The following is a 55,295-nucleotide window of genomic DNA, read 5'->3' as shown; positions in this document are numbered from 1 at the left end:
CAGCTCGCCGTCCAGGAGCTTCGTCGCGGCGGGCGTCTGAGGGTTGTGCCTCGGCGCGGGTTGTGGAGGCTGCGGGGCTACGCAGGGTCTGTCAGAGGCGGCGTGGACGGGTGGGTGGCATGGGTCTGGTGAGGTCGTGGGGGTGGTTGGGTGACGGGTGGTTTGGGGGTGGTGACGGGGAGTGGGCGAGACCCTTTTGTGATGTGGGGTGGGGGTCGGGGACAATGGCGCGGTGCGAGCACAGGTGCGGTTGGGCGAGTCGGCGGGACCGGAGGGGGCCGGGGCGCGGGCTGTGGTGCGGGCTGCGCTGGTGGAGCGGGATGGGTTGGTGCGGGGGGTTGGGTCGGGGCGGCGGCGGGGGAGTGGGGCGCCGGGGTACCTGCGGGTTGAGGTCAGGTATGTGGATTTGAAGGGGGAGCGGCACCTTCAGGTCACGGAGTTTGATGAGCGGCAGGCTCATACGCGGAACGTGCCGGATGGCGACGTCGAGAAGGTTGTCGATGAGCTGTTGGACGCCGGGTACGGGTCGTGGCATGTGGAGACGACTACCGAGACGTTGCGGCTGCGGTACACGAAGAAGGGTAAGGAGCTGCTGCATCGGCAGGACGATGCGCGGGAGCAGGAGACCAGCCACGATCGGGTGAAGCAGCGGGTGCTGGATCCGGCGGCGCCGTTCTTGATCGAGCTGGGGATCAGTGACCACCAGGGGCGGGTGAAGCCGTCGCGGCAGGCGAAGTACAAGCAGATCGAGGAGTTCTGCAAGCTCCTCGCGCCGGCGATCGACGAGGCAGTCGCCGCTGGTCGGATCGCCGCCGTGAGCGGGTCACCGGGTGGAGTCGAGCGTGCGTCCGAGGGAGTCGGGGGCGAGGTCGGCGAGCGTGAGGGGTCGGGTGCCAGCGAGCGTCAAGCCGAGGACGGCAGCCAGCGTCAAGCCGAGGGTGGCAGCGAGCGTCAAGCCGAGGGCGGCGAGCGCCGGTCCGAGAGAAGCTCGGGCGAGGCCGAGGCTCACGAGTGCGAGGGTGCGGGCGGCAGCGAGCGACAGGTCGGGGGTGGCGGTGAGCGTCAGGGCGGGGGTGGCGGTGGGCGCGAGGTCGCGGGCGGTGGTGAGGGTCGCGCCGGGGGGCGGCTTGGGCGGGTGTTGGAGGTTGTTGATCTTGGGTGTGGGAACGCTTATTTGACGTTGGCGGCGTACCACTTGCTGACTGAGCGTGGGTATGGCGTGCGGATGACTGGTATTGACCAGAATCCGGCGGCGCGGACGCGGAACACTCGGGTGGTCGAGGCGTTGGGGTGGGAGGGGCAGCTGCGGTTCTTGGATGCGACTATCCAGGGGGCGGAGCTGGACGTGCAGCCCGACGTTGTGTTGGCGCTGCATGCTTGTGATACCGCCACCGATGACGCGCTCGCGCGGGCCGTCGGGTGGGGCGCTGCGCTGGTGCTGGCGGCTCCGTGCTGTCATCACGACATCCAAAAGCAGCTGAAGAGCGTCACACCACCGGCGCCTTATGCGCTGATGACGAGATATGGCATCGTTCGTGAGCGGTTCGCCGACGTACTGACGGACTCCCTGCGGGCGGCGGTGCTCCGACAGGTCGGTTACCGGGTGGAGGTCGTGCAGTTCGTGGACAGTCAGCACACGCCGCGCAATCTGCTGCTCCGCGCTGCGCGGACCGGTGCCAAGCCGACCGCGGAGCTGCGGGCCGAGTACCAGGCGATGGTCACCGAATGGCAGGTGACGCCGCGGCTGGCGCAGCTCCTGCTCCCCCGAGGTGCTGAGGTGGTTTCGTGAGACAGCTCCGGACGGTGGTCGCCCTGCTGGGCGCGACGCTCTTCGCCCTGGCAGGGGTGGCGCTGCCGGCCTCGGCCGGTGGCACCGCGGAGGCCGGTAGCACCGCGCAGGCCGGTGGCACCGCGCAGGCCAGTAGCACCGCGCAGGCCAGTAGCACCGCGGACCCGGCGCCGAAGAAGCTGTTCTCGATCAAGGACGACCGGATCCGGAAGCCGACCGGGCTGGTCCGGAGCACTAAGCACCAGGGCACGTACTGGGCCGTGAGCAGCTCCGGGGACACCGGGCGGGTGTTCGCGCTGGACGCGACCGGCCAGGTGCAGGCGGTGTTCCGGTTCGGCGCGAAGGTGAAGGATGTCGAGGCGCTCGGCATAGACCGGAACGGCACGCTGTACATCGCCGACATCGGCGACAGCCAGGGGAGCCGGGACCAGATCGAGATCTACACGATCCCGGAGCCGGAGAGCCTGCAGGACTCGGCCAACGTGAAGTACCACCAGTACGACTTCAAGTATCCCGACGGTGCGCACGACGCCGAGACGCTGCTGGTCGATCCGGAGACCAGCCAGCTGTACGTCGTGACGAAGTCGTCCAAGGGTGCCGGCAGCATCTACTCGGCGCCGGCCTCGCCGACGCGCCAGGGTACCAACGACCTCACCAAGCTCGCGCCGGCACCGACCGGTGTGATCACCGACGGGACGTTCCTCCCGGACGGCCAGCAAGTCGTACTGCGGACCAAGACGGACCTCACGACCGTGGCCTGGGGCGACAACCCGAACGCGGTCGCCCGCAGTGCCGCGCTGCCCGGTGAAGGCGACAGCGTCGCGCTCGGCGGCGCCGACGGCACCGTGGTGTTCGGGGCCGACGGGGCCAGCCCGGGCATCTACGAGCTGGCGGTGCCGGCGAAGGCGACCACCGGCGGTACGAAGACGCCCTCGGCCAGCGCGACGCCGAAGCCTGCGACGACGTCCGACAGTACGAACGACAGCTCCGGCAAGAGCCACAACCTGCGCTGGATCATCATCGGTGCGGCCCTGTTCGCGCTGATCATCACGATCTTCACGTTCCCGCCCGGCCGCCGCGAGCGCCGGGATCGCCAGGCCGAGAACGACCGCCTCACCGGCCAGTCCCCGCCGACCCCCCACCGCCGGCAGCACTCATGAGAAGAGCCGCCGTCCCCACGAGGGGACGGCGGCTGCCAAGCCGGACAAGAACTACTTCAGGTTCTCCACCACGTAGTCGATGGCCTGGGTGAGTTTTTCGACGTCGTCGGGGTCGACGGCCGGGAACATCGCTACCCGGAGTTGGTTGCGGCCGAGCTTGCGGTACGGCTCGGTGTCGACGATGCCGTTCGCGCGCAGCGTCTTCGCGACCGCGGCCGCGTCGATCGAGTCGTCCAGGTCGATGGTGCCGACGACCAGCGAGCGGGCGTCCGGGTCGGTGACGTACGGCGTCGCGTACTCGGACTTCTCGGCCCACGTGTACAGCCGGTTGCTGGAGTCCGTCGTCCGGGCGACGCTCCACTCCAGGCCGCCCTGGCTGTTGATCCAGTCGGTCTGCTCGGCCATCAGGAACAGCGTGGCGAGCGAGGGCGTGTTGTACGTCTGGTTCTTCGACGAGTTGTCGACCGCAGTCGCCAGGTCCAGGAATGCCGGGATCCAGCGGCCGGACGCGGCGATCTCCTCGACGCGCGCGAGTGCCGCCGGGCTCATCAGCGCGATCCACAGCCCGCCGTCGGACGCGAAGCCCTTCTGGGGCGCGAAGTAGTACACGTCGGCCTCGTTCAGGTCGACCGGCAGACCGGCCGCCCCGGAGGTGGCGTCGATGGCGACCAGCGCGCCCTCGTCGGCGCCCTCGACCCGCTTGACCGGGGCCATCACGCCGGTGGAGGTCTCGTTGTGCGGCCACGCGTACACGTCGACACCGGCCTCCGCGACCGCGACCGGGCGGGTGCCCGGGTCGGCCTTCACGATCGTCGGCTCGCCGAGGTGCGGGGCCTGCTGGGCGGCCTTGGCGAACTTCGAGGAGAACTCACCGAAGCTCAGGTGCTGGCTCTTCTCCCGGATCAGCCCGAACGTCGCGACGTCCCAGAACGCGGTCGAACCGCCGTTGCCGAGCACGACCTGGTACCCGTCGGGCAGCTGGAACAGCTCGGCCACGCCCTCCTGGACCCGCTTCACCAGGTTCTTCACCGGCGCCTGCCGGTGCGAGGTGCCGAGCAGCTTGGCGCCCTCGGTCGCCAGCGCGGCGACAGCCTCGGGACGAACCTTGGACGGACCCGCGCCGAAGCGGCCGTCAACGGGCTTGAGCTCTGCAGGAATCTGAATTTCGCTGGTCACCAGCGCGTTCCCTTCGTCGTCTGCATCCAGAAAGCCGACGACGCTGTCAGCGCGATCTATCCTCGCACACCCCGCCCAACCGACACGCCGGGGTGTCTCATTCGTGCTTGCGGGTGATCGTCTCGGTCCCGGTCAGTACGGCGACCGGCCCGTCCGGGGTGTCGGTCCACTCACCGCAGGCGCCGCCGCCCTCGGCAACCTCCAGCACCAGCTCGGTCCCGTCCATCCGCAGCGCCGGGTGGTAGTACTGCGCGACCCGCTCCGCCTCGCCCTGGATGTAGTGCCCGATCAGCGCCCGCCGGAAGCGGTCGGTCGTCACGTTCGGGTTGCTGCCGTGCACCAGCGCGCCGTGGAAGAACAGCACGTCCCCGGGCTCCATCTCGATCGGTACGGCGGCCTCGGCCGGCGGCAGCGGTACGGTCACGTCGGTGAAGCTGATCGTGGTGTCGGCCTTCTCCGTGCAGAGGATCGGCCAGCGGTGCGAGCCGGGTACGACCTCGAGGCAACCGTTCGCGACGTCGACCTGGTCGAGCGCCATCCAGGCCGCGACACACGTACCGGGGTCGGCCTTCAGGTAGAAGTTGTCCTGGTGCAGCGCCTGCCCGCGGGAGCCGGCGGGCTTGAAGTAGACCATCGTCTGGACCGCGTACGGCGACCTGCCGAGCAGGGCTGTCAATACCTCGTCGATGCGCGGGTCGATCATCCACTGGAGCGACGCGTCGTCCCAGCGGTGCATCTGCGCCATCCGCGGGTAGCGCTTCAACGGGTCCCGTTCGGTCGATTTGAGGCCCGCGAAGTCGTGCGAGCGCGGCCCGTGCTGCCGGACGTCCATGTAGTGGTCGCGCAGCCGCTCGGCCTCGTCGGTGGAGAACAGCCCGCGGACCAGCGTGTACCCGGTCTGCTCGAACTCTTCCCGCAGAGTGAGAGTGTTGGATGAAACGCTCATGCCCGGCTCCTCTAGAATTCGGTCGAGTTCTATTTTCCAGATCAGCAAGGCTGGAAACCACGGACGATTCACGCGAGGACTTGAACTTTTGTTGCATCGGCTCCAGCTGCAGCGAATGACCGCACCGACCTTCTGGCGCTGCGAACCGAGCTGGTCGTGGACGTCGCCGCAGCTCGCGGACCACCTGCTGTGGTGTGTCCTCGACGGTCGCGGCGTGCTCGAGCTCGACAGCCGGCGGCAGGAGCTGCACCCCGGGATCTGCGCCGTCTTCCAGCCGGGCGACGCCCCGCGGGCAACCCACGACCCGCACCGAAGGCTGCTCGTCTTCGGCATGCACTTCGTGACCGCGCCGGCGGTCGCGCCGGAGCCGCGGTGGGGTGAGGTGATGGACCGCGAGTTGCTCGGCGTACTGGCCCGCACCAGCGACGCGGCGTACCGGCGCGCTGATCCGATCGGCCGCCGTCAGGCCGAACTGTGCCTAGAGCAACTGGTTGCGCTGATCTGGGACGCCGTCCACAACCCGGCCCGTGGCGGTGCCGACGCGGAGGTCGACGAGATCGCGAGACAGCTCCGGGAGGATCCGGGCCGCGACTGGACCGTCAGCGAGATGTCACGCGGCGTCGCGCTCAGCCGGGCGCAGTTCACCCGGCGCTTCGTCAAACAGTTCGGGATGTCGCCGGCGCAGTACCTGATCCAGGCGCGGATCGACCGTGCGCACCAGCTGCTCACCGAGAGCGGCATGACCGTCACCGAGACGGCCGCCGCCCTCGGCTACACCGATGTCCCGTACTTCAGCCGCCAGTACAAACAGCGGACGGGGCGAAGCCCGAGCCAGGACCGCTAGGCCCAGTTGGGGTTCCAGCCCTCGATCGAGTCGGCCGGGCGGGACGCCGGGCCGGAGTAGATCGCGGACGGGCGGATCAGCCGGCCGGTGCGCTTCTGCTCCAGGACGTGGGCGCTCCAGCCCGCGGTCCGGGCGCAGGTGAACATCGACGTGAACATCGGCGGCGGGACCTCTGCGAAGTCCAGCACGATCGCGGCCCAGAACTCGACGTTCGTCTCGAGTACGCGGTCCGGCCGCCGTTCGCGCAGCTCGGCCAGCGCGGCCTGCTCCAGCGCCTCGGCCACCTCGTACCGCGGGGCATCGAGTTCACGGGCCGTACGGCGAAGCACCCGAGCGCGCGGGTCCTCGGCGCGGTACACGCGGTGCCCGAAGCCCATCAGCCGCTCGCCCGCGTCCAGCAGCCCCTTGACGTACGACCGGGCGTCGCCGGAACGCTCCACGCCCTCGATCATCGTCAGCACCCGGGCCGGCGCACCGCCGTGCAGCGGACCGGACATCGCGCCGACCGCGCCGGACAGCGCCGCGGCGACATCCGCGCCGGTCGACGCGATCACCCGCGCGGTGAACGTCGAGGCGTTCATCCCGTGCTCGGCCGCGGAGGTCCAATAGGCGTCCACCGCCTGCACATGACGAGGGTCCGGCTCGCCGCGCCAGCGGATCATGAACCGCTCGGTGATCGTGGTCGCCTTGTCCACCTCACGCTGCGGGACCATCGGGTGCCCGATCCCGCGGGCCGCCTGCGCGACGTACGACAACGCCATCACCGCGGCGCGGGACAGGTCCTCGCGGGCCTGCACGTCGTCGATGTCGTACAGCGGCCGCAGACCCCAGGCGGGTGCCAGCATGGCCAGCGCGGACTGTACGTCGACCCGGATGTCACCGGTGTGCACCGGCAGCGGGAACGGCTCGGCCGGCGGCAGGCCGGGCGTGAACGCGCCGTCGACCAGCAGGCCCCAGACGTTCTCGAACGGCACCCGGCCGACCAGGTCCTCGATGTCCACACCGCGGTAGCGGAGCGCCGAACCTTCCTTGTCCGGCTCGGCGATCTGTGTGTCGAACGCGACCACACCCTCCAGCCCGTGCTGCACCTCGGTCCTCGGATCAGACATACGGCTCCTTAGTGGTCAGGGTGCAGGCTCACCAGGAGCCCGCGCATCCTGGGCGCTCAGGCAGCATAGTTCTCCGCCCCGACAACCGGACACCTTTGTGACCCGTTCGGCCACCTCAGTAATGTCGAGCTGTGGATCTTGGCGAGATGCGGGAGACGTACGGCCTTGGTGAGCTGCTCGAGAGTCAGGTCGATGCCGACCCTCTGAAGCAGTTCCAGACCTGGTTGGAGCAAGCGCGCCAAGCGGGTCTGGCCGAGCCCAATGCGATGGTGGTGGCAACGGCTGACGCCAACGGCCGCCCGTCGGCGCGGACGGTGCTGCTGAAGCGCCTGGACGAGCGTGGCTTTGTCTTCTACACCAACCAGCAGTCCCGCAAGGCTGACGACCTCGCTGCCAACCCACAGTGCGCTCTGGTGTTCCCGTGGCACGCCATGGAACGCCAGGTACGTGTGGAAGGCACCGTCACGAAGCTCCCGACCGAAGAGGTCGACGAGTACTTCGCCAGCCGTCCCCGTGGCTCCCAACTCGGCGCCTGGGCTTCACAGCAGAGCCAGCCCGTCGAGTCCCGTGAAGAGCTGGACCTGCAGTACGAGTCGTACGAGCGCCAGTGGCCGGAAGGCACCGAGATCTCCACCCCGTACTTCTGGGGCGGCTACCTGGTCGCCCCCGAGGTGTTCGAGTTCTGGCAGGGCCGTACCGGCCGGCTGCACGATCGCCTGGCCTACCGCCGTACCAGCTCGTCGTCATGGGTGTTGTCCAGGCTCCAGCCCTGATCGCCCGTCTCGCGGAAGCCATGCCGCTTCCACCAGCGAGCCAGCGGAGCGGGTGCCCACCAGTTCGCGCGGCCGAGCAGCCGCATCGTCGCCGGCACGAGCAACGCCCGCACGATCGTCGCGTCCAGCGCGATCGCGATCACCAGCCCGACGCCGATCATCTTCACGAACACGATGCCTGACGTGGAGAACGCGGCCACCACGATGATCAGCAGCAACGCCGCGCTGGTGATGATCCCGCCGGTCCGCTGCAACCCGAGCGCGACCGCTTGCGTGTTGTCGCCGGTCCGGTCGTACTCCTCCCGGATCCGGCTGAGCAGGAACACTTCGTAGTCCATCGACAGCCCGAACAGTACGGCGAACAGCAGCACAGGGTTCGTCGCGTCGAGGAACCCGGCCGGCGTGAAGCTCAGCAACCAGGACAGGTGTCCTTCCTGGAAGATCCACACCATCGCCCCGAACGCCGCCGACAACGACAGCACGTTCATCACCAGCGCCTTCGCCGGCAACACGAAGGAGCCGAAGGCAACGAACAGCAGCACGAAGGTGACGATCACGATGAACCCGGCCATGTACGGCGCGCGCTCCTTCAGCACATGCAGCAGGTCGATCACCGCCGCCGTCTCACCTCCGACCTGCACAGAGGTGCCATCAGGTGCAGGCACAGCCCGTACCCCGTGCACGACGTCTCGCGCCGGCAACTCCTGCCCGGTGTAGTGCGTGTGTACGACGACTGACGCGACACCGTGCGCATAGCCACCGAGCCGTACGTCCTCCACGCCTCGCACCTGCTTCAGCTGGGCAATGTACGGCGCCAGCGTCGCCGAAGGATCCGAGGAGACTCGCACTGCCACGTAGATGTCCGACCCGCCCGCGCCAGGGAAGTCCCGCTGCAGCGTTTCCGTCACGGTCCGCGAGGTGGCGCCCGCAGGCAACGACCGGTGATCCACCCCGCCGAGCTGTGCGTTCAGGAACGGGATCCCGAGCACGAGCAGCACCGGTACGAGGACGACGACGTACCGCACCGGCCGCCGCATCACGCTGTGCGCGAGCCGGTACCAGGTGCCGTGCTCGGCGGCGGAACGACGGGGTTTGAAGATCCGCAGGTTGTTGACCCGGTGCCCGAGGACCGCGAGCAGCGCGGGCAGTGCGGTCAGTGCCGCGATCATCGCGATCGCGACCGCCGCGGCACCGCCGTACGCCATCGACTTCAGGAACATCACCGGGAACAGCACCAGGCTGCTGATCGCGACGCCGACGGTCACGCCGGAGAACGCGACGGTCCGCCCGGCGGTCGCCATCGTCGCGGTCAGCGCGGTCTCGACATCGTTGCCGTGCGCAAGCTCTTCGCGGAACCTGGTGACGATGAACAACGCGTAGTCGATCGCGAGGCCGAGCCCGATCATCGTGACGATGTTGATCGAGAAGATCGAGACGTCGGTGACCGCCGACAACCCGCGGAGCAGGACGAACGCACCGAGGATCGCCAGCGCGCCGACGAACAGCGGCAGCGAGGCGGCGACCAGGCCACCGAACACCACGACCAACAGCACCAGCACGATCGGCGTCGAGATCGACTCGGCCTTCACGATGTCGTGCTCGGTCTGCGTGTTCACCTCGTCGAACACCGCGACCTCGCCACCGACCTTCGTGTCCAGCCCGTGCGCCTGGGACCGCACCTGCGTCGCGATCTTGTGGAAGGTGTCGAGCCGGTCCTCCGGCGTGGCGCCGGCCAGCGTGAGGACGGCGTACGTGCTGTGCTGGTCCTTCGACACGAACGCCGGCGACTTCGTACTCCAGTACGTCGCCACCCCGGTCACGTCGGCGGTCGGCAACGCCGACAGATGCTGCTCGACGGCCTGCCGGAAGGCCGGTTCGGCGACGGTCGACGACGGGCTGCGGTAGAGCACGATCACGTCGGTGCCGGTGCGGCCGACGTTCTGCTCGATGGTCCTGACCGCGTTCGCGGCCTCGGTGTCCGGCGCGTCGAAGCCGCCGTTCGCAAGCGAGCCGAACACGCCGGTGCCCCAGGCGAGCCCGAGGACGACGAAAACTCCGGTCAGCGCGAGCACCAACCGGCGCCGCCGGTACGTGAAATGGCCGAGCGTCTCGAACACGAACTCTCCCGAAGGGCGTAGATTGAGCGGAAGGCGTCGAGTGAACAGTGTTAACTGTTAACGGTGTTCACTCTACGGTCGGGCACTACTGCGATGTCAAGGGAGAGTTGAAGGTGGACAGCCGGGACCGGCGCCGGGCGGCGACCCTGACCGAGATCAAGGCGGCTGCCCGCAGACTGCTGGTCAGCGGCGGTACGTCGGCGGTCGGCCTGCGCGCGGTCGCCCGGGAACTCGGCCTGACCCCGCCCGCCCTCTACCGGTACTTCCCGAGCCACGAGGCGCTGATCGGTGCCCTGGTCACCGATCTGTACGACGAGCTGACCACCGCGCTGATGGATCTCGCGAGCATGGACGAGGGCGATCTCGGCGCTAAGCTGTACCTGCTCGCGAACGGTCTGCGGGACTGGGCGCTCGCCCATCCGGCGGAGTTCGGGCTGGTGTTCGGGACGGCCGTACCGAATCCGGACGACGACGATCACGAGGCGACGCCCGGGCACCAAGCCGCGATGCGCTTCGGTGGGCTGTTCAAGGAGCTGGTCGCGCAGATCTGGCACGAGAAGCCGTTCCCGCATCCGGCCGACGCCGAACTCGGGTCCGCGCTGGTCGAGCAGCTGACCGCCGAGTCGGAGCACTTCCACGGGATGCCGGCCGGCGCGATCTACCTGTCGCTGAACTACTGGACCAGGCTGTACGGCCTGATCTGCATGGAGGTCTTCGGCCAGCTGCACTGGGTGCTGCCGGACGCGGCCGCGTACTTCGAGGCGCAGCTCTTCGAGATCGGCCAGGCGCTGGGTCTGGACTGCCCGGAACCAGAATAGAAAGAAGCCCGCGGGCGCTTCCTGAGGCGCGACCGGGTGGCCGTGCTCAGGGTCAGGCGGACTGTCCTGACTGCCCGCGGGCCCGGTGGCTGGCGTTGTATTGGCCGACCACTTGCCCACTAACTTGTGGTTGGCGGTTAGCCCGCCGCCACCTCACGAGTCCGATAGCAATTCATGCGTTGGACCACCTCCCTTCGCGTGTACTGAGAACCTACTGCCGCGCCGTTCGCCCTTCAACCGTTTTTCGCCCAGGGATGAACCACAATCGACGCCATGATCAGACTCGGACTGCCGGCGATCGTGCTGTTGATCGGAACCGCCTGGTTCGCGTGGGCGTCGTACCGCCGGGCGGTGAACGCGGAGCAGGCGCTGGCCGAACTGAACGCCGAACACCGGGCGCTGATGCACGAGGTCAGGGCGCTGGAGAAGGCGGTCGCGGCGGCCGAGCAGGGTCTGCGTACGCTCAGCTCGCATCCATCGGTGCCGCGCGACGTCGCGGTCACCGCCGACCTGACCTTGGCCGACGTACGGCGCATGGTGGAACACAAGGAGCTCGACGACTGATGGCAAAACTGGGGAGCGCAGCCGCCGCGATCAAGCCGAAAGGCAGCGTGAAGGCGAAGGTGATCGGGGGACTGGTCGTCGGCGTGATCGCGCTGATCATCCTGTTCAACATCTTCAACTTCGCCAACACCGACGCCAACCGGATCGGCCTGCACTACGGCGGCGGCGTGATCGAGGACAAGAAGTTCAAGTCGATCATCCCGCCCGGTTCGACGAACAAGCTGATCGGCCCGGGCGACACGGTCTACACGTACCCGATCGACCAGCGCTCGTACATCATCGGCGGCGACGGCGCCGACACGGACGCGGCCGACGAGGTCACCGTGGTCAGCAAGGACAACGTGCGGCTCGGCGTCCGGGTCCAGGTGTACTTCACGCTGAACCGCGACAAGGACGTGATCAAGTCCTTCCACGAGCGGATCGGCCTGAAGACCGAGGCGTACGAGGAACGCGGCTGGAACGACATGCTGCAGAGCTACTTCCGCCCGCAGATCGACCGGGCGCTGTCCGCGGTCGCGACGAACTACGGCTGGGCCGAGCTGTACAACAACGAGGCGAAGAAGTCCGCGTTCCAGACCGCCGCGGCCAAGGAGTTCACCCGGCTGCTGCCGGCCGCGGTCGGTGGCGACTACTTCTGCGGCCCGGGCTACAACGGCACCAACGACTGCGGCGAGCTGTCCTTCACGGTGCAGAAGCCGATGCCGCTGGACAAGGGCATCATCGACGGGCTCGAGGCGAAGCAGCGCGCCGAGCTGGCGAAGGCTACGCAGGAGCAGAAGAACCAGCAGGTCCAGGTCGAGCTGCAGTCGGTCCAGCAGCAGGTCAAGCTGCTCGGCGCGAACGGCTACCTGCTGAAGTCCGCGATCGAGTCGGGCAAGATCCAGTTCATGGTGATCCCGCAGAACGGCAACGTCAGCATCCCGGTGCCGACCACCACGCAGTCGCCGAGCACGCAGCCGACCGAACCGGCAAGATGAACGCATGACCGCGTTGCCGTCGCACTTGGAGTTGGTGCAGGGCGTTGTCCTGCCCAAGCCGGTCGGCGCGCATCCGGTGCTCGACTTCGTCAACACCCGGTCCGAGTGGACCACCCGTGGCCCCGCCCGGACCGAGTGGCTGACGTCGTACGAGGCCTTCGTGATCTGGAACTCGTACGCCGGCCTGTTGTCGCCGGCCACGACGTTCCGCCTGATCGAGCAGGCCGGCAGCAGCCCGAGTGAGGTCGTACGGCGGCTGCAGGCCACCCTCGGCTTCCGCGTCGACCTGTACGACGTACTCACCGGGCAGGCGACCGAGTCGACGTTCGACGCGGCCGCCCGGCTGATCGAGAAGGCGTCCGGCCGGCGGCGGCTCGTACAGTCCGACGACGGACCGGCCTGGGAGCTCCCGGAGGACCTCGCGCTGCCGCTCTACAACCTCGCGTTGCTCGCGGGCGACCTGCTCACCGGTCCGGCCCGCGAGCACGTCCGGACCTGCCCGTCGTGCGGCTGGCTGTTTCTCGACCCGCGTGGCCGTCGGCGCTGGTGCTCGATGGCGACCTGCGGCAACCGCGCCAAGGTCCGCGCCCACGCGGCTCGTAGCGCTAGTTGAAGGCAGCCGGGTCGACCGTGATCCAGGTGTGCTTCGCGCGGGCGAGGACCCGGCCGTCAGCGTCGTACAGCGTGCTGGCCGTGAACGTCTTGCGGCCGTCCTCGCCGAGGTAGCGGCCGAGCGCGACGCATTCCTCGCCGGCCTGCGGGCGTGCGTCGATGCACGCGGTCAGCTGACCGAGGACGGACGGGCGGCCGTCGAGGTCGATCGTCCAGCCGCCGGGGCAGTCCAGCGCCGCCCACAGGAACACCTCGTCGACGAGTCCGTCGGTCGCGAGGTCCGCCGCGGGCCGCCAGGTGCATGCCGTCCGGCCGCCGCCGATCGGGCCCGGCTTCAACTGCAGGCCGCGCTGGTTCGCCGGCCCGCAGACGAAGCAGGTCGGGAACGGGTGATCGTGCAGACCCCGGTACGATGCCTCGGCCGCGCGCGCCTCGCCGGGCAGCACCGGGTCGATCGTCGCGTCGGCCAGGAACTCGCTGTCGACCGGTACGCCCTCGGCCACCAGAACGTCACCGTCGGTGAGTTTTCCGGAGGTGAGATCGAGGTCCTGCTCCAGCGGCGGCGGCATCCGCAACGTCACCTTGGGCACCTGTGACCCGTCCAGTTCCGCGGCCACCGCGGTCCCGACCAGACCGGCCACGTACCCGCCGTTGCCCGACCGCTCCGGCCCCTGGAACCGCCGCTCGACCCGCACCAAAGTCATGGCCCACGACCCTAACGCACTAACGGATTCCACCCGTTCGCGCACGGTTCGTGGTGGAGGTGTGAAGGGTGAGAGCGGTGGGAAGAAAAGGGTTTCAGAGAAATCTGAGGATTTCTCGGAGATAACTGAGCTGGACCCTCCTGTTCAAACGACCGTTTGAACTATGCTGACTGCAAGCTACTGCGCGTGAGCAGGTGGGGTGCCTGAGCGAGCGGTAGCCGGGGGGAAGGAGAACTCTGTGGAAACACCGGTCGAGACGACCAGGGAGCGGTTGCTCAACGTCGCCGAGCAACGGTTCGGCGAGGGGGGCTACGAAGGAACGTCGCTGCGCGCCATCACGGTCGCGGCGGCCGCGAACATCGCGGCGGTCAACTACCACTTCGGCTCGAAGGAAGCACTGCTGCGCGCCGCGGTCGGGCGCGCGATGGCGCCGGTCAACACCGAACGGCGGCGCCGGCTGGACCAGTTGGAAGCGGGCGGCGAGCCGACGCCCGAGGAGATCATCCGGGCGTTCGTCGAACCCGGTCTGGAATTGGTACTGCGCCGTGGTGAACGTGGCGCGGTGGTGGCGCGGTTCATCGGCCGGATCGCGTTCGATCCGAGCCGCCGGATCCGGGAGCTGTACGCGGCCGAGTCGGATCCGATCGAGAGCAGGTACCTGGCCGCGCTCCGCAAGGCGCTGCCGCAGGCGTCCCCGGACGCGGTCGCCTTCGGGTACCTGAACATGCAGGGCCTGCTGGCGCTGCACCAGTCCCAGGCCCTCGCTCCAGTGCCGGGTGCCGCCGGCCCTGGGAGCACCGAGGACCCGGGCAAGCTCGCCGAGAACCTGGTGACCTTCCTGGTCGCCGCGTTCGACCGCGGCCTGCGCTCCTGACCAAGGTCCTGCTTGGGGGAGCAGCGAGCGGAAAACCGTGGATTCCCTGCCCACGGTTTTGTCCGTGTTTTGCTCATGGATGTTCGGACCCCGGGGTAACGCTGCATAATGGCGCTCTGTGGACCCCTGTGAAGTCGTGGTTGCCGTCGACCTCGGTGGAACCCGGATGAAGTGCGGCCTGGTCGCCGCCGACGGTGCCGTGCTGCACCGCGAGACCAGGCCGACGCCCCGGGCCGATCCGCGGGACGGTGGCCGTGCCGTGCTCGACGCCTTGCTGGAGACGGTGGTCGAGCTCGGCCAGAAGGCGACCGCCGAGGGCCACCGGGTACGCGCGATCGGTGTGGTCGTACCAGGCGTGATCGACGCGGAGCACGGCACCGTCGGCGCCGAGAACCTGGAGTGGGTCGGTACGCCGGTCCTCGCCTCGTTGCAGGCGGCGGTGGCCACGGACGTCCCGATCGTGCTGGCGCACGATGTCCGCGCCGGTGGGTACGCCGAGTTCCGGCAGGGTGCGCTGGCCGGGACCACGAACTCGATGTTCCTCCCGCTCGGTACCGGGATCGCGGCCGCGATGATCGTGGACGGCTCGCTGGTCAGCGGCGACGGGTACGCCGGTGAACTCGGCCACTCGAAGTTCATCCACGGCGACGCCGCCGAGCTCTGCGCGTGCGGGCAGTGGGGCTGCCTCGAGACGGTCGCGTCCGCCGCCGCGCTGGCCCGCCGGTACACCGCCCGCACGGGACGGACCGTCGACGGCGCCCGTGAGGTGATGGAGCTGCTGGCGGCCGGTGACCCGGATGCCGCGGCGGTCTGGAAGGACGCGCTGACCGCGCTGATCGACGCCTTGGTGCTGTACACGACACTGGTGGCGCCGACCCGGATCGCCATCGGCGGCGGCCTGATCGGCGCCGGCGAGACGCTGCTGCAACCGCTCCGCGAAGGGGTGCACGCGCGGCTGACGTTCCAGCGCGAACCGGAGATCGTGGCGGCCGTGCTCGGCGAGGAAGCCGGCATGCTCGGCGCCGCGCAGATGGCCTGGGACCGCGCGCAGGAGGAGGAGACGGCATGACGACGTACCGGGTGGGACGGGTGGTGACGCCGGACGACGTGCTGGAGAACGCCTGGATCCAGGTGGACGGCGAGGACATCCGGGCGTTCGGACGCCGGTCCGAGGGGATGCCGGCCGACGGCAAGCGGCCCGAGGACCTCGGCAACGTGACCGTCGTACCGGGGTTCGTCGACATCCACACCCACGGCGGCGGCGGGTCGACGTACTCCACGACCGACCCGGAGGAGGCGCGCAAGGTCGCGGCCTTCCACGCGAAGCACGGTACGACGACCACAATGGCGAGCCTGGTGACCGCGTCGCTCGACGACCTCGTCGCGCAGACTGCGTGCCTCGCGGAGCTGATCGAGGACGGCGTGATCGCGGGCGTCCACCTCGAAGGGCCGTTCCTGTCCACGGCGCGCTGCGGTGCGCACGAGCCGTCGCTGCTCCGGCCGCCGCTCAAGGACGATGTCGCGCAGGTGCTCGGCGACGCGGTGAAGATGGTGACGATCGCCCCGGAGCTGGAGAACGGCCTCGAAGCGATCCGCCAGGTGGTCGACGCCGGCGCGGTCGCGGCGCTCGGGCACACCGACGCGACGTACGAGCAGATGGTCGGCGGTGCCGACGCCGGCGCGACTGTCGCCACGCACCTGTTCAACGGGATGCGGCCGTTCCACCACCGCGACCCCGGCCCGGTCGGCGCCGCGCTGAACGACGAACGCCTGCTGCTCGAGGTGATCAACGACGGCATGCACCTGGACCCGCAGGTCGTCCGGGTCGCGCTCGCGGCAGCCGGCGTGCACCGGATCGCGTTGATCACCGACGCGATGATGGCGACCGGCATGCCGAACGGTCGGTACCACATCGGCAGCCTCGAGGTGGACGTCAAAGACGGTCTCGCGACGCTTGCGCACGGCAGCCATTCGATCGCCGGCTCGACGCTGACGATGGACGTCGCGTTCCGGAACGCGGTCAACGCCGGTACGTCGCTGGTGGACGCGTCCCGGATGGCGTCGACCACGCCGGCGCAGGCGTTCGGCTGGTACGACGTCGGCTCGATCGAGACCGGGAAGCGCGCGGACCTGGTGCTGCTCGACGACGAGTACGCCGTCCAGAAGGTGATGCGGGCGGGGTCGTGGCTGGACTGATCGGGACCGTCACGCTGAACCTCGCGCTGGACGTGACGTACGAGGTCGACGAACTGCAGGTCGGCGGGAGCCACCGCGTCGACCGGATCCGGCGGCGGGCCGGCGGCAAGGGCGTGAACGTGGCGCGGGTCGCCGCGACGCTCGGGCACCAGGCGCTGGTGCTCGGGTTCGTCGGTGGCGTGACCGGCGAGCTGGTCGCGGAGGAACTGTTCGACGCGGGACTGACCGCGCTGCTCACCCCGATCGCCGGCGAGACCCGCCGTACCGTTGCCATCGTCAACGATGTGGACGGGGACGCGACGATCTTCAACGAGGCCGGTCCGTCGGTCAGCGCCGACGAGTGGCGGGCGTTCGGGGACCGGATGCCGTGGGGGCGGCTCGGGGTGCTCGCGTGTTCGGGCAGTCTGCCGCCGGGGATCCCGGCCGACGCCTACGCCGAGCTGGCCGTACGCGCGCGGCATCACGACGTACTGTCGGTGATCGACGCCGGCGGCGATGCGCTGAAGGCCGCGGCCGGTGCTGGTGCCGTGGTGCGGGCGAACGCGGCCGAACTGCGTGCCGCCGTCGGGGATGTCGAGGTCGAGGAAGGTGCGTCGGAGCTCGTCGCGCTCGGGGCGACCGCGGCGGTGATCACCGACGGGCCGCGCGGGATGGTTGCCGCCAGCAAGAAGGGCGTCTGGCGAGCGTTGCCGGTCGAGACGGTCCGCGGAAACCCCACTGGTGCAGGGGATGCGTGTACGGCGGTGGTCGCGGCCGCTGTGGCGGAAGCGCCGGAGCCGGACTGGTCGGTCGTACTCAAGTCTGCTGTCGCGGCGTCCGCTGCCGCTGTGTTGACGCCTGTTGCCGGAGACATCGATCTGGCTGCCTACCGGCGTTGGCAGCCTCAGGTTGTCGTAAATTAAGGGAGTTCTCATGCCGTTGGTGTCCGGTGCCGAGGTTGTTCTGAGTGCGGCCAAGGCGGGTCGTGGAGTAGGCGCGTTCAACGTGATCCAGCTGGAGCACGCGACCGCGCTGATCGCGGGCGCTGAGCAGGCCGGGGCGCCGGTGATCCTGCAGATCAGTGAGAACGCAGTGAAGTACCACGGTTCGCTCAAGCCGATCGGGGTCGCGACGCTGGCGGCTGCGGCCGACGCGAAGGTGCCGGTCGTCGTACACCTGGACCACGCGATGGACCGCGACCTGGTGACCGAGGCGGTGTCGCTCGGCTTCACGTCGGTGATGTACGACGCGTCCAAGCTCGAGTACGACGACAACGTCGCGGCCACCAGCGAGGTGACGGCGTACTGCCACGACCACGGGGTCTTCGTCGAGGCCGAGATCGGCGAGGTCGGCGGCAAGGACGGCGTCCACGCCCCCGGCGCCCGCACCCGCCCCGACGAGGCCCTGGCCTTCGCCGAAGCGACCGGGGTCGACGCGCTGGCGGTAGCGGTTGGCTCGTCCCACGCCATGACCGAACGAACCGCCACTCTGGACTTCGAACTCATCACACAGTTGAAGGAAATCGTCCCGGTCCCGCTGGTGCTGCATGGTTCGTCCGGCGTAGCCGATGCCGATCTGACGCGGGCAGTGGAAGCCGGCATGACCAAGGTCAACATCGCCACCCACCTCAACAACGTCTTCACCGGCGTCGTACGCGACGTACTGGCCGACAACCCGAAGCTGGTCGACACCCGCAAGTACCTCGGCCCCGCACGTGACGCCGTAGCAGTTGAGGTGGCGCGGCTCCTCGGCGTACTGAAGGCCGTCTAGAGGGTCGCCGCTCCGCGGATCCAGTGCGCGCGGAGGTCGTCGCGCGCACGCTGGACCTCCTCGCGGGCGGTCGGGTCCGGCACCTCGAAGTCGTCGATCAGGCGGGTCAGCGCGAGTTCGAGCGCCGCGACCAGCGCGTCCTCTTCGGACAGGTCGGACTCGGCCACGCCGCGCAGCCCCGCGGCGAGCGCCGTCAGCCCGGCGTGCTCCTGCGCGGTGAGCTGCACCCGGAGCTCGGTCCGTTCCTTGCCCGCGCCACCCCGACCCTGGACGTCCACGCCTGCTCCTCCTCGCTGTTGGTACAGTCATGGTGCAATGCAACGACCATGTTGCACAAGGGCAAGGGGCCGCGGGTGGACGAGACGCTGCGTACGGCGACCATCGCCGTACTGTCCGAGCACGGCTGGGCCGGCGTGACGCTGGAACGCGTCGCCGAGCAGGTCGGGCGCTCGCGGGTGACGCTGTGGCGGCAGGGGCTGACCGTCGAGTCGTTGCTGAGTTCGCTGCTGGACGCGCTGGCCGACGACTACCGGGACACGATGTGGCCGGTGCTGGCCGGCTCGGGTACCGGGCGCGAGGGACTGATCCGGACGCTGGAGGCGTTGTTCGACGTGATCGACCGGCATCTGCCGTTGATGTTGTCGTCGGACCTGGTCTTCCATCAGGAGCAGGCGCGGAACGGGCCGGTGTCGTTCCTGGACCCGTTCGAGCGGTTCCTCCGTGAGGGAGAGGCGGACGGGACGCTGCATCCGCACGGGCGGATCAGTGACGTCGCCGAGGTGCTGATGGTGTCGGCGGCGTTCACGTACGTCCACATGCGCGGGCGGCACCACTGGTCGCGGTCGCGGGCGCGGCGGCTGACTCTCGACCTGGTGCTCCGCGGGGTGATCGAGGCGTGAAACATACCTGTTGCGTTTTATGCAACGGGCGTGTTTCACTGGCGGCATCATCACCGTCTTGCGCAGGAGATTGCCATGACTCTTCCGTACGCCGAACCGCTGGTCGTCCGCGAGCCGCAGGCCCGGGTGATCCCCGAGCCGCCGCGGGTCGGCGAGCCGGGTGGCGCCCCGTGCGGCCTGTGTGACTGGCTGGCCGACTTCGAACACTCCGACCACGAGAAGCCGATCTGGTACGACGACAACTGGGCGCTGTGCCGCGCGACCGGCGTCACCATCCCCGGCGTGGTGTGGCTGGCCAGCCGTGCCCACCACGACTCGTTCGCCGACCTGCCCGACCACCTGCTGCACTCGTACGCCCCGATCGTCGCCCGCGTCGAACGAGCCATCCTCGGGCTGGGCGACGTCGCCCGGGTGCACGTCTACCGCTGGGGCGACGGCTCGGCCCACTTCCACATCTGGTTCTTCCCGCGCCCCCTGGGCATGCTCGAAGCCAAACGCGAAATGCTGGCCCTCTGGGCAAACGTCCTACCCGAAGCCCCCAAGGAGTCCGTAGCCAATGCCGAAGCGAAAATCGCCGCGGCCCTGGCAGAAACCAACTGAGGTGACCTCACAGCAGGCGCTCGCGCGGCGGTTGGGGCTTCCTGATGCGGTGGTTATTGGGTTGGGGTCGATGGTGGGGGCGGGGGTGTTTGCGGTTTGGGCGCCTGCTGCTCGGGCTGCGGGTGGCGGGTTGTTGATCGGGCTGGTGATTGCTGCGGTTGTTGCTTATTGCAACGCCGTGGCTTCGGCTCAGTTGGCTGCTGTTTATCCGGTGTCGGGTGGGACGTACGTGTACGGGCGGGAGCGGTTGGGGGAGTGGTGGGGGTTTGCGGCGGGGTGGTGTTTTGTTATCGGGAAGACCGCCTCGTGTGCCGCGATGGCGTTGACGTTTGCCACCTATGTGGTGCCCAACCACTGGGCCCAGCGGCTGATCGCGTTGGTGGCGGTCGTGGTGCTGGCGGGCGTCAACTACCGCGGTATCACCAGGACAGCCAGGCTTACCCGGGTACTTGTGGCCTGTACGTTGCTGGTGCTGGCAGTCGTCCTGGTGGTGCTGTACTCGAGCCACCCCACCCACCACACCACAACGAGCACCTCGGCGTACGGCATCCTGCAGTCCGCCGGCCTGCTGTTCTTCGCGTTCGCCGGCTACGCGCGGATCGCCACCATGGGCGAAGAAGTCCGCGCGCCGGCCCGCACCATCCCGCGCGCCATCGGCATCGCGTTGGTGATTGCCATCGGCATCTACCTCGCGGTCGCCGTCGCCCTGCTGAAGACGAGCGACCCCGCGTCGACCGCGGCGCCCCTCGCGTCCGCGGTCGACGGAGTAGGTGCGGCCTGGGCGGTACCGGCGGTCCGGATCGGTGCCGCCCTAGCCAGTCTCGGGGCCTTGCTTGCATTGATCGCCGGCATCGGCCGTACGACCCTCGCGATGGCCCGCAACCGCGACCTGCCGTCGTGGCTGGCCGCCGTACATCCCCGCTACCAGGTCCCGCACCACGCCGAGCTCGCGCTCGCCGTGGTGGTAGGGATCCTGGTCCTCACTACCGATCTCCGAGGGGTGATCGGCTTCTCGTCCTTCGGTGTCCTGCTGTACTACGCGATCGCGAACGCCTCCGCCTTCACCCAGCCGGCCGACCAACGCCGCTGGCCTCGAGCCGTCAACATCCTCGGCCTCACCGGCTGCCTCGTGCTCGCGGTCACCCTCCCGTGGACCTCAGCAGTAGTAGCCGCCGCAGTCTTGGCAGCCGGCCTGCTGGTACGTAGGTTCACGACAGGTCGCGCCGGATCCGCCAGAAGCTGAACCCGGCCAGCAGCAACGCGAGCACGGCGAAGAACCCGAACTCCCGCCACTGCAACGCCCAGAAGCGGTTTGCCGCGAAGTACTTGATGTGCTGGCGGTAGCCTTCGTCGGCCAGCCGCTGGTAACAGGCAGCTGCCTTTGGTGATGGTTTGCCCTGGAAGGACACGCTGCCATTGCCCGGAGGCGGCGCGGCCGGTGCACAGTCGATCACCCAGTTCGGCAGCGAACTCACCGCGTTGCCGGCCTTGTCGACGGTCCTGTCGTAGAACTTCCAAGCGCCCACAGCCCCAGATGCGACTTCTATCTCTTTGACCGTTCCGTTCGGGCCGGTCATCCCGAAGCCGCGGATGTTGTCCTGTGACACGGTCAGGTTCGACTCGGTCGGCGCCAGCAGATGCGGCCGGATCAGCGACGGAGCCAGGACCTCCACGAGGATGACCACGGTCAGCGTGACCGCGAGCGCCACGACCGTACGGCGAATGACCAGCCCCATCGCGACACCGAAGGCGAACGCGAACGCGGCGTATCCGACCGGCACCAGGCCCCGCGCACCGAACTGCAGCGGAAACATCCGCGGCAGGAACGTGTTCGAGTCCTGACCCGCGTTGATGGCGTCGTCGATCGGCGCCGACCACTTGGTGACCGCGAAGCTGAGCAATCCGGCGATACCGACCGCGGCGAGGCCGGTCAGGCCGAGCTTGGTGGTCAGCCAGCGCCACCGCGAAATGCTCTGACTCCAGACCAGCCGGTGCGTGCCGGTCTCCAGTTCGCGGGCGATCAGTGGCGCGCCCCAGAAGGCGCCGATCACCGGCGGTACGGCGTACAGCAGTACGATCCCGACCTCGTACAGCAAGGGATTCAGCCGCTGGTAGCCGAGGTTTTGGATGAAGGCCGTGGTCCACCGGTGGTAGTCGTCGAGCAGACCGGGGCCCGTTGTGGCGAAGAAGATCGCGGCGGCGACGATCACTGTTGCCACGACCAGGAACTGGACGCGGAACTGCCGCCAGGTCAGCCAGATCATCGCTGCACCTCCAGGACCGGGCGCTCGGGCTGGGCGTCGCGGCCCATGTAGGCCAGTACGAGGTCCTCGAGCGTGAGTTGGGTGACCGTCCAGGACGGATCGTGGATCGGCTGTTCGGTCCGGATCAGGTACGTCGACTGCCGGTCGGTGTGGCTCGCCGTGACGACGTGCTGCTCCCGCGGCAGATCCTTCTGGTCGCGCCGCGGGCCGGTGATCCGGAAGTGCGTCGCCAGCAACGTGTCGATCTCGCCGCTCACCTGAACCCGCGAATCGACCAGCACGATCAGGTAGTCGCACGCGCGTTCCACGTCGGACACGAGATGCGAGGACAGTACGACGCTGAGCTCCTGTTCGGCGACCGCCTCCATCAGGTCCTGCAGGAACTCGCGCCGGGCCAGCGGATCCAGCGCGGCTACCGGCTCGTCGAGGATCAGCAGCTCGGGCCGTTTCGCCAGCCCGAGGGTCAGCGCGAGCTGTGCCCGCTGACCTCCGGACAGCCGCCCGGCGCGCTGTTTCGGATCGAGCTTGAGGCGCTGAACCCGTTGCTGGGCAAGGGATTCGTCCCATGCCGGGTTGAGTCGCGCCCCGAGCTTCAGGTGGTCGCTGACGCTCAACCGCCCGTACGTCGGCGTGTCCTGAGCGACGTACCCGACCTTCGCCTGCTGCGTACCGGCCGCCGCGCCGAGCACCTCGACGGACCCGGCACTGGGCGACAACATGCCGACAGCAAGGTTCAGGAACGTACTCTTGCCGGCGCCGTTCGGCCCGACCAGCCCGACCACGTGTCCGGCCGGAACCTCCACGTCACAGTCGGTCAGCGCCCAGCGCCGCCCGTACTTCTTCCCCAGCCCGTGGGCCTGCAGAACACTCGTCACGCTATGTCCTCCTGAGCGGCGGACCGAAAGGTTGTCAGGAACAACGCCTCGATGCTCTCGTCGTCGAGGCCTGCCTTGCGGGCCTTGGCCAGCCAGCGGCGCAGGTCCTGGCGGAGCGGGCCGTGGGCGGCCAGCGAGTTGTCGGTGAGGGTGCGGGTGACGAACGTGCCGCGCCCGGGGCGGGCCTGGACCAGGCCCTCGTGCTCGAGCTCGCGGTACGCCTTGAGCACGGTGTTCGGGTTGATCGCCAGCGCCGCGACGACGTCCTTCACGGTCGGCAGCTGGTCACCCTCGCGCAGCAGTCCGAGCCGCAACGCGTTCCGGACCTGCTGCACGATCTGCTGGTACGGCGAGACCCCCGACCGGCCGTCCAGATGGAACTCGATCATCAGTTACCTCATTCATCTAGGTAACTAGCACTATAGAGCTATGGTCCAAGCAGACGTCAAGACCGGATCGCGTCGTACCGGCGGAGCGCCTCGCGCCGGGCCTCGGCGTGATCGACGACCGGGGTCGGATAGCCCGGGGCGTCGTACTTCCACGGCTCGTGGGCGGTCTTGCCGTCGAGGTGCCGCAGTTCCGGGATCCAGCGGCGTACGTAGGCGCCGTCGGGGTCGAACTTGAGTCCTTGGCCGACGGGGTTGAAGATCCGGAAGTACGGCGCCGCGTCCGCGCCGCAGCCGGCCACCCACTGCCAGTTCAACGCGTTCGAGGCGAGGTCGCCGTCGCGCAGCGAACGCATGAACCAGCGCGCACCGTACTTCCAGTGGACGTGCAGATCCTTGACGAGGAACGACGCGACCACCATGCGTACCCGGTTGTGCATGAATCCGGTCTCCGCGAGCTGACGCATCCCCGCGTCCACGAACGGGAACCCGGTCCGCCCGGCGCACCACGCGTCGAACAGTTCGCCCGGTTCGTCGTACTGCATCCTCTCGAACTCGGGCCGCAACGGTTGCCACGCAGCGTGCGGGTGCCGGGCAAGCAGGTCCGCGCAGAACTCCCGCCACGCGAGCTCCCGGCGGTACGCCTCGCTTTCCAAGCCGGCGAGCATCGTCCGCGGGTGGATCTCCCCGTACTTCAACGGGATCGACATCCGCGACGTACTGTCCAGATCAGGCCGGTCCCGCTCGTCCTCGTACCCGGCGGGGTCATAGGAACGCCACCGTTCAAGCGCCACGGCTTCCCCAGCTTCGATCGAGCCGACCGGTAGCTTTTCGCTCGCGGCCTCGACCCACGTCACGTCGGCCGCTGCAACCGGCGGCCGCCACCCGTGGGCCAGCCAGGCCCTGAAGTACGGCGTGAAAACCTGGTACGGCCGGCCCTGCTGGTTGCGGATCCGCCCCGGCGCGACGGCGTACGGCGAACCGGTCCGCACCAACGGGCACCTCAATGCGGCTTCAACTTCTTCGTCGCGTTTCTGTCCGTACGGCGCATAGTCCGCGCTGATGTGCACACTTGACGCACCGATTTCTTCCGCGACGGCAGGTACGACGACGGCCGGATCACCTCGCCGTACCACCAGCCGCCCGCCCATCGAGTCGGACAGACTGCGCAACGACGCGGCCAGGTACTCGCGACGTGGATCGCCGGATCGCCCCCACAGCAACGGATCCAGCACGAACAGACCGAGGACCCCGCCGGAGGCGGCTGCGTCCAGCAGGGCAGGGTTGTCGGTCAGCCGGAGATCACGCCGGAACCACATCAGTGCTGTCACCAGGCTCATCCTCCGCCGGTACCCGCTGCGATTGGGTAAGGCTTGCCTACATAGGTGAGAATGGTTGTCGTGAGCGACCTGATCGATACCACCGAGATGTACCTGCGGACCGTCTACGAACTGGAAGAAGAAGGCATCGTGCCGCTGCGGGCACGGATCGCCGAGCGGTTGCACCAGTCCGGTCCGACGGTCAGTCAGACGGTCGCGCGGATGGAACGCGACGGTCTGATCAAGGTGGAGGGCGACCGCCACCTGGAGCTCACCGACGTCGGCCGCAAGCAGGCGGTCCGGGTGATGCGCAAGCACCGGCTGGCCGAGCGGTTGTTGGTCGACGTGATCGGGCTCGAGTGGGAGGACGTGCACGCCGAGGCCTGCCGCTGGGAGCACGTGATGAGCGACGCCGTCGAGCTGCGGCTGCTGCAGCTGCTCGGCAACCCGACCGAGTCGCCGTACGGAAACCCGATCCCGGGCCTGGAGGAGCTGCAGACCAGCAGCCAGGCGAGCGGTATCGAGGACTTCCGGATCGGCGTCGAGCCGCTCGACCAGGTACTCGACACCGCGACCGGGGAGAGCGTACGGGTGCTGGTCCGCCGGATCGCCGAGCCGGTGCAGACCGACGACGGCGCGATGGCCGTGCTGCGGAAGGCCGGGGCCCTGCCCGGTCGCGAGGTGGACTCGACCCTGGACGCCGAGGGCGTACTGGTCGGCAGCCGCGAAGCCGGCGGCGTGATCAGCGACGAGACCGCCGGCCACATCTTCGTCAGCCGGGTCTAGGTGACCTCAACTCTCTGTTAACGCAGCGCACCCGATGCGGTACATCGGGTGTTCTGCCGGTAGCGTCGGGCCGCGATGTCTGAGAATCCTGTCGATTGGCCGCAGTACCTGCGGGAGTTCCATACCGCCGCACCCGGAAGCACGGAGGCGTTGCTGTCCCGTGCCGTGGCAGGCGACCATACGCCGTACCGCTGGCTGGTCCGGGCGGTGTCCGGTGAAGCGCGCCGGATCCTCGACCTGGCCTGCGGGAACGGGCCGGTCGCCCGGGAGCTGTACGGACGCTGGGTCGTCGGCGTGGACAACAACGCGGCCCAGCTCGCCGGTGCGCCGGGCCCGAAGGTACGGGCGGACGCGCTGCACCTCCCGTTCGCGAACGAGGTCTTCGACGTCGTCACCTGCTCGATGGGGCTGATGGTCCTGCAGCCGCTCCCGGACGTGCTGCACGAGGCGGCCCGGGTGCTGCGGCGCGGCGGCGTACTGGCCGCGATCGTGCCCGCCGTACGGCCGCTGCGGCGCGGTGACATCCGGACGCTGAGCGGGCTCACCACACGGCTGCGGTCGACGCCGCAGTTCCCGGCCGGCGGCGAGATCACCGAGTTGAAGGACCAGCTCCATCACGCCGGTTTCGACGTGATGGAGAGCCAGCGCGAGCGGTACGTGTACATGATCCGCAGCCGCGACGACGCCCTCCGGCTCGTCAACGCGCTGTACCTGCCCGGTACGCCCGACGTACGGCGGGACACCGCCGCGGCCTGGCTCGCGGACCGGGCCGAGTCGAAGGACGGCCTCGAGGTGGCGATCCCGATCCGCCGGATCACCGCGATGCGAACCAAGGTGGCGCTGACTGTCTGAGTCGGTAACGTGTGCTTGTGAGTGCACTGCGCTGGTCCGTCCGGACGCTTGACCGGGCGCTCGACGGTGAGACGGTCTACCGCGAGCTGCTGGCTGCTGAACCGGTTGCGTACTGGCTCGACGGCAGCCTCACGGACAGGTTGCCGCGTCGGGTCTCCGTCCTCGGCACGTCGATCGGCGTGGACGTGATCACCCGCGACGTCGCCGACGGTGACGTGTTCGCCGAGCTGAACGAGCTGTTGGCGTCACACTCCGCGCAGCCGCCGGCCGAGCTCGCCGGGCTGTTCTGCGGCGGCTACGTCGGGTACTTCGGGTACGAGCTGAAGGCCCTCACCGGCGGGCAGGACGTGTACCGGGCGCCGACGCCGGACGCGCTGTGGATCTGGGCGAACCGGTTCGTCGTCATCGACCACGACAACGACCGTACGTACCTGGTGGCGCTCGGCGGCGGTCCCGGAGGTGACGGCGGTGACTGGCTGGACCGGGCCGAGGCGGCCGCGGCGGCCTGGTGGATGGGCTGGGTCGACGCGCCCGCGATCGCGCGCCTCGACCTGGAGGCACACCTCGAGCAGGACCGGACGACGTACCTCGCCGGCATCGCGCGGGTGCTGGCCGAGCTCGAGGCGGGGGAGACGTACGAGGTCAACCTGACGAACCGGGTCCGGCTGCCCGCCGTACCGGACCCGTTCGAGTTCTTCCGCTGGCAACGCTCCGCGAACCCGGCGCCGTACGCGGCCTTCCTCCGGTACGGCGACCTTGCGATCGCGAGCTCCTCGCCGGAACGGTTCCTGACCGTCGACGCCGACGGGTGGGCCGAGTGCCGCCCGATCAAGGGCACCGCGCCACGCGACCCGGACCCGGTGCAGGACCAGCTGGCCGCGAAGGCGCTCGCCGAGGACGACAAGACCCGCGCCGAGAACCTGATGATCGTCGACCTGATCCGCAACGACCTCGGCCGGGTGAGCGAGCCCGGGACCGTTAACGTCCCGCAGCTGATGCAGGTCGAGAGCTACCGCACGGTGCACCAGTTGGTGACGACGGTTCGCGGGCGGCTGCGCGACGGGGTGACCGCCGTGGACGCCGTCCGGGCGTGTTTCCCGCCGGGGTCGATGACCGGGGCGCCGAAGATCCGCACCATGCAGATCATCGACGAACTCGAGTCGAGCGCACGTGGGGTGTACTCCGGTGCGCTCGGCTACCTGACCGTGGACGGGCGGGCGGACCTGAGCGTGGTGATCCGGACGGCGGTACTGACGCCGGACGCGACCGTGATCGGGGCCGGGGGTGCGATCGTGCTCGACTCGGACCCGGTCGCGGAGTACGACGAAATGGTGCTGAAGGCAACGGCTGCCGTCGGCGGAAAGGCTGGGGGACATGGGTGAGCTGCTGGTGGCGGATTCGTTTCTGGTTGCCAATGGCAAGGTTCGGGGGCTGGAACTGCATCGCGACCGGTTCGTCGGGTCGTGCGCGGCCGCGGGTGTCCCGGCCGAACGCTTCTGGGAGGAACAGATCGCCCGGCTCCCGGGCTTCGGCCGCTGGTTCCCCCGCTTCGAACTACCCGCCTCCGGTGAACTGGCTGTGCAGTTGCGGCCCGCGCCGCCGGTTGGGGGCCGGGTGCGCGTTGCCGTACACGAGGGGCCGGATCCGCGCACGGCGCCGCGGGTGAAGGGTCCTGATCTGGAGTTGCTCGGCAAGCTCCGGGAGAGCGCACCGGACCGCGCGGACGAGATCCTGCTGCTGGACACGGACGGCACGGTGCTCGAGGCGGCCTACTCCGCCCTCGCTTGGTGGGAGGGCGACACCCTCTGCTTCCCGCCGTCCGACCGCCCGCTGCTCCCGTCCGTCACCGCCGCCCTCCTCCGCCGCATCGCCGCAGCTCAGGGCATCGAGGTCTCCGAACACCCCGTCACCCCGCAAGCCCTGCAGGCGACCGACGAAGCCTGGCTCGTCAACGCCCTCCACGGCATCCGCCCGATCCACGCCTGGGGCCCGTCCGCCATCGACCCCCTCCCCAACTCCCACTCCACCGAGTGGCAGTCCCACCTCGACTCCCTCGCCACCCGCCTGCCCTGACGACAGGAGGTCTGCGCCCAACCGCCGGCCGATTCCCGCCTGAGCGGACCGGAAAGCCGCCGCGGAAACAGGACACCTCCTGTCGTTCGGTTCTCGCGCTTGCTAAAAGTGATATCACTTTGCTACCTTCTAGCTATTCGAGAGGAGCTTGTGATGGTGGATGTCGTGGTGGAGATGCCGGCGCCGAAGGTGACCGAGCGGGCCGGCTGGGAGCGGAACGGGTGGCCGTTCGCGGGTCTGGTGCTGGTGCTGGCGGTGCTCGCCGTCGTGGTGTTCGTCCTCGGTGCCGGGAACGGCTGGATCGTCGGGCTCGGGGTGCTCATCGTCCTGGCTGCCGTGATCGTCGCCGCCGGGCTGACCGCGGTGTCGCCGGGCCGCGCGCGGGTGTTGCAGCTGCTCGGGCAGTACGCCGGAACCGTTCGGACCACCGGCCTGCGCTGGGTGGTGCCGATCGCGACCCGGCGGGAGGTGTCCACCCGGATCCGCAACCACGAGACCGCGGTTGCCAAGGTCAACGATGCCGACGGCAACCCGATCGAGATCGCGGCGGTGGTCGTGTGGCAGGTCGAGGACACCGCGCAGGCGATGTTCGAGGTGGACGACTTCGTCGAGTTCGTCGCGATCCAGACCGAGACCGCGGTCCGGCACATCGCGAACAGTTATCCGTACGACGTGCACTCCGAGGAGGAAGTGCTGTCGCTGCGGGACAGTACGGACGAGATCACCGAGAAGCTGTCCGCCGAGATCGGTGCCCGGGTGCACGCGGCCGGCGTGCGGGTGATCGAGTCCCGGATCACGCACCTGGCGTACGCGCCGGAGATCGCCCAGGCGATGCTGCGCCGCCAGCAGGCCGGTGCGGTGGTCGCGGCCCGGCAGCGGATCGTCGAGGGTGCGGTCGGCATGGTCGAGCTGGCGCTGGACCGGCTGTCCGAGCACGAGGTGGTCGAGTTGGACGAGGAGCGCAAGGCGACCATGGTCAGCAACCTGATGGTGGTGCTGTGCGGCGACCGGGACGCGCAGCCCGTCGTCAACACCGGCTCGCTGTACCAGTAAGCGGCCCGCCGTGGCTGTCGAACGCAAGAAGATCCTGCTCCGGCTGGATCCCGCGGTGCACGACGCCCTCGCCCGGTGGGCGAACGACGACCTGCGCAGCACCAACGCCCAGATCGAGTACCTGCTCCGCCGCGCCCTGGCAGAAGCCGGCCGCCTCCCGGCCGGCGTCACCAAACAACGCCGCCCAGGCCGCCCGCCCAAGGAGGAAGACGATGAGTAGAAGCACAGGCCGATCCGAGTCGGCCGGCACAGGGCGCCGGTCCCAGCGCCTCGGAGCACAGCAGCGTCCGGGCCCACGGCTACCGGCCGGCCCGGCCGGATCCGCCGGTCGCAGTCGAGCTGCCGGCCGACAGGCGAGCGGGCGAACCGGAGCGCCGGGCGGTCCGTCCCGAACTGCCGGGCGGGTGGTTGCTCTTGGCAACACTCAGATGCCGGAGTCCTTGGCTGCGAGGGTTTTTCTGCTTGCCTACGATCCGGAACGGTCCCTGTTGACCGCGAGGTCCAAGTTGGGGAAGGTGTTGCGGGCGGCGGTGTTGGTGGAGTTGCAGTTGGGTGGGAATGTGGTGGATGAGGGTGGGCGGGTTCGGGTGGCGGCTGGGGTGGTGCCGCGGGATCCGGTGGTGGCGGAGGTGCTGGAGGAGTTGCGGGCGGTGGGTCCGCGGCGCTGGCGACACTGGATCGATCGGCGGGGAGGCGCGACCGTACGGCGGGTGCGCGACGAACTCGCCCGGGATCACCTGATCAAGGTGGAGCCGCGCCGGGTGCTCGGGATCTTCCCGGCGGACCGCATCACGCTCCGGCATCCCCTCGTACGACGTCACGTCCTGCGGGCCGCACAGGACACGCTCCGCCCGTCGCGCCTGGTGTCCCGTGTGGACCTCCGCGACGCGTCCGTCGTCGTACTCGCGGCGACAGCGGATCTCCGTACGGTCGTCACCAAGGAACAGCGCACCCGCCACAAGGACCGCCTCGCGCAACTCGCGATCCGCGTCGGTCCCGCCGTACCGGCACTGAAGAAATCTCTCCAGCAAGCCGCAGCCGCGGGATGAACCCCGCCCGGTGCTACGGTTCGTCGCTCAACTGAAGAACCGAGGAAGGGGGGTGGGGGATGTTCGACGACCGGAGTCCGATCTATCTGCAGATCGCCGAGCAGATCAAGAACGACATCGTCAGCGGCGCGCTGGCCGAGGACGAGCAGGTGATGTCGACCAACCAGTACGCCGCCTTCTACCGGATCAACCCGGCCACCGCGGCCAAGGGTTTCGCCCAGTTGGTCGACGACGGGATCCTCTACAAGAAGCGCGGGATCGGCATGTTCGTCGCCCCGAACGCCCGCGACCTGCTCCGCACCGCCCGCCGCGACTCGTTCTTCGCTGACGTCGTCGACCCGATGGTCCGCGAGGCGAAGGCGATCGGCATCCCGCTCAAAGACATCCTGCAGCACGTCCGCTCCTACGGAGACGCTTGATGACCACCGCCCTCACAGTGCGGACCGAGAACCTGTCGGTCCGGTTCGCCGGGGTGCCGGCGTTGGACCGGCTCGACCTGCGGCTGGCGCCGGGGAAGATCCACGGGCTGCTCGGCCGGAACGGCTCCGGGAAGAGCACACTGGCCGCGACCCTGGCCGGGTTCCGGCGGCCGGACGAGGGGCGGGTGCTGATCGAGGGCGGCGACCTGGGCCCGGCGCAGGAACCGTACGAGAACGCCATCGTCACCAGCCGGTTGTGCCTGATCCGGGAGTCCGGCGACGTACCCGACAGCGTGCCGGTGAAGTACGCGCTCCGCCTCGCCGCCGCGCTCCGCCCGTACTGGGACGCCGACCTGGCCACCGAGCTGGTGGAACGCTTCGAGATCCCGCAGAACAAGAAGATCCAGAAGCTGTCCCGCGGTAAGAAGTCCGCGCTCGGCGTCGTCGTCGGTCTGGCCAGCCGCGCGCCGCTGACGATCTTCGACGAGAGCTACCTGGGGATGGACGTACCGTCGCGGAACCTGTTCTACGACGTGCTGCTCGCCGACTACGTCGAGGTGCCGCGGACGATCGTGCTCTCCACGCACCTGGTCAGCGAGGTCAGCCCGATGCTCGAGGAGGTCGTGATCCTCGACCAGGGCCGGCTCGTCACGCAGTCGCCGGTGGACGCGCTGCGCGGCCGCGGCGCCTCGATCGTCGGCCCGGCCGCGGCGGTCGACGAGTTCACCGCAGGCTTCACCGTGCTCGCGGAGGAGCGCCTCGGCGGTACCAAGTCCACCACGGTCCTCGGCGACCTCGACCCGGCCCTGCTCGCCCAGGCCGCGTCCGCCGGCCTGGAGGTAGGTCCGGTCGGCCTACAGGACCTGTTCGTTCATCTGACGGGGGTCAAGTGATGAGTACTGCAGCTGTGCTGCCGCGGGGTGTCACGACTGGGGGCCGGCTCAAGCTGGCGGTGTGGTCGATGATGATCGGCCTCCGTCCGATGCTGACCGGGTACTGGGCCGTGATGGTCGTCGCGATGTTCTTCGGCGGACTCGTCATCCAGTCGCTGTCCGGTGGCATCCACACGAGTGCGTGGGACTACGCGACCCAGTCCCCGAAGTACTTCTCGCTCGCGATCGGCCTCACGATCACCCCGGCGTACTTCTCCTTGCTGGTCTCGCACGGTCTCACCCGGCGGATGTTCTCGGTTGCCGCGAGCATCTACCTGACCGGCGCCGCGGCCGCGACCTCCGTGCTCTGGGTGCTCGTCTATCAGCTGGAACGCTTGCTCTACGGATGGCAGGGCTGGACCGACAAGCTGACCAACCCGCACCTGTTCACCGACCCGTCGCAGTCCGGCCTGGTGTTCGCCGAGTTCTTCCTGCTGATCCTGTCGCACGAGGTGACCGGTTGGCTGCTCGGCATCACGTTCGCCCGGCTCGGGTTCTGGCGCAGTCTCCTGATGCTGCCGCTGACGGTGCTGCCCGCCGCGGCGGCCGAGTTCCTGTTGGTCGCCCAATGGATCGCGAACGTACTCGAGAACACCGGCTACCGACGGCCACCGCTCGCGATCGCCGTACCCGCGGTGCTGGCCGTCAGTGCACTCGGTCTGTACGCCGGCTATCGCATCCTGCAACCGATGGCGCTCAAACCACCTAAGGGCTAAGACACGTTATGCACAGGGGGTGTGCATAACTGCGGCCGTTTCTGTGGATGGCTGCGCGATCACTGTGGACGACCGAATCTGTTGCCTGGAAAGGCTTGTGCCGACCCTATCGACGGCGGTAGAAATGTCGACACGCTGCTTCGGATCGGGGCGGCGGGTCGAACGGAAACCGAGAGCCCTCGCGGTGGGGATCCCCACCGAGGTAGACCGGTGACGGGGTCTGCCGGCCTCCACGGACCCGTATCGGGAAACTGGAGACGTCACTTTCCTTCAGTTGCGCGGGCCCCTCCGACTCATACTCGGAGGGGCCCGCCCCTCTGTCTGCAGCGGAACTGGTCAGTGCCGAAAGCAGAACCCCGAGGCCGCTGGGCGACCTCGGGGTTCTGGGTGGGGGTTCTCTCAGCCGAGCACGATCCTCAGCTCGGTCCGAGAGCCTGTACCGGGCACCTGTACCTGCGTGCCGCGGCTGGTCTCGACCAACTTGTACTGTGCCGCGTGACCGTTGACCGTCACGCTCTTCACCGTCGCACCGGACGGCAGTACGGCGCCGACGGTGAGCGCCGCGTCGACGCCCTTCATCGTCACATCGGTCGACAACGCCTTACCTGCAAGGCGTGCGGACACGTCGACGGCGCCGCCGCCGACCCGGATGTTGCTACCGGCCACCTTCGGCTGACCGGCCGGGAGCTGCGGTACGACGGAGATCCGCCCGTGGCCGAGGTCCGGGTCGACACCGAGTTGCTGGTGGACGACCGGCCAGAGGATGCCGTACGTACCCCACGCCTGCAGCGCCATCGAACGGTCGTAGAACGCGCGGCCGATGTTCGCGGGGGAGTCCGGCGACGGGGCGATCTCCGGCATCGCGCCCGGCGTCTCCCAGACCGACGGGTCGAGCTGGATCCGCGCGTTGCCGGTCGTGTAGACCCGCTGCTGCTTCGGGCCGAGGCGGCCGAAGTTGCCCTCCGCAACCGCCATGATCGACGTGTTCAGGCCGAAGATGCTGCGCTCGCTCGGCACCTGCGACACCACGCCGTCGCAGGACGCGCCCGGGTTGCCCTTCGGGTCCGAGGTCGGTCCGGTCCCGGTGTGGAAGAGGCCGAATTCGCCTGTGTAGCAAGCGGTTTCGCGCTGGTCCAGCGCGACGTTCGCGTGCGCGGCCGAGGCCAGCGGAGAGGTGTTGCCCGGACGGGTCAGGACCGCCTCCATCGGCGTGACACCGATCCAGTGCCGCTGGAAGATCGGGGTGTTGTCGTTCGCCGGGTTGGCCGGGTCGTCGATCGAGTCGGCGTACCCCATCGCCTGCGGTACCCACCACTGCGCCTCGAACCGGGACTCGAGGTCGTTCGCCTTGGCGGTCGCCCAGTTCTCGGTCTTGGTGTCGTGCTTGGACGCCGCGAGGTCGGCCAGATCGCGCAGGCCGCGAGCCAGGTACACGGTGCTGTCGAGCTTCTCCACGCCCATGCCGGCGCGCTCGACGTTGGCCAGACCCTCGGGCCAGCCGTCGCCGTCCTTGTCGAGGGTCCTGTAGATGTACTGGAGGTTCCGTACGGAGAAGTCGTACATCTCGTCGCGGAACTTGTTGTCACCCGTCCAGCGCCACAGCAGCGCGACCGTACTCGGGAACTTCACCGTCTCGTCGGTGTTGCCGGCGCTCTGGTTCGAACCGAAGTACACGTCGCCGGTCGGCGTGACCTCGTGTGCGACCTTGCCGCTGCGGTTGTTCAGGAGATCGCTGACGTCGCGGAGCGCTTCGAGATGCTCCTTGACCGTGTCGAACTGACCGGCGGCGACGGCGGCGAACGCGGTGTACTCGCCGTCGGTGGCGAACAGCCACGGGTAGTCCGGGAATCCCGCACCGAACCAGCGGGCGGTCGGTACCGTACCGAGCGACGCCGGGTAGTCCTTGCCCTCGTTGACGTCGCGGATCTGCAGGTTGTTCGCCTGCTGGACCGAGTCCGCGAGGTTCTGCTTGCTCCACTCGACGCTCTGCTGCAGGAGACGATCACCAGGAAGGTCCACTGCGGACTGCGAGTCGATCTGCTGCCGTGCCGCGGTCTTTGCCCGCAGCAACATGTCGGGGTTGCTGAGCGCCTTGCGGTACTCGCTCTGGGCGGCCTTGCTGCCCTGGTCCGATCCGGCCACGGCGAACCAGATCGTCTTCTGCTCGCCGGCCTTCAGCGGTACGTCGTACGTGAGCCCGCCGCCGGTGCCTTTGCCGCTCAGCGAGTCGTCGCAGCGGGCGGGAGTCGTGCCGTCCTTCGGGCAGATCACCGCCGGGCTCTGCGGGCCGCGATGGTCCGCGCCGGGCTGGTAGCTCGCCGGACGCAGGGACGATCCGACGAAGGCGGCGAAGTCGTGCGGCTTCGCGTTCGGGTACGCCGGGGTGCCCTGCTCGCGGAACCGGAGCGCGCCGTCGACGAAGTCACCGGTGTCCGGCAGGTTGGCGTCGATCGCGTTCGGGGAGGTCCAGTCCCACGGGTACGGCTGCATCAGCTCGGAGTGGGCGTCGACGTTCAGCTTGACGGTCTTGGTCGTACTCGAACTGAACGTCAGGCCGACCAGCGTCGCGCGGATGCCGTCCGGGACGAAGTCGGTACGGCGTACGTCGACGGCGCCGGGGTAGTCGATCCGGCTGTAGCCGTGGCCGCTGGTGTACTTCGTGGCCGGGACCTGTTTGCCGAGCCAGTTCCCGTCGAGCCCGAACCAGATCCCGTCGAGGAGCTTGATCGGCTGCGACCAGAACCCACCCATCTCACCCCGCACATGCCAGCCCGCGGCGGGATAGAGCCCGCTCTCGTCACCCATCGCGTAAGCGCGATCCCCAACCACCAGCGACCGCCGATCCTGCAGGCGAGTGGTCTCGGAGAGCTCGGACGAGCCGCCCGCGGCGGCTTGCGCTGAGGTGGTGCCAGCGGCTGGGTTCGTTGCGGTGTCGGTGATGGATGGGCCCGCGAGCGCCGAGGCGGAGCCGGCGAGGACGGTTGCCGTGGCGAGCAGCGCCACGCCGACAGCGCGGCCGACCGGCCTGCGCCGGACTGTCCGGCGCCGGAGCGGGGGCGTACTGCCTCGGCTACTTCGGTTGGTTGGATCGGGAGTCATGGCGGTTCCTCCTTCTCGCGGCGCCGGGGGGAGCGCCGGGTCAGCCAGGGGCGGAGCTGCCCCTGATCACCAGTTCGGGCAGCAGCAGCCGTTCGGTGGGCTGCTGGTCGCCGGTGAGGATCGTGATCAGTTCCTCCGCGATCCGGTCCATCGGCTGCCGGAGGCTGGTCAGGCCGGGGGAGACGACCTCGGCCAGCGGCGAGTCGTCGTACCCGACGACGCCGAGGTCGCGGCCCGGCCGGATCCCGCGCGCGGTCAGCTCGCGGAGCGCGCCGAGGGCGAGAACGTCGCTCAGGGCAACGATCCCGTCGAGCTCGCGGCCGGAGTCGAGCAGCTTCGCGGTCGCCGCGGCACCTTCGTCGATGCTGTCCTCGCGGCACCGCACGGACAGTCCGCCGGTCGGCAGACCGAGGCTCTTGCAGGCGTTCCGCCAACCGGCGACGCGGTCCTCGGCCAGCCCGGACGACTTCGGCCAGCCCAGGAAGGCGATCCGGCGGCGACCGGTCTCGTACAGATGCCGCACCGCGATCGCGGAACCGGTCGCACCGTCGACGTCCACCCACGGGCCGGGTTGCGTCGACTGCTTCCAGACGCGGCCGAAGCTGACGAACGGGATGCCCTGTTCCTTCAGCCACCCGTGCCGCGGGTCGTGCGTCTCGGTCTGCGACAGCACGAACCCGTCGACCATCCGCCGCGCGTGCAGGTCGTCGTACGTCGGCATGCCGTCGACACCTGGTGGTGCGGTGAACAGCAGGATGTGCCGGCCGGTACGTTCCGCGGCGGCGCAGAGCGCGTGCAGGAACTGGTCCATCACCAGGTGGGTCTGGTTCGGCCAGTTCGGCACGCAGTACCCGATCAGCTCGACCGCACTGGTCCGCAGACTGCGGGCGTTACGATTGGGCCGGTAGTTGAGCAGTTCGATCGACCGGTTCACCCGTTCGAGCGTGTCCGCCCGCAGCCGATGCGGTGCGTTCAGTGCATTCGACACCGTCTGCACGGACACCTCGGCGTGGGCGGCCACCTGCTTCAACGTAGCCACAAGACCTCCCACGGGGGTTTGAACGTTCAAATCCCCCGCAGTCTCCCGCGCGTCCGGCACTCTGTCAACGGTTCGGACCGCCCCAGCCCTTGCCGGACGACAGTCGTCGGCAAGTGCGGGTCCTAACGACAGGTAGTGCACCCCTGAGACGGCGTACGCGTCGAGCGAGTCAGGCTTGGGTGCACTACCTCTGTTGGGAGTACCTCCTGTTCTTAGGTACCTCAGGCGGTGTGGCCGCCGTCGATGGTCAGTTCGGTGCCGGTCAGGTAGGCGGTTTGGGGGCCGGCCAGGTAGGTGATGGCGGCGGCCACCTCGGTGGGGGTGCCGAAGCGGGGGATGGCGAGGTTGGTGAGTTGGGGTTCGGCCGAGGGGGCGTCGGCGGGGTTCATGTCGGTGTCGATCGGGCCGGGCTGGACGACGTTCGAGGTGATGTTGCGGGGGCCGAGTTCGCGGGCGAGTGCCCTGCTCAGGCCGGTCAGTGCGGACTTGCTCATCGCGTACAGCGTCATGCCGGCGAACGGCACCCGGCCGGCGACGCAGCTGCCCAGGTGGATCACGCGGGCGCCGTCGGACAGCAGCGGTACGGCGGCCTGCGTGGTCGCGAACACCCCGCGGATGTTGACCGCGAGGACCCGGTCCACGTCCTCGAGCGACAGGTCGGTCATCGGGGCGATCGCGCCGACGCCCGCGTTGTTGACGAGGATGTCCAACCCACCAAGGGTTTCCGCGGCCCGCCGTACGCCCTCCGCGGCCGCCACCGCATCACCCGCATCGACCGCGAACGCGACCCCGCGCCGCCCCAACGCCTCGATCTCCTTCACCACGGTCGCTGCCGCATCCACCGACGAGCTGTAGGTGATCGCGACATCGGCCCCTCGCTCCGCCAGCGCCAGAGCGGTCGCCGCCCCGATCCCGCGGCTGCCACCGGTCACCAGTGCCTTCTTGCCAAGTAGTTCGTTCATGTTTCAATCTCAACGGGCCGGACATCTGGAAGCTGGCGAGAATCCGCCACCGGATCCTCCCGTCGCAAATCCGCGAACCGGCCCGCCACCTCCATGTCGTAAATCCGCTAGTGATTGTCGGTGGCGCCGGGGATGCTGGAGGGCGTGTACGAGTGCAGGGAGCGATGCGTCCGCGCGGTTCAGTCGAAGGACGCGCGGTTCGACGGGTGGTTCTTCACCGCGGTGCTGACCACGAAGATCTACTGCCGGCCGAGTTGTCCGGTGGTGCCGCCGAAGGTCGAGAACATGCGGTTCTACCCGAGCGCGGCCGCCGCGCAGCAGGCCGGGTTCCGCGCCTGCAAGCGCTGCCGGCCGGACGCGAGCCCGGGGTCGCCGGAGTGGAACGACCGCGCCGACCTGGTCGCCCGCGCGATGCGGCTGATCGCGGACGGCGTCGTCGACCGCGACGGCGTACCAGGACTGGCCGCGCGCCTCGGTTACAGCGTGCGTCAGGTGCAGCGGCAACTGCTCGCCGAGCTCGGTGCCGGCCCGTTGGCGCTCGCCCGCGCGCAGCGCGCACAGACGGCCCGGCTGTTGATCGAGACGAGTGAGCTGCAGATGGCCGACGTCGCGTTCGCGGCCGGCTTCGCCAGCGTACGTACGTTCAACGAGACCGTGCAGGAAGTCTTCGCCCTCGCCCCGACGGAGCTCCGCCGTCGAGCCCGCAAGGGTACGTCGGCCGCTACGCCCGGCACGATCTCGCTGCGGCTCCCGTTCCGCGCGCCGTTGACGCCGGACAACCTGTTCGGGCACCTGATCGCGACCGGCGTACCAGGCGTGGAGGAATGGCGCGACGGCCACTACCGCCGTACGCTCCGGCTCCCGCACGGTCACGGTGTGGTCGCCTTCAAGCCGATGCCCGACCACATCGCCTGCCAGCTGTCGCTCACCGACCAGCGCGACCTCGCGATCGCGATCAGCCGCTGCCGCCGGATGCTCGACCTGGACGCGGACCCGATCGCCGTCGACGACCTGCTCGGCGAGGATCCCGTCCTCGCGCCGCTGATCGCGAAAGCTCCCGGCCGCCGTGTACCGCACACTGTCGACGGCGAGGAGTTCGCCGTCCGCGCTGTGCTCGGCCAGCAGGTGTCCACCGCCGCAGCTCGTACGCATGCACACCGTCTCGTCCTCCAGCACGGCGAGCCGATCGAGGACCCGGGTGGTGGCCTCACGCACCTGTTCCCGACCATGCAGGCGCTCGCTGGCCTCGACCCGGAGAGCCTCAAGTTCCCGAAGTCTCGCCGGACCACGCTCACCACGCTGATCGGTACGCTCGCGAACGGGGAGATCGACCTCGGTGCCGGCGCCGACTGGGACCGCGCCCGCGAGCAGCTGAGCGCGCTGCCCGGCATCGGCCCGTGGACGGTCGAGTCGATCGCGATGCGCGCACTCGGTGACCCGGACGCCTTCGTGGCCAGCGATCTCGGTATCCGCTACGCCGCCCGTGACCTAGGCTTGCCCGAGGCCCCCAAACCACTGACCGACCACGCCCGTGCGTGGCGGCCTTGGCGTGCGTATGCCGTGCAGTACCTGTGGGCCACCGGTGACCACCCGATCAACAAGATCCCGGCCGCCGACGACGTGACGTACCAGGTGATCCAACTGCCCCGGAGCGAGCATGACTGAACTGACCACCGACCGTCTCCTGCTGCGCCAGTGGCGCGATTCCGACCGCGAGCCGTACGCCGCCCTGAACGCCGATCCCGCCGTGATGGAGCACTTCCCGGCGCCGCAGACCCGGGAGCAGAGCGACGGGCTGATCGACCGGAACATGCCGCTGATCGAGGAGCGTGGCTGGGGGTTGTGGGCGCTCGAGGTGCAGGAGACCGGTGAGTTCATCGGGTTCACCGGGCTGTCGGTGCCGAGCTTCGAGGCCCACTTCATGCCCGCCGTCGAGATCGGCTGGCGCCTCGCGAAGGGGGCCTGGGGCAACGGTTATGCGACCGAGGCGGCCCGGGCGGCGCTCGGGTACGGGTTCGGCCCGGCCGGGCTGGACGAGATCGTCTCGTTCACCGCGACCACGAACGTGCCGTCCCAGCGGGTGATGCAGCGGATCGGCATGCGGCACGACGAGGCCGGCGACTTCGACCACCCGCGGATCGAGGACGGGCACCGGCTGAAGCGGCACGTGTTCTACCGGATCGACCGCGCGCAGTGGGAGTCCATCCGGTGACGTACGCCGTCGTCGACAGCCCGGTCGGCCCGCTCACGCTCGTGGGCACCGACGCGGGTGAGCTGACCGGGTTGTACATGGACCAGCAGCGGTACCGGCCCGACGAGGCGACGTTCGGCGACCGTGACGACGCGATCCTGCCCGCGGTCGCGGAGCAGTTGGACGAGTACTTCCACCACGGACGGACCGTGTTCGACGTACCGCTCCAGCTCGTCGGTACGGCGTTCCAGCGGCGGATCTGGACCGCGTTGCAGGACATCCCGTACGGCGAGACCACCACGTACGGCGGGCTCGCGGACGCGCTCGGGCTGAAGCCGCAGTCGGCGCGGGCGGTCGGGCTGGCGAACGGGAAGAACCCGATCAGCATCATCGTCCCGTGCCACCGGCTGGTCGGGTCCACCGGCAGCCTGACCGGCTACGGCGGCGGCATCGAACGCAAACGCGCACTGCTCGACCACGAGGCCGGCCTGCTCACGTTGTGAGCGGACGCCAGCCACTCACCAACCTAGGCGTCGCGCGCGCCGCCGCGCTCAGGAGCGGCGCCGGCGCGGTCTACGGGCGAGGTTGATGCGTGGTGGCGGTCCGCTCACCTCGGAGCGCCGGCAGGTGTGGGTTTGCGGCTGAGGCGGCGGTCCGTCACCTCGGAGTGCCGGCGGGGTCGTCCAGGCGCTCGGCGGGCGGGACTTCGGCGCCCGGAGCCTCGGCGGCTGTGGCGTCGCCGGCGACAGCGCGTTTGCGGGCGAGGCGGCGGGCGATCGGCTCGGTGTAGCGGGCGGCGACCGGGCCGAGGATCACCAGGATGAGGACGTACGCCGTGGCCAGCGGGCCGAGCTTCGGTTCGACACCGACGGCCAGGCCGGCGATCACGATCGAGAACTCGCCGCGGGCGACCAGCGTCCCGCCGGCGCGCCAACGGCCGGCCGTGGAGATGCCGGCGCGGCGGGCCGCGAACCAGCCGGTCGCGATCTTCGTGAGCGTCGTCAGTACGGCCAGCCCGAACGCGATCGCCAGTACCGGCGGGATCTTCCGCGGGTCGGTGCTCAACCCGAAGAACACGAAGAACACCGCCGCGAACAGGTCCCGCAACGGGCTGAGCAGGTTCCGCGCACCGTGCGCGACCTCGCCCGACAACGCGATCCCGACCAGGAACGCCCCGACCGCCGCCGACACCTGCAACTGCTGCGCGATCCCGGCGACGAGCAGCGTCAGACCGAGTACGACGAGCAGCAGCATCTCGGGGTTGTCCGACGACACGGCCCGGCTGATCACCCGCCCGTACCGCAGCGCCACGAACAGCACCACGCTGACCGTACCGAGCGAGATCAGCAACGTCATGCTCCCGCCGGCCAGCCCGACACCGGCGAGCAGCGCCGTCAGGATCGGCAGGTAGACCGCCATCGACAGGTCCTCGAGAACGAGAATCCCCAGCACCACAGGCGTTTCGCGATTGCCGAGCCGCCCGAGGTCGCCGACCACCTTCGCGATCACGCCGGACGACGAGATCCAGGTGACACCGGCCAGCGCGACCGCGGCCACCGGACCCCAGCCGAGCAGCAACGCCACGGCCGCGCCAGGCAGCGCGTTCAGCAGGAAGTCGACCGCGCCCGACACGTACTGCGTCTTCAACGTACCGACGAGATCCGACGCCGTGTACTCGAGCCCGAGCAGCAACAGCAGCAGGATGACGCCGATCTCGGCGCCGGTGGCAACGAACTCCTCACTCGCGGCCAGCGGCAGGATGCCGCCGTGCCCGAACGCGAGCCCGGCGAGCAGGTACAGCGGAATCGGCGAGAAGCCGACCCGCCCGGCGATCCGCCCCAGCACGCCCAGCGCAAGGATGACCGCGCCGAGCTCGATCAGCAACGCCGTGATGTCCTCGTGCATGCTCAGCCCCCCGCGATCAGATCGGCGACGGCGTCGACGCCCTCGCGGGTGCCGACGACGACCAGGGTGTCGCCGGTCGCGAAGCGGAAGTCCGGTGTCGGTGACGGGGTCGCGCCGGTACGTCGCAGGACTGCGACGATCGACGCGCCCGTACGGCTACGGGCCTGGGTGTCGCCGAGAGTACGGCCGGAGTACGGCGAGCGCGCGGTGACCGGGATGTGTTCGGTGACCAGGTCGATCTCGATCTCGCCGCGGACCGGGTCGATCCGCTCCGGGAGCAGCAGCTGCGCGAGCGCCGCCGCGTCGCTCGGGCCTAACGGGACCGACGCCTGGCACTCGTCGTCGTCCTCCGGTTTGTGGAACCCGAGGAACCGCCGCCCGTCGTTGTGCACCACCACCGACACGTGTTTGCCGGACTCGGTGACCAGGTCGTACCGGATGCCGATGCCGGGCAGCGTCGTCTTCGTCGGGTGGGCCTGGGCGTCCATGAAGTACTCCGAATCCATCGGTCGTCGATATAAGGCGTCTGCAAGCAATTCTCCCAGACCATGTACGCACAAACGATGTGACCTGAGATGCAATCAGGTGCAGTGCAACTAGTTGCATAGGTAGGCTCCGGTCATGGCGCTGGAGCACGCGATCCTGGTCGCACTGACCGAGCGGGCCGGTTCCGGGTACGAGCTGGCCCGGCGGTTCGACCGCTCGATCGGGTACTTCTGGCCGGCCACCCACCAGCAGATCTACCGGGTGCTGCGGCGGATGGACGAGGCCGGCTGGGTGAAGCACACCGAGATCGCGCAGGACGGCCGTCCGGACAAGAAGGTGTACCGGATCGCCGCGGCCGGGAAGGCGGAGCTGACCCGTTGGCTGGCCGAGCCCGAGGACCCCGCCGTACTGCGGGACGGCCTGGGCGTGAAGCTCCGCGGGGCCTCGGCAGGCTCGCCTGAACTCGTCCTCAAGGAGGTCGAGCGGCATCGGGCCGAGCACGCCACCCGGCTCGAGGTGTACCGCGGTATCCAGCAGCGCGACTTCCCGAAACCGTCCACCCTGCGCGGCCGTGAACTGCACCAGTACCTCGTGCTTCGCGGCGGCATCCGCGCCGAGGAGTCGTTCACGGCCTGGTGCGACGAAGTGATCCACGCCCTCCGGAAGGACAACCGATGACCGCGTACCCGCACCTGTTGGAACCGCTTGATCTCGGGCATGTGGTACTGCCGAACCGGGTGATCATGGGGTCGATGCACACCGGACTCGAGGACCGGTTGAGCGATCTCCCGAAGCTCACCGCGTACTTCGCCGAACGGGCACGCGGCGGCGTCGGGCTGATGGTGACCGGCGGCTACGCGCCCAACTGGCAGGGCTGGCTGACGCCGTTCGGCTCCAAGCTGACGAGCAGTCGCCAGGCCCGCGCACACCGGCAACTCACCGACGCGGTCCACCACGAGGGCGGCCGGATCGCGCTGCAGATCCTGCACGCCGGGCGGTACTCGTACCACCCCTTCAGCGTCTCCGCCTCCGCGCTCAAGGCCCCGATCAACCCCTTCAAACCGCGGGCTCTCTCGGATCGCGGCGTCCTGCGGCAGATCAAGGCGTACGTCGACTGCGCGGCGCTCGCCCGCGAGGCCGGGTACGACGGCGTCGAGATCATGGGCTCGGAGGGGTACTTCATCAACCAGTTCCTGTCCGAACGAACGAACCGGCGGACCGACCGCTGGGGTGGCAGCGCGGAGAACCGCCGCCGGATCGCGGTCGAGATCGTCCGGCGGACCCGGGAACAGGTCGGCCCGGACTTCCTGATCATCTACCGGTTGTCGATGGCCGACCTCGTCGAGGGCGGGCAGAGCTGGGACGACGTGGTTGCGCTGGGCAAGGAGATCGAGGCGGCCGGGGCGTCGATCATCAACACCGGGATCGGCTGGCACGAGGCGCGGGTGCCGACCATCGTGACGTCCGTACCGCGGGCAGCCTTCACGTCAGTCACCGCCGCGTTCAAGCCGTACGTGAACATCCCGGTCGTCACCTCGAACCGGATCAACCTGCCGCAGGTCGCCGAGGAGGTCCTGGCCCGCGGCGACGCGGACCTGGTGAGTATGGCCCGCCCGTTCCTGGCCGATCCGGAATGGGTGCTGAAGGCAACGACCGACCGGGCCGACGAGATCAACGTCTGCATCGCCTGTAACCAGGCGTGTCTGGACCACGTGTTCGCGAAGCAGAAGGCGAGCTGCATGGTCAACCCGCGGGCCGCCCGCGAGACCGAGTTGCGGTTGCTGCCGACCCGCCGTACGAAGAACGTCGCGGTCGTCGGCGCCGGACCGGCTGGGTTGGCTGCCGCGGTGACGGCGGCCGAGCGCGGGCACCACGTCGAGTTGTTCGAGGCGGCGGACGAGATCGGCGGGCAGTTCGGGATCGCGCAACGGATCCCGGGCAAGGAGGAGTTCGCCGAGACGATCCGGTACTACCGCCGGCGGCTCGACCTCACCGGGGTGAAGTTGCACCTCGGCCGCCGGGCGGGCGCCGACGACCTGGCCGGGTTCGACGAGATCGTGCTCGCGACCGGCGTCGTACCGCGGGTGCCGTCGATCCCCGGCATCGACCACCCGAAGGTGTTGTCGTACGTCGACGTGGTCCGCGATCGCAAGCCCGTCGGGGACTCGGTCGCGGTGATCGGCGCCGGCGGGATCGGGGTGGACGTCAGCGAGTTCCTCACCACTACCTCGCCGGATCTCGAGGCCTGGAAGGCGGAATGGGGCGTGGGTGATCCGACCCGGCTGCCCGGTGCGCTCGCTGTACCGCGGCCGGAGCCGTCGCCGCGGAAGGTGTATCTGCTGCAGCGCAAGCCCGGCAAGATCGGCGCCGGGCTGGGGAAGACGACCGGGTGGGTGCACCGGGCCGCGCTGAAGAACAAGCAGGTCGAGCAGTTGCGCGGCGTCAACTACGAACGCATCGACGACGAGGGATTGCACATCACCTTCGGCCCGAAGCACGAGAAACCGCAGGTGCTCGCAGTCGACAACGTCGTGATCTGCGCCGGCCAGGAACCCCTCCGCGAATTGGCCGACACACTGACCGGCCGCCCGGTGCACGTGATCGGCGGCGCCGACGTCGCCGCCGAACTCGACGCCAAACGCGCCATCGAACAAGCGACCCGGCTCGCGCTCACGCTCTGAGGCGGACCTGAGGCACTCACCAAGTGGCGCGCTGCGCGTCGCGCCACGCTCAGCGCCGGGTCGAAGTCGCCCGGGTGCCGGGGTTGGTGAGTGCGGGACGTCCGGGCCGACCCCGGATCCCCACACCATCACAATCGGCGCCGCGCGACTGCCGAGAGTGGTGGCCGGCCCGGAGGGCGTGATTGTGATGGCCTGCAGATCCGCACCCGGCTAGTGCACTCGCCCCGGCGCACTAGTGCGCGCTGGCGCGCCCGCCTCGAACTAGTGCACCGTTTACGGCGTACGCGCACTAGTTTGAAAAGGGGCGAGAGATGAAGACTGTGTTGATCTCCGGTGGTGGGATTGCGGGGCCGGCGTTGGCGTTCTGGTTGCGGCGGTTCGGGTTCGCGCCGACGATCGTCGAACTCGCGGCGGGGCCGCGGCCGGGCGGGCAGACCGTCGACCTGCGCGGGGTGTCCCGGGTGGTGGCGGAGCGGATGGGACTGCTGCCGGCGGTGGCTGAGCGGCAGGTGCACGAGCGCGGGCTCGCGTACGTGAAGGCCGACGGCAGTACGGCGGCGACGATGCACATGGAGGCGCTGGACGGCGCCGGACCGGTCGCCGAGATCGAGATCCTGCGGGGCGACCTGGCCGAGCTCCTGACCGCGGCGGTCAGCGACGTGGAGTTCGTGTACGGCGACTCGATCGCGGAGCTGACGCAGGACGACGACGGGGTCGAGGTCAGCTTCGGGAGTGGGATCCGGCGGCGGTTCGACCTGGTGATCGGGGCGGACGGGGTGCACTCGCGGGTGCGGCGGCTCGCGTTCGGTCCAGAGCAGGAGTTCGTGCAGCACCTCGGCGGCTACGGGTCGTACTTCACGATCGAGTCGCCCGAGAACCTCGACGACTGGATGAAGATCTACACCGCGCCCGGCGGCCGCTGGGTCGCGCTGCGGCCGGATCGCGACCCGCAGTACGCGAAGGCGCTGCTGAGCTTCCGGTCGCCGATCCTCAATTACGACCGGCGCGACATCGACGCCCAGAAGCGGATCGTCCGCGAGCGGTTCGAGGGGCTCGGCTGGTACACGCCGCAGGTCCTGAAGGGCCTCGACGCGGCGGACGACTTCTACCTCGACACCACCAGCAAGGTCGTCGTACCGGAGTGGTCGCGCGGCCGGGTCGCGCTGGTCGGCGACGCCGGGTACTGCGGTTCGCCGATGGCCGGCCACGGTACGGCGCTGTCGATCGTCGGGGCGTACGTCCTGGCGGGCGAGTTGGCGGCGACGGACGATCACGTACAGGCGTTCCAGGCCTACCAGCGGCGGATGCAGGCGTACGTCGCGCAGCGGATGGAACTGCCGCCCGGCGGCCTCAAGATGGCGATGCCGATGTCCGCGTTCGGGATCGCGTACCGCGACTTCGTGCTCCGGGTGATGACCTCGAAGATGATGTCCGGCGCGCTGAAGAAGATGGCCGGCGGCACACCCGACAAGATCGAGCTGCCCGAGTACTCAGTCCAGCGGCGAGACCCACTCCGGGTTGCGGCCGAGGAGGCCGAGTAGCTGGTCGAGGTCGGGCGCGGTGCCGGACACCTTGACGCTGCGCTCGAACGCGAACCCGGGACCGCGGTTCGCGTCGGTGTCGGGGATCCGGCGGGCCAGCGTGAGCGCCATCTCGACCATGTCCGGCGGCGGGTTGTACGGGACGTCGATGGCGCGGGCCAGGTCCCAGGCGTGTACGACGCAGTCGAGCTGGTGGAAGGTCAGCGCGATCCGGCGCGGAAACGAGCCGAACTCGCGCACCTCCACCAGCCGGTCCAGCGCGCCGCCGTCGGCGAACGCGTCCGCGACCCGTACGTTCGAACGGCGGTACGCGCCGGCCGGGTTGTCCGCGAGCCGGCCGCTGTTCCAGGTGTGCACCGAGGCGGAGCCGTTCAGCGCGGCCGCGGCCAGGCCCTCGTTCTGGCTGACCAGATGGCGCATCAGGCCGCGTACGGTCCAGTCCGGGCACGGGGTGGGAAACCACAGGTGCTCAGGCCGCACCTGCATCACAACTTCCCCGAGCACCGCACCGGCCCTGCGATCGAGATCCCGGATGTCCATTGCGCGCTCCTCCCGTTGCCCTAGGGCCTGTCTGGCAATCCATCGCCTACTGCGGGGCACTCGGCACGGCACCTCGCCGCACGGGAGCGAAGGCCACGATGCTCCGCATCGAGTCCTTCGCTCCCGCACGCCGATGCACCGCACCGAGCACCTCCTCGCGACGGCGCTGGATCACCAGACAGGCCCTAGCAACGATAAGGCGCGACGGCTGAGTTCGCAGGGAATCGCTGGAGTACAAGGGACAACCCGCGTCCGGGCTGGAACAGATCGGGTGTGGGTGTCGCGTCGATCAGGCTTTTGCGGCGGCTTTCGCGGCCTTCTTGAAGTTGCGGACCTCCTGCAGCGACGCGGCGTCGGTGACGTCGGCGATCGAGCGCCGGGAACCGCGGTCGCCGTAGTTGCCGGCGGCCTCGCGCCAGCCCTTCGGGGCGACGCCGCGCTGCTTGCCGAGCAGGGCGAGGAAGATCTTCGCCTTCTGCTCGCCGAACCCCGGCAGTGCCTTCAGCCGCTTCAGCACCTCGGCGCCGTCCGGCTTCGGACGGCCGGCGAGCCAGATGTTCGAGGTCTCCCCGTCGTACTTCTCGATGATCTCCTGCGCGAGCGCGTGCACCCGGCGCGCCATCGAGCCGCCGTAGCGGTGGATGGCCGGCGGCGTCACGCAGAGCTCGACGAACGTCTCCAGGTCGGTCGCGGCGATCTTGTGCAGGTCGAACCCGTCCATCCGGTTCGCGATCTTCAGCGGTCCGGAGAACGCGTGCTCCATCGGGTACTGCTGGTCGAGCAGCATCCCGACCAGCAAGGCGAACGGGTCGTCGTTCAGCAGTTTGTCGGCGTCCGGATTGCCGGTCAGTTGCAGTTCGCGCAGCATGCCGACCATCTTGGCACGGTCGACCTGGTACGGGCACCGGGTCCGGCAGGTACTTGCCGGTGGCAACAGCACGCCCGAGCTAGTGCGCGTACGTTGTATGCGCACTAGGGTAGGGGTATGAGTGAGGCGCCGTACCAGGTGATTGCAGCGGAACTGCGGCGGCGGATCGAGGTGGGGGAGCTGCAGCCGGGGGACCGGGTGCCGTCGACGCGGGCGCTGGTCCGCGACTTCGGGGTGGCGATGGCGACCGCGACGAAGGCGTTGCAGGTGCTCCAGGCCGAGCGGCTCGTGCACGCCTCGCCCGGGGTCGGCACGGTCGTCGGCCCGCCGCCGCGATCGCGCCGTACCGCCGATGGTGTGGCGGACAGGTCGCGCCTTGGCGGTGCCGCCGTCGCCGGCGGGGCTCGCAGTGCCGAGCGCGCCGTCCTCGACGGGGTGCGCCGTGCCGAGGGCACCGCAGCCGATGGGCTGGACCGGGACGAGATCGTCCGGATGGGGATCGCGATCGCGGACGCCGAGGGGCTCGCGGCACTGTCGATGCGGCGGATCGCGAGCGAGCTCGGGGTGTCGACGATGGCGCTGTACCGGTACGTCGGCGGCAAGGAGTCGCTGGTCGTACAGATGGTGAACGAGGCGATCGGGGAGTTCCCGCTCGGGGAGGTTCCGGAGTACTGGCGGGACGCGCTGGCGCAGGTGGCGCGGGTGCACTGGGCGGCGTACCGGCGGCATCTGTGGCTGGCGAGCGCGATCAGTCTGAGCCGGCCGCAGCTGGTGCCGCGGTTGTTGCCGCACACCGATGCGGTGCTCGGCGCGCTGCGCGGGTTCGAGAAGGCGGCGGCGTTGTCGACGATGATCAGCCTGTTCGCGTACATCCGCGGGATCGCGCTGGTGATGGAGGCCGAGGCGCAGGCCGAGCAGGACACCGGCGTGACCGCGGACGAGTGGGTGACGCAGCAGAGCGAGCAGTTGGCGGCGCTGGTCGCGGCCGGGAACCTGGGTGCGTTCCGGGAGTTGCTGGCGGACGGGTTCGACTACGAGTACGACCTGGACCAGCTGTTCGAGTTCGGCCTTGGTGTGTTCCTGGACGGGCTGGAGGCGCGGCGGTGAGCAACCCGACGCGGCCGGTCGCGAGTACGGCAGTGGTGCAGCGGCGGCTGCGGAATCTGAAGGGTGCGAAGAGGCGGCGGCTGGAGGACTTCGGGTATCCGGTGGAGCGGCTCGCGGAGCTGGCCGGGCGGGGTGACGCGGAGGCCGATCGGGTCGACGCGTTGCTGGCGATCGTGCTGAACCGGGGCGGGTACACCCATGACGACGGAGACGTGGCGGCGGCTGAGAAGATCGCGCGGAAGGTCGGGGCGCGGATGACGCCGCACGCCTATCTGGTGGCTCGGCACAAGACGCCGCCGTGGCCGGTGTTCTACTACAACGGCGGGCGCCCGGGGACGAAGCCGATGTCCTGGCTCGGGGTTGCCGGTGTCTTCGGGTTCGTGTTCGGGATGATCGTGCTGGTTGCGGTGATCGTCGTACTGGTGCGCTGATTCACCCACTACGCTGAGTGGTGACGACTTCTCCGGAGGTGGCGATGGAGCCTGTGTTCGCGCCGGGTGTGCCTGCAGGCGTACGGCGGTTGTACGAGCGCAGGCCGGAGCTGTTCGTGGCGGCCGACGCGCCGCGGCCGAAGCGGGAGACCTCGTGGTCGTCCGCGCCCGGGAACACGTTCGGCACGCTGCTGGTGTGGATCGCGGTGTGTGTCGGCGGGTGGATCCTCGCGCTGATCGTGCTGGCCGCGACGTTGCCGACCGCGGTCGCGGCGTGGGCGGCGCTCGTACTGGCCGGAGTCGCGGTGGTGGCGACCGGCGGGATCCTGGCGAAGACGATGGGTGAGGACCGCGGGCACAAGGCGGTCCGCCGGCAACACGGGAAGTACCTGCTGCCGGAGGACTTCGACAGCGAGGCCGGGTGGTTGCTCGAGCGGGCGCAGCGCGCGGTGAAAACGGTGCTGGAGGCAACGGTTACCAAGCGCGGGTTGCTCGACGACGTGAAGAACGAGCTGGTGCTGCCGGAGCAGCTGTGGGACATCGCGCAGGTGCTCCGCGAGCAGACCGTACTGCGGGCCCGGCAGAAGGACATCGCCCGTGGTGCGAAGACCGCTGAGCTGGACGCAGTACTAGGTCCGCAGCGCCGTGCCCTTGCCCTCTCCGCGGAGGCGATCAAACGGAAGGTGGACCTGCTGGATCAGTACGCCGACCGGGTCCGCTCAGCCGACGCCGCCCTCCGAGCCGAAGCCGCCCTCGAGGACGGCGACCGCTACATAGAACTCCTCGCCCGCACCGAACCAGCCGGCGACACCTCCGTAGTCGAAGGCTTCACCGACGAGGCAACAGCCCTCAAGGACACCCTCACCCGCTCCATCAACGCCGCCCGCGACGCCGGCCGAACCCTCGCCCTACCCGAGTAGTTCAGCTTCCTGCTCAGCTGTCAGACCGATCTTCAGGTCGGGTTCGCCTCGGTCCTTGTCCCAGCGGAGGACGTCTTCGACTGTGGTGCGGAGGGGGGTTACTGGCATGCCGGCCTCGCGGGACTTGGTGGGGTTGCGGCGGCGTTCGCCCCATTCGGCTTGGGGGTCCATCAGGGGGAAGCGGGGTGGGACGGCGTCGAAGGGGATGGGGATGATGTCGACGGTGGTGCCGGCCAGGTCGGCCGCGGTCTGGATCAGCTCGGCGATGGTGGAGTCGGGGCCGACCGCGTTGTACGCGCCGGAGCGGTTGTCGGTGATCAGCTGGGTGATCAGGCGGGCGACGTCGCGGCTGTCGATCAACTGGAGCGGCGCTTCGGGTTTGGTGGGGAGGGCGACCCGCCCACCCCGGGCGCCACGACGGATCCAGTAGAGCGCCGTACCGGACGAGTCACCGGGACCCGTCACCCGTCCCGGGCGGATCAGCGTCGCGCGTTCGCCGTACCGTTCGACGACCGCGTCCTCGCAGGCGACCTTGCACGGGCCGTACGTGTCGTTCGTCAGCACCTCGGCATCCCGCAACGGCTCGCGCCGCGGCACGGTCTCGTCCGTACCGGCCGGCAGATCGCGTACGTACACCGCATGGCTCGACACGAACACGTACCGTCCGACCCGGTCACCGAGTACGTCCATCGCCTGCTCGACGTCCCGCGACCGGAACCCGCTCGTGTCGACGACCGCGTCCCACCCGCCGGTCCGCAGCGCCGAGTAGTCACCCACCGTCCGGTCCCCGACGAGTTGCGTGACGCCAGGCGGCAGCGGCGTACCGCTCACCCCGCGACTGAACGACGCGACCTCCGCGCCCCGCGCCAGTGCGTCGTCCACGACCGCACGCCCGACAAACCCGTTTCCACCCAGCATCAGAATCCGCACAACCGACCAACCTAGCCGCCGCCACCGACCGGCGCGACCGGATTGATCCGACAACCGAATGACGCTGTAACACGTCTGAACAGGTGCAGGTGTGCGTACGTGACGCACACTGGAACAAACGGGGTGACAGGGGTGCCGATGGGGAGTGCGCGCGCAACGGCTAGGCGGCCGCGGTCGATGCCGAAGTTGCTGGGGTTCACCCTGTTGGGCGCACTGCTCCCAGGACTCGGACTGATCGTCGGCGGGCGCCGGAAGCTCGGTGCGTTCGTACTGACGGTGTTCTTCGCGCTGGTCGGCCTCGGTGTGTACGTCGGTCTGACCCGCCGCGACCAGGTGCTCGCCGCGGCCGTCGTGCCGAGCCGGCTGCTGATGACCTCGGTCGCGATCGGCGTGCTCGGGTTCCTGTGGATCGTGGTGATCGTTGCCTCGCACCGCTCGTTGCGCCCGGCAACGGGTGGCGCCGGCGGGCGGGTCGCCGGTGCGCTGCTGGTCGGCGTGCTGTGCTTCGCGATCGCGGCACCGTCGGCGATCGGCGTACAGACCGTGCTGGCGCAGCGCACCCTCGTACAGGACGTGTTCCAGGGGCAGGGCGAGAGCAAGAGCGCGACCCGGCCGACGACCGTGAACGTCAAGGACCCGTGGGAGGACCGCCCGCGACTCAACCTGCTGCTCCTCGGCGGCGACGACGCGCCGAGCCGCGAGGGTGTCCGGACCGACACGGTGATCGTCGCGAGCATCGACACCAAGACCGGGAACACCGCGCTGATCTCGATGCCGCGGAACCTGACGTTCATGCCGTTCCCGGCGGACTCGCCGCTGCACAAGATCTACCCGGACGGCTTCGGCAAGGAAGGGTTGAGCCTGGACGGGCGGCTGGAGTGGATGCTGACCGCGATGTACCAGAACATCCCGGACGCGCACCCCGGCATCCTCGGCCCGTCGGACAACGAGGGCGCGGACGTGGTGAAGCAGTCCGTCGGCGAGGCGACCGGCCTGAAGATCGACTACTACCTACAGGTCAACCTGACGAGCTTCCCGGAGATCGTCGACGCGCTCGGCGGCATCACGGTGAACGTCAACGAGCGGGTCGCGATGGGCGGGATCAGCAGCGCGGGCATCCCGCCGAAGGAGTGGATCGAGCCGGGCCCGAAGCAGCATCTGGACGGGCGGCACGCGCTGTGGTTCGCCCGCGGGCGGTACGGCGCCGACGACGACCAGCGGCAGGTCCGGCAGCGGTGTGTGATCAAGGCGATCGTGGACAGGGCGGACCCGCAGACGCTGGTCACGAAGTACAAGGCGATCGCGAAGGCCGGGCAGCACTTGCTGCGTACGGACATCCCGCAGGAGCTGCTGCCCGCGATGGTCCAGCTCGCTCTGAAGGTGAAGGCGGGAACCGTCTCCAACGTCACGCTCGACTCGGAGAAGCTCCGCCTCAAGTACCTGCACCCCGACTACGCCGCCCTCCGCGACACCGTCCAAAAGGCCCTAGAGTCCACCCCGGCTCCCGCAACCACCCCGGCCCCGACCCCAACCACCACCCGCAAGCCGACCACGACCACAACGACCCCACCTCCGGGCCCGACCCAGAACCTCACCGACGCCTGCGCCTACAACCCCTCCGGCGACCAACCGAACTAACGCGTGCCGAAGAACGGGTACTGGTCCCGGCCCTCGGGCCGGGTGGCCGGCGGCGCGCGCCGCGTCAGGCGTGCGGCACCACCGACCAGAGCGGCGCCGCCACCCACTACCCGTTCTTCGGTACAGGTACCGGGCGGCCGAAGCGGCTGATCCTGTACGAACTGAGCAGAGAATTGATCTGACTCCGGGTGTCGATCCGGCGGTGACCCGCTCGACGTGAGAGTAAGTGGTCGACCGACACGACGAGGGAGCAGTAGCGATGCGTTTCATGATCATCAACAAGGCGGACGCCGACAGCGAGGCGGGGAAGTTCCCGCCGCCGGAGATCGGCCAGGCGGTCGGGCAGGTCGTGGAGGACCTGTCGAAGGCCGGCGTCCTGCTGTTCGCCGAAGGCGTGCATCGCAGCGCGCTCGGTGCCCGGGTGAAGGTGGACGGCGGGAAGCGGACGATCACCGACGGTCCGTTCGCGGAGACCAAGGAACTGGTCGGCGGCGTGATCGTGGTCGAGGTGCGCAACCGCGACGAGGCGATCGAGTGGGCCGCGCGGCTGGCCGAGGCGCTCCGCGACGAGGTCGAGGTACGGCGGGTCGTCGAGGAGGCCGACTTCGACCCGGACTCGGACCTGTACCAGAACTGATGTCCATTCCTGCCCCTCCCGTTCGTGGGAGGGGCATGAACAACACACTGAAGGTTTCCGACGCAGAGCTGTACTACGAGGTACGCGGCCACGGGCCGCTGGTGGTCCTGGTCGGCGCGCCCATGGACGCGGACGCGTTCGCCCCGCTCGCCGAGCTCCTCAAGGCCGGCTACACGGTCCTGACGCTCGACCCGCGCGGTGTGAAGCGCAGCACGCTGAACCCAGGTGGTACGTCGCGACCGGACCAGCGCGCCGACGACCTGGCCGCGCTGATCCGGCACGTCGACGCCGGGCCGGCGGTCGTACTCGGATCGAGTGGCGGAGCGGTCAGCGCGCTGGCGCTCGCGCAGTACCACCCGGAAGTCGTACGGACCGTGATCGCGCACGAGCCGCCGCTGAGCCGGCTGCTGCCGGACGCGGACGAACTGCTCGCGGCGGCCGAGCGGCAGATGGCCGACTACCTGGCCGGCGACGTGATCGGCGCCTGGAAGCAGTTCTTCCGCGGTGCGAACATCCAGATCCCGGACCAGGTCGTGGAGCTGATGTTCGCCGGCGACCGCGATCCCGTCCAGGTGGCCGCCGAGCGGTTCTGGTTCGAGCACGAGATGCGCGAGACGATCACCTGGCTCCCGGACCTCGACAAGCTCCGCGAGGTCGACGTCGTGGTCGGGATCGGCGAGGAGTCGACCGGCCAGCTCTGCGACCGTACGTCGACCGCCTTGGCCGATCGCCTCGGCGTCGAACCGGTCCGCTACCCGGGCGGCCACACCGGCTTCGCCGAGATCCCGGAGGCCTTCGCCGCGGTGTTCCAGCCCCAGCTGAAAGGTATTCACAGCCCGAGGTGAGACTCGCGCGTGGGTCGTGGGGTGGAGTATGTGAAGCTGGGGGTGTTCGGTGGGTGCGCGGTGGTTCGACGCGGTCGCGCCGGGCACCGGGCAAGTGCCGCGTCGCCCGCGTGGCCACTTGACCTCAACCGTGGTTGAAGTTTCAAGCTGGTGTCGCTGACTTGGGCATCGGAGATATCGGCCCCCGGTGGGGCCCCGACGAAGGAGCAGAGTTGACCACGTACACGCTTCCCGACCTCCCCTACGATTACAGCGCGCTCGCGCCCAGCATCGCCGGCGAGATCATGGAGCTGCACCACGACAAGCACCACGCGACCTACGTGAAGGGTCTGAACGACACCCTCGACAAGCTGGCCGAGGCCCGCGACAAGGGTGACTTCGGCGCGATCGTCGGGCTGGAGAAGACGCTGGCCTTCAACCTCGGCGGGCACGTCAACCACTCCATCTTCTGGAAGAACCTGTCGCCGGACGGCGGCGACAAGCCGGACGGCGAGCTGGGCGCGGCGATCGACGAGTTCTTCGGCTCGTTCGACGCCTTCCAGGCCAACTTCACCGCGAGCGCGACCACCATCCAGGGCTCCGGCTGGGCGATCCTCGGCTGGGACGCGCTGGGCGGCAAGCTGCTGATCCACCAGCTGTACGACCAGCAGGGCAACCTGCCGGCCGGGCAGATCCCGATCGCGATGCTGGACATGTGGGAGCACGCGTTCTACCTGCAGTACAAGAACGTGAAGCCCGACTACGTCAAGGCGTGGTGGAACGTCGTGAACTGGGCTGACGCGCAGGCCCGCTTCGACGCCGCTCGTTCCGGCGCGGCCGCGCTGATCACCGGCGCCTGACGCCG

At 69.2% G+C, this 55,295-nt stretch carries 57 protein-coding genes; 39 read left to right on the top strand and 18 right to left on the bottom strand.

Features of this window, described 5'->3' with window-relative positions:
* Nucleotides 1–400: 400 nt before the first annotated feature.
* Together ACFYRU_RS04380 and ACFYRU_RS04375 are read left to right on the top strand one after the other, a co-directional pair.
* Nucleotides 401–1,789 carry a class I SAM-dependent methyltransferase gene (locus ACFYRU_RS04380; RefSeq protein ID WP_387652835.1) on the top strand — a complete coding sequence of 463 codons (1,389 nt, stop codon included), beginning with the start codon at nt 401–403 and terminating at the stop codon, nt 1,787–1,789.
* A complete protein-coding gene (locus ACFYRU_RS04375; RefSeq protein ID WP_387652834.1) occupies nt 1,786–2,949 on the top strand; it encodes a hypothetical protein in 1,164 nt (387 codons plus the stop codon). Before ACFYRU_RS04380 ends, ACFYRU_RS04375 begins: the two co-directional genes overlap by 4 nt.
* Before the next feature lie 51 nt (nt 2,950–3,000).
* On the opposite strand, the gene serC is transcribed toward ACFYRU_RS04375, so the two are convergent.
* Together serC and ACFYRU_RS04365 are read right to left on the bottom strand one after the other, a co-directional pair.
* Nucleotides 3,001–4,128: a phosphoserine transaminase gene (gene serC / locus ACFYRU_RS04370; RefSeq protein ID WP_387658010.1), complete on the bottom strand. Its 1,128-nt coding sequence runs from the start codon at nt 4,126–4,128 to the stop codon at nt 3,001–3,003.
* Between the two features lie 94 nt (nt 4,129–4,222).
* On the bottom strand, nt 4,223–5,071 hold the full coding sequence (locus tag ACFYRU_RS04365; protein WP_387652832.1) for a phytanoyl-CoA dioxygenase family protein: 849 nt from the start codon (nt 5,069–5,071) through the stop codon (nt 4,223–4,225).
* Between the two features lie 115 nt (nt 5,072–5,186).
* Here ACFYRU_RS04365 and ACFYRU_RS04360 point away from each other — a divergent pair, with 115 nt between their 5' ends.
* On the top strand, nt 5,187–5,915 hold the full coding sequence (locus tag ACFYRU_RS04360) for a helix-turn-helix domain-containing protein (RefSeq protein ID WP_387652830.1): 729 nt from the start codon (nt 5,187–5,189) through the stop codon (nt 5,913–5,915).
* On the opposite strand, the gene ACFYRU_RS04355 is transcribed toward ACFYRU_RS04360, so the two are convergent.
* On the bottom strand, nt 5,912–7,024 hold the full coding sequence (locus ACFYRU_RS04355) for a citrate synthase 2 (protein ID WP_387652828.1): 1,113 nt from the start codon (nt 7,022–7,024) through the stop codon (nt 5,912–5,914). The genes ACFYRU_RS04360 and ACFYRU_RS04355 overlap by 4 nt on opposite strands.
* A gap of 131 nt (nt 7,025–7,155) precedes the next feature.
* Here ACFYRU_RS04355 and pdxH point away from each other — a divergent pair, with 131 nt between their 5' ends.
* The gene (pdxH, locus tag ACFYRU_RS04350) at nt 7,156–7,797 is read left to right on the top strand and encodes a pyridoxamine 5'-phosphate oxidase (RefSeq protein WP_387652827.1); all 642 of its coding nucleotides are present in this window, start codon (nt 7,156–7,158) and stop codon (nt 7,795–7,797) included.
* Here the strand turns inward: pdxH and ACFYRU_RS04345 are convergent.
* The gene (locus ACFYRU_RS04345) at nt 7,746–9,914 is read right to left on the bottom strand and encodes an MMPL family transporter (protein ID WP_387652826.1); all 2,169 of its coding nucleotides are present in this window, start codon (nt 9,912–9,914) and stop codon (nt 7,746–7,748) included. The genes pdxH and ACFYRU_RS04345 overlap by 52 nt on opposite strands.
* A gap of 113 nt (nt 9,915–10,027) precedes the next feature.
* Between ACFYRU_RS04345 and ACFYRU_RS04340 the strand changes: the two genes are divergently transcribed.
* From ACFYRU_RS04340 to ACFYRU_RS04325, 4 genes are all read left to right on the top strand, one after another.
* The gene (locus ACFYRU_RS04340; protein WP_387652824.1) at nt 10,028–10,732 is read left to right on the top strand and encodes a TetR/AcrR family transcriptional regulator; all 705 of its coding nucleotides are present in this window, start codon (nt 10,028–10,030) and stop codon (nt 10,730–10,732) included.
* Between the two features lie 273 nt (nt 10,733–11,005).
* Nucleotides 11,006–11,296 (top strand): hypothetical protein, encoded by a 291-nt coding sequence (locus tag ACFYRU_RS04335; protein ID WP_387652822.1) that lies wholly within the window; start codon nt 11,006–11,008, stop codon nt 11,294–11,296.
* A complete protein-coding gene (locus tag ACFYRU_RS04330) occupies nt 11,296–12,273 on the top strand; it encodes an SPFH domain-containing protein (RefSeq protein ID WP_387652820.1) in 978 nt (325 codons plus the stop codon). The genes ACFYRU_RS04335 and ACFYRU_RS04330 overlap by 1 nt, the downstream gene beginning before the upstream one ends.
* Before the next feature lie 4 nt (nt 12,274–12,277).
* Nucleotides 12,278–12,886, top strand: coding sequence for a CGNR zinc finger domain-containing protein (locus ACFYRU_RS04325; protein WP_387652818.1), 609 nt, complete (start codon nt 12,278–12,280; stop codon nt 12,884–12,886).
* Here the strand turns inward: ACFYRU_RS04325 and ACFYRU_RS04320 are convergent.
* On the bottom strand, nt 12,879–13,589 hold the full coding sequence (locus ACFYRU_RS04320) for a hypothetical protein (RefSeq protein ID WP_387652816.1): 711 nt from the start codon (nt 13,587–13,589) through the stop codon (nt 12,879–12,881). The two genes, ACFYRU_RS04325 and ACFYRU_RS04320, sit on opposite strands and share 8 nt — an antisense overlap.
* A gap of 238 nt (nt 13,590–13,827) precedes the next feature.
* On the opposite strand from ACFYRU_RS04320, the gene ACFYRU_RS04315 reads away from it, so the two are divergent.
* The 5 genes from ACFYRU_RS04315 (at nt 13,828) to ACFYRU_RS04295 (ending at nt 18,408) form a co-directional block, all read left to right on the top strand.
* Nucleotides 13,828–14,463, top strand: a complete 636-nt coding sequence (locus ACFYRU_RS04315; RefSeq protein ID WP_387652815.1) for a TetR/AcrR family transcriptional regulator — start codon at nt 13,828–13,830, stop codon at nt 14,461–14,463.
* Nucleotides 14,464–14,581: 118 nt separating this feature from the next.
* Complete coding sequence (locus ACFYRU_RS04310) at nt 14,582–15,532, top strand: ROK family protein (protein ID WP_387652813.1); 951 nt, start codon at nt 14,582–14,584, stop codon at nt 15,530–15,532.
* Nucleotides 15,529–16,659: an N-acetylglucosamine-6-phosphate deacetylase gene (gene nagA, locus ACFYRU_RS04305; protein ID WP_387652812.1), complete on the top strand. Its 1,131-nt coding sequence runs from the start codon at nt 15,529–15,531 to the stop codon at nt 16,657–16,659. Before ACFYRU_RS04310 ends, nagA begins: the two co-directional genes overlap by 4 nt.
* Nucleotides 16,647–17,561 (top strand): 1-phosphofructokinase family hexose kinase, encoded by a 915-nt coding sequence (locus ACFYRU_RS04300; protein WP_387652810.1) that lies wholly within the window; start codon nt 16,647–16,649, stop codon nt 17,559–17,561. The genes nagA and ACFYRU_RS04300 overlap by 13 nt, the downstream gene beginning before the upstream one ends.
* Before the next feature lie 10 nt (nt 17,562–17,571).
* Entirely contained in the window at nt 17,572–18,408 is an 837-nt protein-coding gene (locus tag ACFYRU_RS04295; protein WP_387652808.1) for a ketose-bisphosphate aldolase, read from the top strand.
* Here the strand turns inward: ACFYRU_RS04295 and ACFYRU_RS04290 are convergent.
* Nucleotides 18,405–18,686, bottom strand: a complete 282-nt coding sequence (locus ACFYRU_RS04290; protein WP_387652807.1) for a hypothetical protein — start codon at nt 18,684–18,686, stop codon at nt 18,405–18,407. The genes ACFYRU_RS04295 and ACFYRU_RS04290 overlap by 4 nt on opposite strands.
* A 48-nt stretch (nt 18,687–18,734) precedes the next feature.
* Here ACFYRU_RS04290 and ACFYRU_RS04285 point away from each other — a divergent pair, with 48 nt between their 5' ends.
* The 3 genes from ACFYRU_RS04285 (at nt 18,735) to ACFYRU_RS04275 (ending at nt 21,150) form a co-directional block, all read left to right on the top strand.
* The gene (locus ACFYRU_RS04285) at nt 18,735–19,307 is read left to right on the top strand and encodes a hypothetical protein (protein ID WP_387652806.1); all 573 of its coding nucleotides are present in this window, start codon (nt 18,735–18,737) and stop codon (nt 19,305–19,307) included.
* A 75-nt stretch (nt 19,308–19,382) separates the two neighbouring features.
* The gene (locus ACFYRU_RS04280) at nt 19,383–19,907 is read left to right on the top strand and encodes a hypothetical protein (RefSeq protein WP_387652804.1); all 525 of its coding nucleotides are present in this window, start codon (nt 19,383–19,385) and stop codon (nt 19,905–19,907) included.
* Entirely contained in the window at nt 19,864–21,150 is a 1,287-nt protein-coding gene (locus ACFYRU_RS04275; protein WP_387652803.1) for an APC family permease, read from the top strand. Before ACFYRU_RS04280 ends, ACFYRU_RS04275 begins: the two co-directional genes overlap by 44 nt.
* Here ACFYRU_RS04275 and ACFYRU_RS04270 read toward each other — a convergent pair.
* The 4 genes from ACFYRU_RS04270 to ACFYRU_RS04255 are packed head-to-tail and all read right to left on the bottom strand — an operon-like array spanning nt 21,116 to nt 24,772.
* Nucleotides 21,116–22,171 (bottom strand): ABC transporter permease, encoded by a 1,056-nt coding sequence (locus ACFYRU_RS04270; protein ID WP_387652801.1) that lies wholly within the window; start codon nt 22,169–22,171, stop codon nt 21,116–21,118. The genes ACFYRU_RS04275 and ACFYRU_RS04270 overlap by 35 nt on opposite strands.
* A complete protein-coding gene (locus ACFYRU_RS04265) occupies nt 22,168–23,046 on the bottom strand; it encodes an ABC transporter ATP-binding protein (RefSeq protein ID WP_387652799.1) in 879 nt (292 codons plus the stop codon). The genes ACFYRU_RS04270 and ACFYRU_RS04265 overlap by 4 nt, the downstream gene beginning before the upstream one ends.
* Complete coding sequence (locus ACFYRU_RS04260; protein ID WP_387652797.1) at nt 23,043–23,435, bottom strand: GntR family transcriptional regulator; 393 nt, start codon at nt 23,433–23,435, stop codon at nt 23,043–23,045. The genes ACFYRU_RS04265 and ACFYRU_RS04260 overlap by 4 nt, the downstream gene beginning before the upstream one ends.
* Nucleotides 23,436–23,491: 56 nt before the next feature.
* A complete protein-coding gene (locus tag ACFYRU_RS04255) occupies nt 23,492–24,772 on the bottom strand; it encodes a cryptochrome/photolyase family protein (RefSeq protein WP_387652795.1) in 1,281 nt (426 codons plus the stop codon).
* Between the two features lie 60 nt (nt 24,773–24,832).
* Here ACFYRU_RS04255 and ACFYRU_RS04250 point away from each other — a divergent pair, with 60 nt between their 5' ends.
* The 10 genes from ACFYRU_RS04250 (at nt 24,833) to ACFYRU_RS04205 (ending at nt 32,631) form a co-directional block, all read left to right on the top strand.
* Nucleotides 24,833–25,537 (top strand): metal-dependent transcriptional regulator, encoded by a 705-nt coding sequence (locus ACFYRU_RS04250; RefSeq protein ID WP_387652793.1) that lies wholly within the window; start codon nt 24,833–24,835, stop codon nt 25,535–25,537.
* A gap of 75 nt (nt 25,538–25,612) precedes the next feature.
* Nucleotides 25,613–26,389: a class I SAM-dependent methyltransferase gene (locus ACFYRU_RS04245; protein WP_387652791.1), complete on the top strand. Its 777-nt coding sequence runs from the start codon at nt 25,613–25,615 to the stop codon at nt 26,387–26,389.
* A gap of 17 nt (nt 26,390–26,406) precedes the next feature.
* On the top strand, nt 26,407–27,771 hold the full coding sequence (gene pabB, locus ACFYRU_RS04240; RefSeq protein WP_387652789.1) for an aminodeoxychorismate synthase component I: 1,365 nt from the start codon (nt 26,407–26,409) through the stop codon (nt 27,769–27,771).
* On the top strand, nt 27,764–28,462 hold the full coding sequence (locus ACFYRU_RS04235; protein WP_387652787.1) for an aminotransferase class IV: 699 nt from the start codon (nt 27,764–27,766) through the stop codon (nt 28,460–28,462). The genes pabB and ACFYRU_RS04235 overlap by 8 nt, the downstream gene beginning before the upstream one ends.
* Before the next feature lie 153 nt (nt 28,463–28,615).
* The gene (locus tag ACFYRU_RS04230) at nt 28,616–29,515 is read left to right on the top strand and encodes an SPFH domain-containing protein (RefSeq protein ID WP_387652786.1); all 900 of its coding nucleotides are present in this window, start codon (nt 28,616–28,618) and stop codon (nt 29,513–29,515) included.
* Nucleotides 29,516–29,525: 10 nt separating this feature from the next.
* Complete coding sequence (locus tag ACFYRU_RS04225) at nt 29,526–29,735, top strand: hypothetical protein (RefSeq protein ID WP_387652784.1); 210 nt, start codon at nt 29,526–29,528, stop codon at nt 29,733–29,735.
* Complete coding sequence (locus ACFYRU_RS04220; RefSeq protein WP_387652782.1) at nt 29,728–30,564, top strand: GPP34 family phosphoprotein; 837 nt, start codon at nt 29,728–29,730, stop codon at nt 30,562–30,564. The genes ACFYRU_RS04225 and ACFYRU_RS04220 overlap by 8 nt, the downstream gene beginning before the upstream one ends.
* A 59-nt stretch (nt 30,565–30,623) precedes the next feature.
* Nucleotides 30,624–30,983: a GntR family transcriptional regulator gene (locus tag ACFYRU_RS04215; protein ID WP_387652780.1), complete on the top strand. Its 360-nt coding sequence runs from the start codon at nt 30,624–30,626 to the stop codon at nt 30,981–30,983.
* Entirely contained in the window at nt 30,983–31,876 is an 894-nt protein-coding gene (locus ACFYRU_RS04210) for an ATP-binding cassette domain-containing protein (RefSeq protein ID WP_387652778.1), read from the top strand. Before ACFYRU_RS04215 ends, ACFYRU_RS04210 begins: the two co-directional genes overlap by 1 nt.
* Nucleotides 31,876–32,631, top strand: a complete 756-nt coding sequence (locus tag ACFYRU_RS04205) for a hypothetical protein (protein ID WP_387652776.1) — start codon at nt 31,876–31,878, stop codon at nt 32,629–32,631. The genes ACFYRU_RS04210 and ACFYRU_RS04205 overlap by 1 nt, the downstream gene beginning before the upstream one ends.
* A gap of 399 nt (nt 32,632–33,030) precedes the next feature.
* Here the strand turns inward: ACFYRU_RS04205 and ACFYRU_RS04200 are convergent, their stop codons facing one another.
* From ACFYRU_RS04200 to ACFYRU_RS04190, 3 genes are all read right to left on the bottom strand, one after another.
* The gene (locus tag ACFYRU_RS04200; RefSeq protein WP_387652774.1) at nt 33,031–35,730 is read right to left on the bottom strand and encodes a glycogen debranching protein; all 2,700 of its coding nucleotides are present in this window, start codon (nt 35,728–35,730) and stop codon (nt 33,031–33,033) included.
* Between the two features lie 40 nt (nt 35,731–35,770).
* Nucleotides 35,771–36,769, bottom strand: a complete 999-nt coding sequence (locus ACFYRU_RS04195) for a LacI family DNA-binding transcriptional regulator (protein WP_387652772.1) — start codon at nt 36,767–36,769, stop codon at nt 35,771–35,773.
* Nucleotides 36,770–36,990: 221 nt separating this feature from the next.
* Nucleotides 36,991–37,731, bottom strand: a complete 741-nt coding sequence (locus tag ACFYRU_RS04190; protein WP_387652771.1) for an SDR family oxidoreductase — start codon at nt 37,729–37,731, stop codon at nt 36,991–36,993.
* A 144-nt stretch (nt 37,732–37,875) separates the two neighbouring features.
* On the opposite strand from ACFYRU_RS04190, the gene ACFYRU_RS04185 reads away from it, so the two are divergent.
* The 3 genes from ACFYRU_RS04185 to ACFYRU_RS04175 are packed head-to-tail and all read left to right on the top strand — an operon-like array spanning nt 37,876 to nt 40,425.
* A complete protein-coding gene (locus tag ACFYRU_RS04185; RefSeq protein WP_387652769.1) occupies nt 37,876–39,396 on the top strand; it encodes an AlkA N-terminal domain-containing protein in 1,521 nt (506 codons plus the stop codon).
* Nucleotides 39,389–39,943 (top strand): GNAT family N-acetyltransferase, encoded by a 555-nt coding sequence (locus ACFYRU_RS04180; RefSeq protein ID WP_387652767.1) that lies wholly within the window; start codon nt 39,389–39,391, stop codon nt 39,941–39,943. The genes ACFYRU_RS04185 and ACFYRU_RS04180 overlap by 8 nt, the downstream gene beginning before the upstream one ends.
* The gene (locus ACFYRU_RS04175) at nt 39,940–40,425 is read left to right on the top strand and encodes a methylated-DNA--[protein]-cysteine S-methyltransferase (protein WP_387652765.1); all 486 of its coding nucleotides are present in this window, start codon (nt 39,940–39,942) and stop codon (nt 40,423–40,425) included. The genes ACFYRU_RS04180 and ACFYRU_RS04175 overlap by 4 nt, the downstream gene beginning before the upstream one ends.
* Before the next feature lie 154 nt (nt 40,426–40,579).
* Here the strand turns inward: ACFYRU_RS04175 and ACFYRU_RS04170 are convergent, their stop codons facing one another.
* Nucleotides 40,580–41,827 (bottom strand): cation:proton antiporter, encoded by a 1,248-nt coding sequence (locus ACFYRU_RS04170; RefSeq protein WP_387652763.1) that lies wholly within the window; start codon nt 41,825–41,827, stop codon nt 40,580–40,582.
* A 2-nt stretch (nt 41,828–41,829) separates the two neighbouring features.
* The gene (locus ACFYRU_RS04165) at nt 41,830–42,333 is read right to left on the bottom strand and encodes a cation:proton antiporter regulatory subunit (RefSeq protein ID WP_387652761.1); all 504 of its coding nucleotides are present in this window, start codon (nt 42,331–42,333) and stop codon (nt 41,830–41,832) included.
* Between the two features lie 115 nt (nt 42,334–42,448).
* On the opposite strand from ACFYRU_RS04165, the gene ACFYRU_RS04160 reads away from it, so the two are divergent.
* The 3 genes from ACFYRU_RS04160 (at nt 42,449) to ACFYRU_RS04150 (ending at nt 46,535) form a co-directional block, all read left to right on the top strand.
* On the top strand, nt 42,449–42,991 hold the full coding sequence (locus ACFYRU_RS04160) for a PadR family transcriptional regulator (RefSeq protein WP_387652759.1): 543 nt from the start codon (nt 42,449–42,451) through the stop codon (nt 42,989–42,991).
* Nucleotides 42,988–44,994, top strand: coding sequence for an FAD-dependent oxidoreductase (locus tag ACFYRU_RS04155; RefSeq protein WP_387652757.1), 2,007 nt, complete (start codon nt 42,988–42,990; stop codon nt 44,992–44,994). The genes ACFYRU_RS04160 and ACFYRU_RS04155 overlap by 4 nt, the downstream gene beginning before the upstream one ends.
* Nucleotides 44,995–45,305: 311 nt before the next feature.
* On the top strand, nt 45,306–46,535 hold the full coding sequence (locus ACFYRU_RS04150; protein WP_387652755.1) for an FAD-dependent monooxygenase: 1,230 nt from the start codon (nt 45,306–45,308) through the stop codon (nt 46,533–46,535).
* Here ACFYRU_RS04150 and ACFYRU_RS04145 read toward each other — a convergent pair.
* A complete protein-coding gene (locus ACFYRU_RS04145) occupies nt 46,485–47,075 on the bottom strand; it encodes a TIGR03086 family metal-binding protein (RefSeq protein WP_387652753.1) in 591 nt (196 codons plus the stop codon). The genes ACFYRU_RS04150 and ACFYRU_RS04145 overlap by 51 nt on opposite strands.
* Before the next feature lie 289 nt (nt 47,076–47,364).
* Nucleotides 47,365–47,943 carry an HhH-GPD-type base excision DNA repair protein gene (locus ACFYRU_RS04140; RefSeq protein WP_387652751.1) on the bottom strand — a complete coding sequence of 193 codons (579 nt, stop codon included), beginning with the start codon at nt 47,941–47,943 and terminating at the stop codon, nt 47,365–47,367.
* Nucleotides 47,944–48,060: 117 nt separating this feature from the next.
* On the opposite strand from ACFYRU_RS04140, the gene ACFYRU_RS04135 reads away from it, so the two are divergent.
* From ACFYRU_RS04135 to ACFYRU_RS04125, 3 genes are read left to right on the top strand one after another with little or no spacing between them, the layout of a single operon-like run.
* Entirely contained in the window at nt 48,061–49,050 is a 990-nt protein-coding gene (locus tag ACFYRU_RS04135) for a GntR family transcriptional regulator (protein ID WP_387652749.1), read from the top strand.
* A complete protein-coding gene (locus tag ACFYRU_RS04130) occupies nt 49,047–49,481 on the top strand; it encodes a hypothetical protein (protein WP_387652748.1) in 435 nt (144 codons plus the stop codon). Before ACFYRU_RS04135 ends, ACFYRU_RS04130 begins: the two co-directional genes overlap by 4 nt.
* 20 nt (nt 49,482–49,501) lie before the next feature.
* The gene (locus ACFYRU_RS04125) at nt 49,502–50,401 is read left to right on the top strand and encodes a hypothetical protein (RefSeq protein ID WP_387652746.1); all 900 of its coding nucleotides are present in this window, start codon (nt 49,502–49,504) and stop codon (nt 50,399–50,401) included.
* Here ACFYRU_RS04125 and ACFYRU_RS04120 read toward each other — a convergent pair.
* On the bottom strand, nt 50,390–51,331 hold the full coding sequence (locus tag ACFYRU_RS04120; protein WP_387652744.1) for an NAD-dependent epimerase/dehydratase family protein: 942 nt from the start codon (nt 51,329–51,331) through the stop codon (nt 50,390–50,392). The genes ACFYRU_RS04125 and ACFYRU_RS04120 overlap by 12 nt on opposite strands.
* 177 nt (nt 51,332–51,508) lie before the next feature.
* Here ACFYRU_RS04120 and ACFYRU_RS04115 point away from each other — a divergent pair, with 177 nt between their 5' ends.
* The 4 genes from ACFYRU_RS04115 to ACFYRU_RS04100 all read left to right on the top strand — a co-directional run bounded on the left by ACFYRU_RS04115 (nt 51,509) and on the right by ACFYRU_RS04100 (nt 55,290).
* Nucleotides 51,509–52,969, top strand: a complete 1,461-nt coding sequence (locus tag ACFYRU_RS04115) for an LCP family protein (protein WP_387652743.1) — start codon at nt 51,509–51,511, stop codon at nt 52,967–52,969.
* Nucleotides 52,970–53,228: 259 nt separating this feature from the next.
* A complete protein-coding gene (locus tag ACFYRU_RS04110; RefSeq protein WP_387652741.1) occupies nt 53,229–53,606 on the top strand; it encodes a YciI family protein in 378 nt (125 codons plus the stop codon).
* 35 nt (nt 53,607–53,641) lie between these two features.
* Nucleotides 53,642–54,451, top strand: a complete 810-nt coding sequence (locus tag ACFYRU_RS04105) for an alpha/beta fold hydrolase (protein ID WP_387652739.1) — start codon at nt 53,642–53,644, stop codon at nt 54,449–54,451.
* 212 nt (nt 54,452–54,663) lie between these two features.
* Nucleotides 54,664–55,290, top strand: coding sequence for a superoxide dismutase (locus ACFYRU_RS04100; protein WP_387652737.1), 627 nt, complete (start codon nt 54,664–54,666; stop codon nt 55,288–55,290).
* Nucleotides 55,291–55,295: the final 5 nt, after the last annotated feature.

This window comes from Kribbella sp. NPDC004536 (genome assembly GCF_042873835.1).
Lineage (GTDB): Bacteria > Actinomycetota > Actinomycetes > Propionibacteriales > Kribbellaceae > Kribbella.
The sequence above is the reverse complement of the archived record's forward strand: the minus strand, read 5'-3'. Positions and strand labels throughout refer to the sequence as shown.

Excerpts from the sequence above, each read along its gene's own strand:
- ACFYRU_RS04110 (WP_387652741.1), top strand. The coding sequence starts at position 53,229 with ATGCGTTTCATGATCATCAACAAGGCGGACGCCGACAGCGAGGCGGGG.
- ACFYRU_RS04170 (WP_387652763.1), bottom strand. The coding sequence starts at position 41,827 with ATGCACGAGGACATCACGGCGTTGCTGATCGAGCTCGGCGCGGTCATC.
- ACFYRU_RS04245 (WP_387652791.1), top strand. The coding sequence starts at position 25,613 with ATGTCTGAGAATCCTGTCGATTGGCCGCAGTACCTGCGGGAGTTCCAT.
- nagA (WP_387652812.1), top strand. The coding sequence starts at position 15,529 with ATGACGACGTACCGGGTGGGACGGGTGGTGACGCCGGACGACGTGCTG.
- ACFYRU_RS04145 (WP_387652753.1), bottom strand. The coding sequence starts at position 47,075 with ATGGACATCCGGGATCTCGATCGCAGGGCCGGTGCGGTGCTCGGGGAA.
- ACFYRU_RS04150 (WP_387652755.1), top strand. The coding sequence starts at position 45,306 with ATGAAGACTGTGTTGATCTCCGGTGGTGGGATTGCGGGGCCGGCGTTG.
- ACFYRU_RS04275 (WP_387652803.1), top strand. The coding sequence starts at position 19,864 with ATGCCGAAGCGAAAATCGCCGCGGCCCTGGCAGAAACCAACTGAGGTG.
- ACFYRU_RS04285 (WP_387652806.1), top strand. The coding sequence starts at position 18,735 with ATGTTGCACAAGGGCAAGGGGCCGCGGGTGGACGAGACGCTGCGTACG.
- ACFYRU_RS04230 (WP_387652786.1), top strand. The coding sequence starts at position 28,616 with ATGGTGGATGTCGTGGTGGAGATGCCGGCGCCGAAGGTGACCGAGCGG.
- ACFYRU_RS04325 (WP_387652818.1), top strand. The coding sequence starts at position 12,278 with ATGACCGCGTTGCCGTCGCACTTGGAGTTGGTGCAGGGCGTTGTCCTG.
- ACFYRU_RS04320 (WP_387652816.1), bottom strand. The coding sequence starts at position 13,589 with ATGACTTTGGTGCGGGTCGAGCGGCGGTTCCAGGGGCCGGAGCGGTCG.
- ACFYRU_RS04140 (WP_387652751.1), bottom strand. The coding sequence starts at position 47,943 with ATGCTGCGCGAACTGCAACTGACCGGCAATCCGGACGCCGACAAACTG.
- ACFYRU_RS04135 (WP_387652749.1), top strand. The coding sequence starts at position 48,061 with ATGAGTGAGGCGCCGTACCAGGTGATTGCAGCGGAACTGCGGCGGCGG.
- ACFYRU_RS04160 (WP_387652759.1), top strand. The coding sequence starts at position 42,449 with ATGGCGCTGGAGCACGCGATCCTGGTCGCACTGACCGAGCGGGCCGGT.
- ACFYRU_RS04180 (WP_387652767.1), top strand. The coding sequence starts at position 39,389 with ATGACTGAACTGACCACCGACCGTCTCCTGCTGCGCCAGTGGCGCGAT.
- ACFYRU_RS04260 (WP_387652797.1), bottom strand. The coding sequence starts at position 23,435 with ATGATCGAGTTCCATCTGGACGGCCGGTCGGGGGTCTCGCCGTACCAG.
- ACFYRU_RS04235 (WP_387652787.1), top strand. The coding sequence starts at position 27,764 with ATGGGTGAGCTGCTGGTGGCGGATTCGTTTCTGGTTGCCAATGGCAAG.
- ACFYRU_RS04365 (WP_387652832.1), bottom strand. The coding sequence starts at position 5,071 with ATGAGCGTTTCATCCAACACTCTCACTCTGCGGGAAGAGTTCGAGCAG.
- ACFYRU_RS04165 (WP_387652761.1), bottom strand. The coding sequence starts at position 42,333 with ATGGATTCGGAGTACTTCATGGACGCCCAGGCCCACCCGACGAAGACG.
- ACFYRU_RS04330 (WP_387652820.1), top strand. The coding sequence starts at position 11,296 with ATGGCAAAACTGGGGAGCGCAGCCGCCGCGATCAAGCCGAAAGGCAGC.
- ACFYRU_RS04270 (WP_387652801.1), bottom strand. The coding sequence starts at position 22,171 with ATGATCTGGCTGACCTGGCGGCAGTTCCGCGTCCAGTTCCTGGTCGTG.
- ACFYRU_RS04255 (WP_387652795.1), bottom strand. The coding sequence starts at position 24,772 with ATGAGCCTGGTGACAGCACTGATGTGGTTCCGGCGTGATCTCCGGCTG.
- ACFYRU_RS04335 (WP_387652822.1), top strand. The coding sequence starts at position 11,006 with ATGATCAGACTCGGACTGCCGGCGATCGTGCTGTTGATCGGAACCGCC.
- ACFYRU_RS04210 (WP_387652778.1), top strand. The coding sequence starts at position 30,983 with ATGACCACCGCCCTCACAGTGCGGACCGAGAACCTGTCGGTCCGGTTC.
- ACFYRU_RS04205 (WP_387652776.1), top strand. The coding sequence starts at position 31,876 with ATGAGTACTGCAGCTGTGCTGCCGCGGGGTGTCACGACTGGGGGCCGG.
- ACFYRU_RS04215 (WP_387652780.1), top strand. The coding sequence starts at position 30,624 with ATGTTCGACGACCGGAGTCCGATCTATCTGCAGATCGCCGAGCAGATC.
- ACFYRU_RS04355 (WP_387652828.1), bottom strand. The coding sequence starts at position 7,024 with ATGTCTGATCCGAGGACCGAGGTGCAGCACGGGCTGGAGGGTGTGGTC.
- ACFYRU_RS04220 (WP_387652782.1), top strand. The coding sequence starts at position 29,728 with ATGAGTAGAAGCACAGGCCGATCCGAGTCGGCCGGCACAGGGCGCCGG.
- ACFYRU_RS04105 (WP_387652739.1), top strand. The coding sequence starts at position 53,642 with ATGAACAACACACTGAAGGTTTCCGACGCAGAGCTGTACTACGAGGTA.
- ACFYRU_RS04295 (WP_387652808.1), top strand. The coding sequence starts at position 17,572 with ATGCCGTTGGTGTCCGGTGCCGAGGTTGTTCTGAGTGCGGCCAAGGCG.
- ACFYRU_RS04360 (WP_387652830.1), top strand. The coding sequence starts at position 5,187 with ATGACCGCACCGACCTTCTGGCGCTGCGAACCGAGCTGGTCGTGGACG.
- ACFYRU_RS04155 (WP_387652757.1), top strand. The coding sequence starts at position 42,988 with ATGACCGCGTACCCGCACCTGTTGGAACCGCTTGATCTCGGGCATGTG.
- ACFYRU_RS04280 (WP_387652804.1), top strand. The coding sequence starts at position 19,383 with ATGACTCTTCCGTACGCCGAACCGCTGGTCGTCCGCGAGCCGCAGGCC.
- ACFYRU_RS04190 (WP_387652771.1), bottom strand. The coding sequence starts at position 37,731 with ATGAACGAACTACTTGGCAAGAAGGCACTGGTGACCGGTGGCAGCCGC.
- ACFYRU_RS04115 (WP_387652743.1), top strand. The coding sequence starts at position 51,509 with ATGCCGAAGTTGCTGGGGTTCACCCTGTTGGGCGCACTGCTCCCAGGA.
- ACFYRU_RS04200 (WP_387652774.1), bottom strand. The coding sequence starts at position 35,730 with ATGACTCCCGATCCAACCAACCGAAGTAGCCGAGGCAGTACGCCCCCG.